The 53,700-nt window shown below is 64.8% G+C and carries 64 protein-coding genes (2 of these 64 only partly in view); 38 read left to right on the top strand and 26 right to left on the bottom strand.

Annotated elements, in window-relative coordinates:
• Positions 1-1,001, bottom strand: the 5' end (the start) of a protein-coding gene (locus tag KBZ19_RS01670; RefSeq protein WP_399220073.1) for a cation-translocating P-type ATPase. The gene continues 1,801 nt to the left of window position 1, outside the view; the window shows 1,001 of its 2,802 coding nt (coding positions 1-1,001); it begins with the start codon at positions 999-1,001; the stop codon falls past the left edge of the window.
• Between the two features lie 18 nt (positions 1,002-1,019).
• On the opposite strand from KBZ19_RS01670, the gene KBZ19_RS01665 reads away from it, so the two are divergent.
• The 3 genes from KBZ19_RS01665 (at position 1,020) to KBZ19_RS01655 (ending at position 4,552) form a co-directional block, all read left to right on the top strand.
• Positions 1,020-2,180, top strand: a complete 1,161-nt coding sequence (locus KBZ19_RS01665) for a cation:proton antiporter (protein ID WP_255099507.1) — start codon at positions 1,020-1,022, stop codon at positions 2,178-2,180.
• Between the two features lie 67 nt (positions 2,181-2,247).
• Positions 2,248-3,651 (top strand): TrkH family potassium uptake protein, encoded by a 1,404-nt coding sequence (locus KBZ19_RS01660; RefSeq protein ID WP_255100025.1) that lies wholly within the window; start codon positions 2,248-2,250, stop codon positions 3,649-3,651.
• 115 nt (positions 3,652-3,766) lie between these two features.
• Positions 3,767-4,552, top strand: a complete 786-nt coding sequence (locus tag KBZ19_RS01655) for a methyltransferase domain-containing protein (protein WP_255099506.1) — start codon at positions 3,767-3,769, stop codon at positions 4,550-4,552.
• Positions 4,553-4,562: 10 nt separating this feature from the next.
• Here KBZ19_RS01655 and KBZ19_RS01650 read toward each other — a convergent pair whose 3' ends face one another.
• On the bottom strand, positions 4,563-5,471 hold the full coding sequence (locus tag KBZ19_RS01650) for a lipid kinase (protein WP_255099505.1): 909 nt from the start codon (positions 5,469-5,471) through the stop codon (positions 4,563-4,565).
• A gap of 503 nt (positions 5,472-5,974) precedes the next feature.
• Between KBZ19_RS01650 and KBZ19_RS01645 the strand changes: the two genes are divergently transcribed.
• Positions 5,975-6,190 (top strand): Nif11-like leader peptide family natural product precursor, encoded by a 216-nt coding sequence (locus tag KBZ19_RS01645; protein ID WP_094510861.1) that lies wholly within the window; start codon positions 5,975-5,977, stop codon positions 6,188-6,190.
• 146 nt (positions 6,191-6,336) lie between these two features.
• Here the strand turns inward: KBZ19_RS01645 and KBZ19_RS01640 are convergent, their stop codons facing one another.
• Positions 6,337-6,723, bottom strand: a complete 387-nt coding sequence (locus tag KBZ19_RS01640; RefSeq protein ID WP_094511058.1) for a hypothetical protein — start codon at positions 6,721-6,723, stop codon at positions 6,337-6,339.
• A 96-nt stretch (positions 6,724-6,819) separates the two neighbouring features.
• Here KBZ19_RS01640 and KBZ19_RS01635 point away from each other — a divergent pair, with 96 nt between their 5' ends.
• The 5 genes from KBZ19_RS01635 (at position 6,820) to KBZ19_RS01615 (ending at position 9,372) form a co-directional block, all read left to right on the top strand.
• Positions 6,820-7,287: a TspO/MBR family protein gene (locus KBZ19_RS01635; RefSeq protein WP_255099504.1), complete on the top strand. Its 468-nt coding sequence runs from the start codon at positions 6,820-6,822 to the stop codon at positions 7,285-7,287.
• A 16-nt stretch (positions 7,288-7,303) separates the two neighbouring features.
• Positions 7,304-7,963 (top strand): HD domain-containing protein, encoded by a 660-nt coding sequence (locus KBZ19_RS01630; protein WP_315856310.1) that lies wholly within the window; start codon positions 7,304-7,306, stop codon positions 7,961-7,963.
• A gap of 207 nt (positions 7,964-8,170) precedes the next feature.
• Positions 8,171-8,311, top strand: coding sequence for a chlorophyll a/b-binding protein (locus KBZ19_RS01625; protein ID WP_094510858.1), 141 nt, complete (start codon positions 8,171-8,173; stop codon positions 8,309-8,311).
• Between the two features lie 299 nt (positions 8,312-8,610).
• The gene (locus tag KBZ19_RS01620) at positions 8,611-8,847 is read left to right on the top strand and encodes a chlorophyll a/b-binding protein (protein ID WP_094510857.1); all 237 of its coding nucleotides are present in this window, start codon (positions 8,611-8,613) and stop codon (positions 8,845-8,847) included.
• 93 nt (positions 8,848-8,940) lie between these two features.
• Positions 8,941-9,372 carry an Rrf2 family transcriptional regulator gene (locus tag KBZ19_RS01615; RefSeq protein WP_255099503.1) on the top strand — a complete coding sequence of 144 codons (432 nt, stop codon included), beginning with the start codon at positions 8,941-8,943 and terminating at the stop codon, positions 9,370-9,372.
• A 75-nt stretch (positions 9,373-9,447) separates the two neighbouring features.
• On the opposite strand, the gene KBZ19_RS01610 is transcribed toward KBZ19_RS01615, so the two are convergent.
• The 3 genes from KBZ19_RS01610 to KBZ19_RS01600 form a co-directional block, all read right to left on the bottom strand.
• Positions 9,448-10,257 (bottom strand): class II glutamine amidotransferase, encoded by an 810-nt coding sequence (locus KBZ19_RS01610; protein ID WP_255099502.1) that lies wholly within the window; start codon positions 10,255-10,257, stop codon positions 9,448-9,450.
• A 7-nt stretch (positions 10,258-10,264) separates the two neighbouring features.
• Complete coding sequence (locus tag KBZ19_RS01605; RefSeq protein WP_255099501.1) at positions 10,265-11,320, bottom strand: sulfate ABC transporter substrate-binding protein; 1,056 nt, start codon at positions 11,318-11,320, stop codon at positions 10,265-10,267.
• Between the two features lie 123 nt (positions 11,321-11,443).
• Positions 11,444-12,508: a sulfate ABC transporter substrate-binding protein gene (locus KBZ19_RS01600; protein ID WP_255099500.1), complete on the bottom strand. Its 1,065-nt coding sequence runs from the start codon at positions 12,506-12,508 to the stop codon at positions 11,444-11,446.
• A 194-nt stretch (positions 12,509-12,702) separates the two neighbouring features.
• Between KBZ19_RS01600 and KBZ19_RS15070 the strand changes: the two genes are divergently transcribed.
• Complete coding sequence (locus KBZ19_RS15070) at positions 12,703-13,257, top strand: Crp/Fnr family transcriptional regulator (protein WP_144036909.1); 555 nt, start codon at positions 12,703-12,705, stop codon at positions 13,255-13,257.
• Positions 13,258-13,429: 172 nt separating this feature from the next.
• Here KBZ19_RS15070 and KBZ19_RS01590 read toward each other — a convergent pair whose 3' ends face one another.
• Positions 13,430-14,494, bottom strand: a complete 1,065-nt coding sequence (locus tag KBZ19_RS01590) for a sulfate/molybdate ABC transporter ATP-binding protein (protein ID WP_255099499.1) — start codon at positions 14,492-14,494, stop codon at positions 13,430-13,432.
• Between the two features lie 122 nt (positions 14,495-14,616).
• Here KBZ19_RS01590 and cysT point away from each other — a divergent pair, with 122 nt between their 5' ends.
• Both cysT and KBZ19_RS01580 read left to right on the top strand, forming a co-directional pair.
• Positions 14,617-15,486 carry a sulfate ABC transporter permease subunit CysT gene (gene cysT, locus KBZ19_RS01585; RefSeq protein WP_255099498.1) on the top strand — a complete coding sequence of 290 codons (870 nt, stop codon included), beginning with the start codon at positions 14,617-14,619 and terminating at the stop codon, positions 15,484-15,486.
• A 103-nt stretch (positions 15,487-15,589) separates the two neighbouring features.
• Positions 15,590-16,465 carry a sulfate ABC transporter permease gene (locus KBZ19_RS01580; RefSeq protein WP_399220072.1) on the top strand — a complete coding sequence of 292 codons (876 nt, stop codon included), beginning with the start codon at positions 15,590-15,592 and terminating at the stop codon, positions 16,463-16,465.
• Between the two features lie 334 nt (positions 16,466-16,799).
• On the opposite strand, the gene KBZ19_RS01575 is transcribed toward KBZ19_RS01580, so the two are convergent.
• On the bottom strand, positions 16,800-17,372 hold the full coding sequence (locus KBZ19_RS01575) for a peroxiredoxin (protein ID WP_094510848.1): 573 nt from the start codon (positions 17,370-17,372) through the stop codon (positions 16,800-16,802).
• A 158-nt stretch (positions 17,373-17,530) separates the two neighbouring features.
• The gene (locus KBZ19_RS01570) at positions 17,531-18,358 is read right to left on the bottom strand and encodes a hypothetical protein (protein WP_255099496.1); all 828 of its coding nucleotides are present in this window, start codon (positions 18,356-18,358) and stop codon (positions 17,531-17,533) included.
• Positions 18,359-18,434: 76 nt separating this feature from the next.
• Between KBZ19_RS01570 and KBZ19_RS01565 the strand changes: the two genes are divergently transcribed.
• The 3 genes from KBZ19_RS01565 to rdgB all read left to right on the top strand — a co-directional run bounded on the left by KBZ19_RS01565 (position 18,435) and on the right by rdgB (position 20,222).
• Complete coding sequence (locus KBZ19_RS01565) at positions 18,435-19,094, top strand: NAD(P)H-dependent oxidoreductase (RefSeq protein ID WP_094510846.1); 660 nt, start codon at positions 18,435-18,437, stop codon at positions 19,092-19,094.
• Positions 19,095-19,248: 154 nt separating this feature from the next.
• The gene (locus KBZ19_RS01560) at positions 19,249-19,623 is read left to right on the top strand and encodes a hypothetical protein (RefSeq protein ID WP_144036908.1); all 375 of its coding nucleotides are present in this window, start codon (positions 19,249-19,251) and stop codon (positions 19,621-19,623) included.
• The gene (gene rdgB, locus KBZ19_RS01555) at positions 19,620-20,222 is read left to right on the top strand and encodes an RdgB/HAM1 family non-canonical purine NTP pyrophosphatase (RefSeq protein ID WP_255099495.1); all 603 of its coding nucleotides are present in this window, start codon (positions 19,620-19,622) and stop codon (positions 20,220-20,222) included. The genes KBZ19_RS01560 and rdgB overlap by 4 nt, the downstream gene beginning before the upstream one ends.
• Positions 20,223-20,289: 67 nt before the next feature.
• Here the strand turns inward: rdgB and KBZ19_RS01550 are convergent, their stop codons facing one another.
• On the bottom strand, positions 20,290-21,000 hold the full coding sequence (locus KBZ19_RS01550) for a BMC domain-containing protein (RefSeq protein WP_094510844.1): 711 nt from the start codon (positions 20,998-21,000) through the stop codon (positions 20,290-20,292).
• Positions 21,001-21,226: 226 nt separating this feature from the next.
• Between KBZ19_RS01550 and KBZ19_RS01545 the strand changes: the two genes are divergently transcribed.
• The 4 genes from KBZ19_RS01545 to KBZ19_RS01530 all read left to right on the top strand — a co-directional run bounded on the left by KBZ19_RS01545 (position 21,227) and on the right by KBZ19_RS01530 (position 23,066).
• The gene (locus tag KBZ19_RS01545; RefSeq protein WP_255099494.1) at positions 21,227-21,526 is read left to right on the top strand and encodes a hypothetical protein; all 300 of its coding nucleotides are present in this window, start codon (positions 21,227-21,229) and stop codon (positions 21,524-21,526) included.
• Between the two features lie 37 nt (positions 21,527-21,563).
• Complete coding sequence (locus tag KBZ19_RS01540; protein ID WP_233132800.1) at positions 21,564-22,046, top strand: hypothetical protein; 483 nt, start codon at positions 21,564-21,566, stop codon at positions 22,044-22,046.
• A gap of 70 nt (positions 22,047-22,116) precedes the next feature.
• Positions 22,117-22,590 carry a VOC family protein gene (locus KBZ19_RS01535; protein ID WP_094510842.1) on the top strand — a complete coding sequence of 158 codons (474 nt, stop codon included), beginning with the start codon at positions 22,117-22,119 and terminating at the stop codon, positions 22,588-22,590.
• Positions 22,590-23,066 (top strand): cupin domain-containing protein, encoded by a 477-nt coding sequence (locus KBZ19_RS01530; protein ID WP_255099493.1) that lies wholly within the window; start codon positions 22,590-22,592, stop codon positions 23,064-23,066. The genes KBZ19_RS01535 and KBZ19_RS01530 overlap by 1 nt, the downstream gene beginning before the upstream one ends.
• On the opposite strand, the gene KBZ19_RS01525 is transcribed toward KBZ19_RS01530, so the two are convergent.
• Genes KBZ19_RS01525 through KBZ19_RS01515 form a run of 3 tightly spaced genes read right to left on the bottom strand, consistent with a single transcriptional unit; the run spans position 23,045 to position 25,735 of the window.
• Complete coding sequence (locus tag KBZ19_RS01525; protein ID WP_255099492.1) at positions 23,045-23,677, bottom strand: DUF2808 domain-containing protein; 633 nt, start codon at positions 23,675-23,677, stop codon at positions 23,045-23,047. The two genes, KBZ19_RS01530 and KBZ19_RS01525, sit on opposite strands and share 22 nt — an antisense overlap.
• 19 nt (positions 23,678-23,696) lie before the next feature.
• Positions 23,697-24,425: a DedA family protein gene (locus KBZ19_RS01520; RefSeq protein WP_255099491.1), complete on the bottom strand. Its 729-nt coding sequence runs from the start codon at positions 24,423-24,425 to the stop codon at positions 23,697-23,699.
• Positions 24,422-25,735, bottom strand: coding sequence for a glutathione S-transferase family protein (locus KBZ19_RS01515; RefSeq protein ID WP_399220071.1), 1,314 nt, complete (start codon positions 25,733-25,735; stop codon positions 24,422-24,424). The genes KBZ19_RS01520 and KBZ19_RS01515 overlap by 4 nt, the downstream gene beginning before the upstream one ends.
• 747 nt (positions 25,736-26,482) lie before the next feature.
• On the opposite strand from KBZ19_RS01515, the gene KBZ19_RS01510 reads away from it, so the two are divergent.
• From KBZ19_RS01510 to KBZ19_RS01485, 6 genes are all read left to right on the top strand, one after another.
• Positions 26,483-27,235, top strand: coding sequence for a hypothetical protein (locus KBZ19_RS01510; protein ID WP_255099490.1), 753 nt, complete (start codon positions 26,483-26,485; stop codon positions 27,233-27,235).
• Positions 27,236-27,666: 431 nt separating this feature from the next.
• Positions 27,667-27,801: a hypothetical protein gene (locus tag KBZ19_RS01505; RefSeq protein WP_255099489.1), complete on the top strand. Its 135-nt coding sequence runs from the start codon at positions 27,667-27,669 to the stop codon at positions 27,799-27,801.
• Positions 27,802-28,038: 237 nt separating this feature from the next.
• On the top strand, positions 28,039-28,347 hold the full coding sequence (locus KBZ19_RS01500; protein ID WP_311134124.1) for a metalloregulator ArsR/SmtB family transcription factor: 309 nt from the start codon (positions 28,039-28,041) through the stop codon (positions 28,345-28,347).
• On the top strand, positions 28,348-28,959 hold the full coding sequence (locus KBZ19_RS01495; RefSeq protein ID WP_094510835.1) for a pentapeptide repeat-containing protein: 612 nt from the start codon (positions 28,348-28,350) through the stop codon (positions 28,957-28,959).
• Positions 28,960-29,024: 65 nt separating this feature from the next.
• Positions 29,025-30,431: a glutathione-disulfide reductase gene (gene gorA / locus KBZ19_RS01490; protein WP_255099488.1), complete on the top strand. Its 1,407-nt coding sequence runs from the start codon at positions 29,025-29,027 to the stop codon at positions 30,429-30,431.
• Positions 30,432-30,690: 259 nt separating this feature from the next.
• Positions 30,691-31,416, top strand: coding sequence for a response regulator transcription factor (locus KBZ19_RS01485; RefSeq protein WP_094511053.1), 726 nt, complete (start codon positions 30,691-30,693; stop codon positions 31,414-31,416).
• 41 nt (positions 31,417-31,457) lie between these two features.
• Here the strand turns inward: KBZ19_RS01485 and KBZ19_RS01480 are convergent, their stop codons facing one another.
• Entirely contained in the window at positions 31,458-31,790 is a 333-nt protein-coding gene (locus KBZ19_RS01480) for a ribbon-helix-helix domain-containing protein (RefSeq protein WP_255099487.1), read from the bottom strand.
• A gap of 376 nt (positions 31,791-32,166) precedes the next feature.
• Positions 32,167-32,682 carry a DUF3122 domain-containing protein gene (locus KBZ19_RS01475; protein WP_255099486.1) on the bottom strand — a complete coding sequence of 172 codons (516 nt, stop codon included), beginning with the start codon at positions 32,680-32,682 and terminating at the stop codon, positions 32,167-32,169.
• A 308-nt stretch (positions 32,683-32,990) separates the two neighbouring features.
• Between KBZ19_RS01475 and psbA the strand changes: the two genes are divergently transcribed.
• From psbA to petC, 3 genes are all read left to right on the top strand, one after another.
• The gene (psbA, locus tag KBZ19_RS01470) at positions 32,991-34,070 is read left to right on the top strand and encodes a photosystem II q(b) protein (protein WP_094510831.1); all 1,080 of its coding nucleotides are present in this window, start codon (positions 32,991-32,993) and stop codon (positions 34,068-34,070) included.
• 90 nt (positions 34,071-34,160) lie between these two features.
• A complete protein-coding gene (locus KBZ19_RS01465) occupies positions 34,161-34,805 on the top strand; it encodes a DUF3365 domain-containing protein (RefSeq protein WP_255099485.1) in 645 nt (214 codons plus the stop codon).
• Between the two features lie 69 nt (positions 34,806-34,874).
• Positions 34,875-35,423, top strand: a complete 549-nt coding sequence (gene petC, locus KBZ19_RS01460; protein WP_255099484.1) for a cytochrome b6-f complex iron-sulfur subunit — start codon at positions 34,875-34,877, stop codon at positions 35,421-35,423.
• Between the two features lie 28 nt (positions 35,424-35,451).
• Here the strand turns inward: petC and KBZ19_RS01455 are convergent, their stop codons facing one another.
• Positions 35,452-36,375, bottom strand: coding sequence for an ion channel (locus KBZ19_RS01455; RefSeq protein ID WP_255099483.1), 924 nt, complete (start codon positions 36,373-36,375; stop codon positions 35,452-35,454).
• Positions 36,376-36,502: 127 nt separating this feature from the next.
• Here KBZ19_RS01455 and KBZ19_RS01450 point away from each other — a divergent pair, with 127 nt between their 5' ends.
• Complete coding sequence (locus tag KBZ19_RS01450; RefSeq protein WP_255099482.1) at positions 36,503-37,798, top strand: FAD/NAD(P)-binding oxidoreductase; 1,296 nt, start codon at positions 36,503-36,505, stop codon at positions 37,796-37,798.
• Here the strand turns inward: KBZ19_RS01450 and KBZ19_RS01445 are convergent, their stop codons facing one another.
• Positions 37,799-38,146, bottom strand: a complete 348-nt coding sequence (locus tag KBZ19_RS01445; protein WP_255099481.1) for a helix-turn-helix transcriptional regulator — start codon at positions 38,144-38,146, stop codon at positions 37,799-37,801. It abuts the gene before it with no gap.
• Positions 38,147-38,274: 128 nt separating this feature from the next.
• Between KBZ19_RS01445 and KBZ19_RS01440 the strand changes: the two genes are divergently transcribed.
• The 6 genes from KBZ19_RS01440 to KBZ19_RS01415 all read left to right on the top strand — a co-directional run bounded on the left by KBZ19_RS01440 (position 38,275) and on the right by KBZ19_RS01415 (position 42,739).
• A complete protein-coding gene (locus KBZ19_RS01440) occupies positions 38,275-39,396 on the top strand; it encodes a rhodanese-like domain-containing protein (protein WP_255099480.1) in 1,122 nt (373 codons plus the stop codon).
• A 70-nt stretch (positions 39,397-39,466) separates the two neighbouring features.
• Positions 39,467-40,021, top strand: a complete 555-nt coding sequence (locus tag KBZ19_RS01435; RefSeq protein ID WP_094510829.1) for a rhodanese-like domain-containing protein — start codon at positions 39,467-39,469, stop codon at positions 40,019-40,021.
• Complete coding sequence (locus KBZ19_RS01430) at positions 40,018-40,896, top strand: sulfite exporter TauE/SafE family protein (RefSeq protein WP_255099479.1); 879 nt, start codon at positions 40,018-40,020, stop codon at positions 40,894-40,896. The genes KBZ19_RS01435 and KBZ19_RS01430 overlap by 4 nt, the downstream gene beginning before the upstream one ends.
• Positions 40,893-41,339: an OsmC family protein gene (locus KBZ19_RS01425; RefSeq protein ID WP_255099478.1), complete on the top strand. Its 447-nt coding sequence runs from the start codon at positions 40,893-40,895 to the stop codon at positions 41,337-41,339. The genes KBZ19_RS01430 and KBZ19_RS01425 overlap by 4 nt, the downstream gene beginning before the upstream one ends.
• Positions 41,340-41,613: 274 nt before the next feature.
• On the top strand, positions 41,614-42,132 hold the full coding sequence (locus KBZ19_RS01420) for a hypothetical protein (RefSeq protein ID WP_255099477.1): 519 nt from the start codon (positions 41,614-41,616) through the stop codon (positions 42,130-42,132).
• A gap of 76 nt (positions 42,133-42,208) precedes the next feature.
• The gene (locus KBZ19_RS01415) at positions 42,209-42,739 is read left to right on the top strand and encodes a cytochrome b/b6 domain-containing protein (protein WP_255099476.1); all 531 of its coding nucleotides are present in this window, start codon (positions 42,209-42,211) and stop codon (positions 42,737-42,739) included.
• A gap of 16 nt (positions 42,740-42,755) precedes the next feature.
• Here KBZ19_RS01415 and KBZ19_RS01410 read toward each other — a convergent pair whose 3' ends face one another.
• Positions 42,756-43,205 (bottom strand): hypothetical protein, encoded by a 450-nt coding sequence (locus KBZ19_RS01410; RefSeq protein ID WP_255099475.1) that lies wholly within the window; start codon positions 43,203-43,205, stop codon positions 42,756-42,758.
• A 103-nt stretch (positions 43,206-43,308) separates the two neighbouring features.
• Between KBZ19_RS01410 and KBZ19_RS01405 the strand changes: the two genes are divergently transcribed.
• Both KBZ19_RS01405 and KBZ19_RS01400 read left to right on the top strand, forming a co-directional pair.
• Positions 43,309-44,388: a DUF389 domain-containing protein gene (locus KBZ19_RS01405; protein ID WP_255099474.1), complete on the top strand. Its 1,080-nt coding sequence runs from the start codon at positions 43,309-43,311 to the stop codon at positions 44,386-44,388.
• 4 nt (positions 44,389-44,392) lie between these two features.
• Positions 44,393-45,208, top strand: a complete 816-nt coding sequence (locus tag KBZ19_RS01400; RefSeq protein ID WP_255099473.1) for a hypothetical protein — start codon at positions 44,393-44,395, stop codon at positions 45,206-45,208.
• Positions 45,209-45,262: 54 nt separating this feature from the next.
• Here KBZ19_RS01400 and KBZ19_RS01395 read toward each other — a convergent pair whose 3' ends face one another.
• The gene (locus tag KBZ19_RS01395; protein WP_255099472.1) at positions 45,263-48,379 is read right to left on the bottom strand and encodes a type I restriction endonuclease subunit R; all 3,117 of its coding nucleotides are present in this window, start codon (positions 48,377-48,379) and stop codon (positions 45,263-45,265) included.
• 327 nt (positions 48,380-48,706) lie between these two features.
• Between KBZ19_RS01395 and KBZ19_RS01390 the strand changes: the two genes are divergently transcribed.
• Entirely contained in the window at positions 48,707-48,898 is a 192-nt protein-coding gene (locus tag KBZ19_RS01390) for a type II toxin-antitoxin system HicA family toxin (protein WP_315856320.1), read from the top strand.
• 121 nt (positions 48,899-49,019) lie between these two features.
• Here KBZ19_RS01390 and KBZ19_RS01385 read toward each other — a convergent pair whose 3' ends face one another.
• From KBZ19_RS01385 to KBZ19_RS01355, 7 genes are all read right to left on the bottom strand, one after another.
• The gene (locus KBZ19_RS01385) at positions 49,020-49,247 is read right to left on the bottom strand and encodes a hypothetical protein (RefSeq protein WP_255099471.1); all 228 of its coding nucleotides are present in this window, start codon (positions 49,245-49,247) and stop codon (positions 49,020-49,022) included.
• A gap of 69 nt (positions 49,248-49,316) precedes the next feature.
• The gene (locus KBZ19_RS01380; protein ID WP_255100021.1) at positions 49,317-49,520 is read right to left on the bottom strand and encodes a DUF4357 domain-containing protein; all 204 of its coding nucleotides are present in this window, start codon (positions 49,518-49,520) and stop codon (positions 49,317-49,319) included.
• A 643-nt stretch (positions 49,521-50,163) separates the two neighbouring features.
• On the bottom strand, positions 50,164-50,523 hold the full coding sequence (locus KBZ19_RS01375; protein WP_255099470.1) for a hypothetical protein: 360 nt from the start codon (positions 50,521-50,523) through the stop codon (positions 50,164-50,166).
• A 130-nt stretch (positions 50,524-50,653) separates the two neighbouring features.
• Positions 50,654-51,520, bottom strand: coding sequence for a hypothetical protein (locus tag KBZ19_RS01370; protein WP_255099469.1), 867 nt, complete (start codon positions 51,518-51,520; stop codon positions 50,654-50,656).
• On the bottom strand, positions 51,517-52,293 hold the full coding sequence (locus KBZ19_RS01365) for a HipA family kinase (RefSeq protein WP_255099468.1): 777 nt from the start codon (positions 52,291-52,293) through the stop codon (positions 51,517-51,519). The genes KBZ19_RS01370 and KBZ19_RS01365 overlap by 4 nt, the downstream gene beginning before the upstream one ends.
• 44 nt (positions 52,294-52,337) lie before the next feature.
• Entirely contained in the window at positions 52,338-53,615 is a 1,278-nt protein-coding gene (locus tag KBZ19_RS01360; protein ID WP_255099467.1) for a restriction endonuclease subunit S, read from the bottom strand.
• On the bottom strand, positions 53,605-53,700 hold the final stretch of the coding sequence (locus KBZ19_RS01355; RefSeq protein WP_255099466.1) for a class I SAM-dependent DNA methyltransferase. It continues 1,719 nt past the right edge of the window; only the last 96 of its 1,815 coding nucleotides appear in the window; the start codon falls outside the window, past its right edge; the stop codon is at positions 53,605-53,607. The genes KBZ19_RS01360 and KBZ19_RS01355 overlap by 11 nt, the downstream gene beginning before the upstream one ends.

Raw genomic sequence — 53,700 nt, 5'->3', positions numbered from 1 at the left:
AGGCGGCGGATCAGGGCAGCCCGTTGCACCATGCGCTGGGTGCCGATCGCCAGAGTGACCGTGATCACGGCGGGCAGACCCTCCGGCACGATCGCCACGGCCATGCTCAGCGCCACCTCCAGCAGCCCCAGCAGCGGCTGCCCCAGCAACCAGCCACCCAGCACCACCAGCGCCACCAGCGCCAGCGCGGAACCCACCAGCACATTGGCCAGCCCATCGAGCCGTTCCTGCAGCGGCGTGGTTTCGCCACCAGCGGAGTTGATCAATTCAGCGATCTGGCCCAGCTCCGTGCCCATGCCGGTGGCGGTGACCACCGCCGTGCCCCGACCCCGCACCACTTCGGTGCCCTGAAACAGGCAGTTCTGGCGCTCCAACACCGGCGTGGCGGCCTCCATCACCAGATCCGCCTTTTTGAACACCGCTTCGGCTTCACCGGTGAGGGCCGCCTCGCGCAGCCCCAGCTCAGCCACCTCCATCAGGCGGGCATCGGCAGGCACGCGGTCGCCCGCTTCCATGCGGATCAGATCGCCGGGCACCAGTTGCTCGCTTGGCAGCCGTTCCCAATGGCCATCGCGGCGCACCGTGACCAACGGCTGGGCCATCTCGCGCAGCGCCAGCAGCGCCGTCTGGGCGCGGCTTTCCTGCAGGTAGCCCAGCAGGGCGTTGAGCCCCACGATCAGCACAATCGCGATCGCATCCTTCGGGAAGCGCTGGGCCGAGAACGCAATGGCGGCCGACACTGCGGCAACGGCCAGCAGCATGATCAGCATCACGTTGCTGAGCTGATCCCAGAGAATGCGCATGTTGCTGCGGCCAGGCGCCAGCTCCAGCTTGTTCGGCCCCAACCGGGCCAGCCGTTCGGCGGTCTGGGCGGTGCTCAGACCCTCAGCCGTGGCCTCCAGCTGCTGGAGGCACTCCTTCACAGTGAGGTTGTGCCATGCAGGCGAATCAATGCGGCTCAAGGAAGGCACGGGGCGATCAGCCGAAAACACTAAGCGCATTTTCTGACTCACAGGCCCATGCCGACCCTGCTCACAACCCTGCTGGTGCTGCTCACGGGCGTGCTGGCAGCTCGCGTTTCAGCGGGCCGGCTGGTGGCCTGGGCGGTGCCTGCCATCGTGCTGGAGCTGGCGGTGGGCTTCATCCTCGGGAACACGGTGTTGCCGTTCGAGGCGATCCGGCCGCTCAGCGGCATCACCGAGCTGGGGGTGTTGACCCTCTTCTTTCAGGTGGGGCTGGAGGTGCGCGGCGATGTGCTCTCGGCGCGGCGCAATGCCGTGCTGCGCACGGTGGCACTCAGCTTTCTGGCTCCCCTGCTGGCCTACCTGCCGCTGAGCCAGGGTTTCGGGCTGGCCAGAAGCGAGACCCTCCTCTGTCTGGCGGTGCTCAGTGCCACGGGAACAGGGGTGACCCTGAGAGTGCTGGCCCTCGGCCAGGGGCTTCAGACCCCCTCGGGTCGCCTGCTGGTGGGGGTTTCCGTGCTCGACGATCTGCCGGCCATCGCCTTGCTGTCGGTGGCGATGGCCAGCGCAGGCGTGCCGATGGGTGGCGCAGGGCTGGCGGTGCCCGGCCCGCTGCTCGGCCTTGCCGCCGCCGCCGTGAGCTACTGGGCGGTGGGCCTCTGGGCCCGGCACCGCCGCGAACGGCCCACCGCACCGCTCTCGATCCTGCTGGTGTTGATCGGGTCGTCGTGGTTGGGAGAGGCCAGCGGCCTCACCTCCCTGCTGGGGGCTCTCTGGGGTGGTGTGCTGCTGGCCCGGCTCAGCCCGCCGCAAGCGGAGGTGAACCGCACCCTGGCCGTGCTCTCGGATGTGTTCCTGCCGCTGTATTTCATCAGCGTGGGGATGCGAATCCCGGCGGCGACCCTGCTGGATCCCCAGGCCTGGAGCCTCGCCGCCGCCCTGGTGGGGATGGCGGTGCTCACCAAGCTCCTCTGCGGCCTGGGCATCACGGCGGCCGACCGCGCCGCTGGGGTGGACCGCTGGCTGGTGGTGTTCGGCCTGATCCCCAGGGGCCTGCCTGGACTGGTGTTCGCCACCACGGCGCTCGGCGCCGGGGTGATCAATGCGTCACAGTTTTCCGCCTTGGTGATCATGGTGACGCTCACCACGGTGCTGGGTCTGTTGCTGCTGGAGCGCCGCCTGGCTTTCGTGCGCAGGGCGGCTGAGAATCCTTCGTGAGGGGTGAGCCATGCGGCAGTGATCGCTCCAGTACGTTGATCGTCGCTTGAATTCCCCTGAGCCGGTGATGGTGCATTCGGTTCATCAGCTATGGGGACGCCTGCTCGCCTGGCGGCACCGTCTCACGGTGCCGCAGTTCACGGTGGTGACCGGCGGCTTGGTGATTGCGTTGGGCACAGTGCTGCTGGCCTCGCCGCTCTGCTCCAGCGACGACGTGGGCCTTTGGCAGGCTCTGTTCACCGTGACCTCGGCGATCACGGTGACGGGTCTGTCGATCATCGATGTGGGCAAGGATCTCACGCTCTTCGGCCAGATGACCCTGGCAGGGCTGATGATCACAGGCGGGCTTGGCCTGATGGCGATCACCACCTTCTTGCAAGGGTTTGTGCAGGGCCGCTCTGGTCTGCGCCATCGCCTCGACAAGGGACGCATGCTGGATGAGTTTGGGGTAGGCGGGATCGGCCCCACCTTTCACCGGATCCTGATCACAGCCGGCTGTGTGATGGGAGTGGGCACGCTGATTCTGTTCTTCTTTGGCTTCACCGATATCACCAACGTTGGTGAACGCTTCTGGGCCTCAATGTTTCACTGCATCAGTGCCTACAACAACGCAGGTTTTGGGCTGTGGGCCGACAACCTGGTGGGCTACAAGGGAAATCCGGTGGTCAATGGTGTGATCGGCAGCCTGATCGTCGTCGGCGGTATCGGTTGGCGGGTCACCAATGATCTGTGGGAGAACCGCTCCCGCCTCAGACGGATGCGCCGCCTCTCCCTCCATACCAGGCTGGTGCTGCGCAGCACCCTGCTGCTGATCTCCATCGGGGCACTGGGCCTGCTGTTCACCGAACAGTTTGCTCCTGATGGTGTGGTGATGACCCTCGGCCTGTGGGAGAAGCTTCAGGTCACCATTTTTCAATCGATCACCACACGCACCGCAGGCTTCAACACCGTGCCGCTTTCGATCGAGACACTTTCGGATGCAGGCTTGCTGCTGATGATCGTGTTGATGTTCATCGGCGCCAGCCCAGGCGGCACGGGTGGGGGCATCAAAACCACCACCTTCGTTCTGCTCATGGGCACCACCCGTTCGATGCTTGAGGGCCGCAAGGATGTGGTCATTGGGCGGCACGAGATCCCCGCGTCGATTGTGTTCAAATGCGTTGGCGTCGCTCTGGCTTCCGGCCTGTTCGTGATCCTGATGACCCTGCTTCTCGGGCTCGGGCCAACAACGGCTGGAGAACCAACAGCTCAGTCTTTCAATTTCCTTGAAAAGCTGTTCACCTGCATGTCAGCCTTTTGCACCGTTGGACTGGATGTCGGTGTTACTGCCAATCTCAATCGTTGGGGCCAGTTGGTGCTGATGGTGGGCATGTTTGTGGGTCGATTGGGAATCATGCTGCTGCTTCAGTCCCTCTATGGCAGCAGGCCTCCTTCCCGGGTGGGCTACCCCCAGCAGGAGGTCTTCATTTGACGTTGGAAGCTGTTCCGCACCACTTCGAGCCGCGGTGCCTGTCCGCGCACCTGATGCTGCTGCTGCTGCCGGTGGCATGGTTGGGTGAGCAGCTGGATCCCACCGAGGCACGGCCATGACCGACATCCCCTCCGTGCCGTTGCCCATTGGCTTCCGGGATGTGGATGCCACTGCACCGGAGGCGTGCGTCCGCTGCCTCGATTGCCTGCACCAGTTGCCTGCCGGCCGTGCCTACAAGGCCCGCGCGCTCGCCGCGCTGCAGCTCGTGCCCGGATGCACCGCGCTCGATGTGGCCTGCGGCCTCGGCGACGATGTGGTCCAGATGGTGGCTGCCGGCGCGCGTGCCGTTGGCGCCGACTGCAGCCGCACGCTGCTGGCTGCCGCCCAGACGCGCCACAGCGCCACAGCGGCCAGCTTCCAGCTGGCGGATGCCAAGGCCCTGCGATTTGTCTCCGGCAGCTTTGATGCGGTGCGCATCGACCGGGCACTGCAACACATCGCGCAGCCGGAACTGGTGGTGAAGGAGATGGCCCGCGTCACCCGCCGGGGCGGGGTGGTGCTGTGCGCTGAACCCGATTGGGGCACGTTCCTGCTGGGTGGTCCCCACAGCGGGGTGAGTGAGCGCATCCAGCACGACTGGATCCGTTCGTTCCAGAACCCCTGGATCGGCCGCGCCCTGCCCGACCTGCTGAGCGCTGCCGGTGTGGGAGAGCTGCAACGCGAGGAGATCTGGCTGCCCACCCACGGATTCGCGGAATCGGATCTGCTCTTCGGCATTGAGGACAATGCCCGCAAGCTCGCCGCTGAGCAACCTGAGGCGCTGGACTGGCTTGAGCACTACCGCGACGGCGAGGCCTACGCGGGCGTGCTGATGCTGATCAGCTGGGGGCGGAAGCTGTAAGCGGCTGGCGTCACTCGTCCGCCGTCGAGGTGGGCGCCGGCACAAACACGTCGAGCACGGCGGGGCACAGCTCAAACAGGGCAGGGGTTTTGGTGGTGACCTCTCCGTCGGTGTTGACGCGCTTCCGCAATCGCGTGTGCGCCTCGAAGGTTCTGCCCTGCCAGCGGTGGATGCCGAAACGGGAGTTGCCACGTCCAGACTTCAACGCCGGCAGCACGAAGAAGAGTTGCCACCAATGGGGGATTTCCAGGCTGTAGAGATCCAGCCGCTGGTCGTCGATGGCGGCATCCTTCACCACGGTGAGCCCACCGCCGTAGAACACTCCGTTGCCTACGGCGATCTGCAGGGTACGGCGATGGAGGATCTGCTCCCCATCGATATGGATCTCGGCATCGAAACGTCGCAGCGTCAGCAACGCCTTCGCCGCCGCGATCCCATAGGCAAGGATTCCCCAGCGCTTCTTGAGGTCTTTGGAGAGCGCATCTGTGATCTTGATGCTCAACCCGCAACTGGCCACGTTGAAGAAATACTTGCCATTCACCCGGCCAAGGTCGATGGTCTGGCGATGTCCGTTGGCTACCACGCTGCAGGCCTCGGCCAGCGTCAGAGGCAGATTCAGGGTGCGGGCCAGGTCGTTGGCCGTGCCCAGGGGCAGGAGGCCCAGGGGAAGGTTTGTCTCCAGCAGCGCATCGATCGCCAGGTTCAAGGTGCCGTCGCCACCGCCGATCACCACAGCAGACACCTCGTCCTGGTGCCAACGAATGCAGTGCGAAAAATCTTCTGACCGCATCACCTGACCGATGATGTATCTCACGCCCAGAGAGTTGAAGGCCGCCACCACCTCACCGAACCGTTCAAGCCCCTGCTTGGAGTGAAGATTGATCAACAGGAGGATGGGTTTTCCCGATCTGTCTGCCATGGCGTGGCGTATGGATCAAGTCGCTGATCGACTGTAGGGGTGGCTGAGGAATTGTGTGCCGCCCGGCCAAACAGAACACGACCAGGTTGTATCGAGCAAGTGAGTCCTCAGCCAAGACGTGCAACAGCGAGCAACGCAACGACTGAGAAGGCATCACCTGCTGAGTCATCACCTGCTGCATCATCACTCGCTGAGCCATCACCGGCTTGAGACATCAGACATTCAGTGACATCAACCCAGCCCGCCCCTAACCAGCCCCAATGTCACAGCTTCCAGACCATCCTCTCAACGATTGCTAGGTAGGCCTTGTCTTCGGTTTGCGTTTGCCTGCCTTCGTTCACACCTTTCGCCTGTGAGCACTAGGGATCACCATGGCCAGAGCCCCTCCAGGATCTGCGCCCGCTGCGCCATGCACCGAGCCCTGCTTCCGCCTGCACCTGACCTCGCCGTCAGATGCCGTCACATGCCGTCAGGGACAATGCTGGCAGGTTGGCTTGGGCCCCATGTCGCGCGAACAGCTCAAGGCCTTTCTCCTCCGCATGCAGAACGACGCGGCGTTGAAGCAGCAGGTGCTGGCGGCTTCCACAGCCGACGACGTGGCTCAGATCGCCATCAAGCTGGGTTTTGAGTTCTCAGGGGACGAGCTGCTGCGGGCGTCCGGCCAGAAATTCGACAAGGTGACGGTACGCAAGAACGACGTGCCTGGTGAATACAGCTGAGAGCGGAACACACCCTCGGGCCTGCATGGAACCGATCCTGCGGCCGCCACAGAGATCACAACAAGGCCGAGCACAACAAGGCCCAGCACAGCAAGGCCCAGCACTGTGAGCCCCTGCATCCAACGTCATCCCTTCCTTCTGAGCCTTCACAGTGCCGTGAAGGTGAGCGGTTCGTAGCGGGCCAGGCTCAGCCGCCAAAGTCCTTCGCCCCGTTGGCGCAGCTGATCGAGCAGCACCGCGGTGTCGCCATCGCGGATCCAGCGGGCCTTGAGTGCTGGCAGCTGCTCCTGCATCACTGCCAGAGGGAGCTGCAGCAGCAGCAGGCTGGCGTCGCCGCCGCAACGGCTCATCGGCTGTGCGTCGCTGCGCTGCCACAGGCGGACCAGCAGCTCCAGGGCCAGGGTCTTGCCCGGCTCGCCCGGGCCTGAGCCTGGGGCGATCGCTTCCTTCTGTGAGAGGCCATTGAGCGGCATGGCCCGCTGACCTCCTTGCTCGAGCAGGGCCAGACAGATCAGATAGGGCGCATCAGCCACGGCAGCATCCACAGACTCCGGGTCCAGCTTGGGCGGTCGCGGTGGGGCCCACGTGGCGAAGGGCGCGCCAGGCTGGAGCGGACTGTTTCGAGCGCCATGGTCGCTGCCCTGCTGATCCTGCTGGTGATGGTGGCAGTGGGGGTGCTGCTCAACCCCGGACCGGACCAGTTCGCCTGGTTCATCCGCCTGCGCCGTCCCGCCTGGCTCACCTTTGAGCGCCTGATTCCGGCGATCTGGGTGGCGATCTACGCCTGCTTCTATGCCTCGGCGCTGCTGGCCTGGGATGCCAGCCGGAGCTGGGGGCTGATGGCGGGCTACTTCGGGCTTCTGGTCTTGGTTCAGAGCTACACCTGGCTGATCTGCCGCACGCGCCGCCTCGCCAACGGCACCGCTGTGGGTTTCGCCGGCTGGGTGTGGGGTCTGGCGCTCACCGTGGTGGTGTTGCAGATGTCAGGGCTGGCAGCCCTGCTGCTGGTGCCATATCTGCTCTGGAGCCCGGTCGGCACCTTCGTGACCTGGCAGATGCAGCAGCTCAATAGCGGACGCCCCCAACGCTTTGAGTGACCCCGCGCAGCCCATCGTGATCACGAGCCGCTACAGCCAGGCCCTGCTCTGGGCCGATGAACTGCACCGCCCCCAGCGCCGCAAGGGCAAGCCGAACGTGCCGTACATCTCCCACCTGATCGCCGTCAGCGCCCTGGTCTGGGAAGACGGCGGCGATGAAGATCAGGCCATTGCGGCGCTGCTGCACGACGCCATCGAAGATGTGGGCGTCAGCCAGCACCAGATCGCCGCGCCGTTTGGCGAGCGGGTCGGGCGCATGGTGGCGGATTGCACGGACACCAGCGTGGCTGTGGTGGCGGGCGGAGAAGAGGAGCCCTGGATCCTGCGCAAGACGCGCTATGTGGAGCACCTGCAGACCGTGTCGCTGGATTCTCTGCTGGTGACCGCCGCCGACAAGGCCCACAACGCCCAGGACATGGTGCTGGATGCCCGCCGCAAGTCCGACAGCTGGACCCGCTTCAACGCCGGTCTCGATGGCACTGTCTGGTACCTGCAGCAGATCCATCACACCCTCAACCAGCGCCTGCCCCACAGCCGCTCGAATGAACGGCTGGGCGAAGCGCTCAAGGAAATGATGGGCAGTGAGGCCTACCTCCGCCTGGTTCCTGCTGGGGTGGCAGCTGAGGACTGGGCCGGTAGCTACCTGGAACGGCTAACGGCGGACTCTCTCTTCTGAGTGAGCTGGCTGCGGGAATTGGGCTGCGGAGTGGGTTGAGGGGCTGGGCCGTGCCGATCCCCATGGCAGAGCGCTGCAGAGGAACGGTTGGAGCTGCTGGTTCGATCGGATCGGCGTGATCGGATCGGAGGCCAGCCCGTGTTCGTCGGCCGGCCGCCCACCCCCTTCACAATCTGTTACAGTCAATGAAACATTCCGCAACACCCCATGGCTGAATCCTCCCGCTTCGGTTTTGTCGCCTTCGCCGAAACCTGGAATGGCCGCCTGGCCATGCTCGGCTTCGTGATCGGGCTCGGCACCGAGTTGCTCACCGGTCAGGGCATCCTTTCCCAGCTCGGCCTCTCCTGATCGTCATGGACACCGATTACACCGCTTCGATCGCCGCTGTCTTCGCCCTCGTGGTGGTGCTCACCGGCATGGTGACCTTCATGCTCACCCGCCCCAGCGACCTCGCCTCGAAAAGCCAATGACCGCCACCATCGCTCTCGTTCTGTTTGGCACCTGGTTGGTGGGCGCCCTGCTCCAGCCCGCTCCGGCTTCCGACTGACGGCCGGTTTCGGGCTGACCTTTTCTTCCTCGCCAGACCTGCGGCTCCCCGGCTCACGTTCCTTTTTCTCCCGCTCTCCCGATCCCCCGCCCCTCCAGCCATGACCAACACCCCCATCAACGCCCGTTACGCCCCTGAGCGGGATGAGCAGCAGCTGCACATGGAGCAGCTCCAGCGCGCCGAACGTTTCAATGGCCGCGCCGCGATGCTCGGCATCGTGATCGGCATCCTCACCGAGGCCCTCACCGGCGCCGGCATCGCCCACCAGATCGGCCTCGGTCCGCTCGTCGACGGTTACGTCGCCTGCCGCACCCAGTTCCTGCCGTTCTGCTTCTGAGCCCGGCTGCCTGCTCGTGCTCAGGCCTGGGCAGGCTTTCCTACCGGTGAAGTGTCTTTTGCCTGGCACAGTGGAACGTCGGTGACAAGGGCCATGGCGTTCAGCGCGAAAACGGAATATGGCCTGATCGCCCTGATCGATCTGGCCGATGCCCATGGCACCGGTGAACTGCGGCAGACCGGTGACATCTGTCGCCGGCATGGCATTCCGGTGCGCTATCTCGAGCAGATGCTTACGGCCCTGCGCAAGGATGGGTTTCTGACCAGCATCCGTGGACCACGCGGTGGTTTCCAGCTAGCCCGGCCGCCCGGGGACATCACCATCGCTGCGGTGGAGATCTGCCTGGAAGGTGAATCCAGCAATGAGCGCCAGGGCGACCGCGACGACCCGGAATTTCAGGTGCTCAAGGCATTGGATCAGAAGCTGGAGGAGGCGCGCGCGTCGTTGCTCTCCAGCACCACCCTGGCCGATCTGCTGGTGGAACGAAACAAACGGCTCCAGCCCCAGCCGATGTTTTACATCTGAGCGCTCGCTGCTGACTTGCGGGCTTGCATCAGCAGCCTGAGTTGTGAGCTCACGCACAAACCCTGAGCGCCACGCTCACACCTGAAGGCTCTGCAATTCCTTCCTGCCGGGCTGCAGGCGGCGCCGGATTTCCCCGTCGATCAGCAGCATGGATTCCCCGCGCGCGAAGGGCTGCCACTGTTCATCGGTGGTGAGCGGCTCGGTGCTGAGGATTGTCACCACATCCTTGGCGGTTGTCACGCAGGAAAAATCCACCTGCAGGGGCAGATCGGCCAGGGTGGCCCTGCCAAACGGCGCCCGGCGGGTGAGCCAGTGCAGCCGGGTGGTGGCGCTGGCGAACAGCCAGCGGCCATTGCTGACCAGCACATTGAAGGTGCCCCTCTGTGCCAGCTCGGCGGCGCAGTGGTGCAACAACTCGAAGAGGGCGGCGGGATTCTCCGGATCGGGCTGGGCCGCATCGAGCTGCTGCAGGATCCAGCAGAAGGCTGCTTCGCTGTCGGTGCTGCCGCAGGGGCGGTGCTGATCTCCCAGCGGAATCTCCCCCTGCAGATCCCCGTTGTGGGCGAACACCCAGCGCTGGCCCTGCCAGGAACGGGAGAAGGGATGGCAGTTGTCGAGGGCCACCACACCGCGGGTGGCCTTGCGGATGTGGGCGATGCTCACCAGTGCCTTGGGAGAGCGCTCCGCCAGCTGATCCGCCAGGGCGGAGAAGGCGGCGGGGGCGTCCTCCCGCAGCACGGTGAGGCCATGGCCATCGGGGGTGAAGCTGGCCAGCCCCCAGCCGTCGGCATGCTCGCCGGTGGCCCCCCCGCGGCGGCTCAGCCCCCGGAAGGAGAAGCCCATGTCGGTGGGGGTATTGGCGTTCAGGGCCAGCAGCTCACACATGGTCGGCTCAGCGGGTGTTGGCGAATAGACGGTCCCAGAGCCCGCCGTCGCCGAAGAACTCTTTGTTCACCTTGGGCCAACCGCCGAAGTCGGCCACCGTGAAGAAGGTCTTCACTGGGGCAAAGCGACCCTTCACGCGCGCCCAGACCGTGGGGTTGGTGGGGCGGAATCCCTCCTCGGCAAAGACGGCCTGGGCCTCTTCGCTGAACAGATAGGCGGCCAGGGCCTCGGCGGCCTTGCGCGTGCCCTTGCGCTCCACCACCTTGTCGACCACGGCCACAGGACCTTCGATGCGGATGTTGAGCTCCGGCACCACGAAGGGATCCTTGAGCACACCGCTGCGGGTGGCCAGGATCGCCTCGTTTTCGTAATTCAACAGCACATCCCCCTGGTCGCGCTTGAGGAACACGTCGGAGGCTTCGCGGGCATCCTTGGGCAGGTTATCGACGTTCCTGTACACGCTGGAGACAAACGTCTCGGCCTTTTGCTGGCTGCCTCCGGACTGGGTCACCGAGCCCCACAGGCCCAGAAAATTCCAGCGGGCTCCCCCGGAGGTTTTCGGGTTGGCCGTTACCACCGTGATGCCGGGCTTGTTCAGATCGGCCCAGCTGGAGATGTCCTTGGGGTTGCCGGGCCGCACCAGGAAGGCCACGGCGGAGTTGGTGATGATGCTCGCGTTGGGGAATTCCTTTTCCCAGCCGGGATCCACAAACCCGGACTCCTCGAGTTTGTGCACGTCCGCGGCCAGGGCCAGGGTGACCACATCGGCATCGAGGCCATCGATCACTGCCCGGGTCTGGGTGCCGGAACCGCCGTAGCTGGTTTTGATCGCGAGCTCCTGGCCGGTTTTCTCCTTCCAGGACGCGATGAACTTCGGCAGCAGGCGGTCGTAGGCGCCCTTGGTGACGGCGTAGCTGACCAGCAACAGCTCCTGCCGTTCGCCGCCGCTGCCGGCCGCGTCGCCAGCGGCGTCCGGGGCTGGCGTCGAGCCGCCGCAGCTGGTCAGCAGCAGCAGGGAACCTGCTGCGGAAAGGGCGAGCAGGCGCAGGGAAGACTTAACCACGTTTTCCGGTCGGGAACTCGCCCTAAAGATACCACGGCAATCCGATCGGAAACTGTGTTCAAGCCATCGGCCCCAGGCCGCATGGGCTGGGGCTGGAGTTGAAACTGGGACTGGCGCCGCTGCTCAGCGGGTGGCGCGGAAGATCTGATCCCAGATGGCGCCATTGGCAAAGAACTTGCTGGTCACCGCAGGCCAGCCGCCGAAGGTGTCGATCGTGAAGGCCTTGAAGGCGGGGAATCTTCCCCGGGCCAGAGCCTTGCCGGCGGCGGTGGCGGGCCGGAAGCCGTTGTCCACGAACACTCTCTGAGCTGGAGCGGTGTAGAGAAACCGGGTGAAGGCCTCCGCCACCCGACGGCTGCCACGCCGGTCGACCACCCTGTCCACGACGGCCACGGGCTGGGCCGTCAGCACATTGGGCGAGAAGGTTTTCCAGGGTTCCTTCCACTCCCCTTTGCGCCTGGCCAGGATCGCTTCGGTTTCCCAGTTGAGCAGCACATCTCCCTGGTTGCGCTTGAGGAAGAAGTCGGTGGCTTCGCGGGCATCTTTTGGCAGAACTTCGGCGTTCTTATAGACATCCCGGATGAAGCTTCTGGCCTTGGTCTCGCTGCCGCCCGGCGACTGGGTGACGGCTCCCCAGAGGGCCACGAAGTTCCAGCGGGCGCCCCCTGATGTTTTGGGATTGGCAGCCACCAGATTCACATCAGGGCGTGCGAGATCAGCCCAGCTGTTGATCCGTTTGGGGTTCCCCTTGCGCACGAAGGCCACCACCGTGGAGTGGATCGGTGCCGCATTGTTGGGCAGTCGGTTCTGCCAGCCCGGCCTGATCAGGCCGGCCCGTTCGATCGCCAGCGTGTCGGCGGCCAGGGCCAGGCTCACCACATCGGCCTCCAGCCCATCGATCACGGCACGGGCCTGGCTGCCGGAGCCGCCATAGCTGCCGCGGAAGGTCACGGTCTGGCCGGTCTTCTGTTTCCAGTCGGCGGCGAACAGCCGGAAGATCTGGTCATAGGCGTTCTTGGTCACCGCATACGACACCACCGTGAGCGTGATCGGTTTGGGCGGTTGCTGGGCCTGGGCGATGGAGCCATGCAGGTGGACGGCGGCGCCGGCCGTCAGGGGCACGAGGGCCAGTCCGGTGAGCAGCAACTGGCGGCGCCGCAAGGGGGCCGGCGTCGAAGAATCAAACACGGTTCGTCGATCGGGAACTTGTGCAAGTTATGGCGACTGTGCCTGAGGTGGTGTGCCTCAAAATACCGGTACCTCGATCGGAAATAAGTCATAGTCTCCGGCAGTTGCTTGCCCCCCATGGCCTGTTCGTCGCGAATGCCCCTGTTGCTCGCTTTCGCCGTGCCCGAACCGCCACCCCATCGCCCGCCGACACCGTGACACCTTCCCTGCACCACAGCCCCTTGCAGCTGACGCTCCACCCTCAGGACGTGCTCCCCGAAGCGATGAGCTGGCGCCTGCATGAGGGCTACGTGCGTTCTGTGGCCTGGGATCTCGAAGGCGAATGCCTCGCCCTCGGCCTCTGGGGGCCTGGCGAGGTGATCACCTCTGAGGATCCCGTGATCCAGCCCCTTGAACTGCAGTGCCTCACCACCGTGGTGGTGGAGCACATCACCTTTGAGCCCGGGCTTCAGCAGCAACACCTGCGCAGAGAACGCCAGATGCTGGCCGAACTGCTCACCATCCAGCGCATCCGCGCCGGCGATCGCCGCCTGCTGACGTTGCTCACCTGGATCGCCCGGTCCCATGGGCAGATCAACCGCCATGGCTGCCGCCTGTCGTTGAGTGAGCTCAACCTCACCCACCGCGGTCTGGCCGAACTCTGCGGCCTCACACGCGTCACCGTGACCAAACTGCTCAGCCGCTTTCGCGCCGAAGGCCGCCTCGTTGCCGTGGGTGACAACGATCTGCTGATCCCCCGCCAGCCATGAGCGCCGTCACCCCTCCCTGGTGCCTCCATTGGGGCGGCGACGGCGAACTCGACAGCCGCGATCGCCAGGACGTGCTGGACGCACTGCTGGTTCAGGAGCAGGGCCTGGCCCGCCTGCTGCTCCATCAGGCCCGGCCAGGTGCGCTGCCACCGCGCCCGCCCGGAGCTGAGGCTCAGATCACGAAGTCGGACACGAAGGTGCGCGCTTCCCGGCTGGTGATGTGCAGGGCATCGCCGGCCTTGAGGTCGTGGTAGTCGATGCGTTCGCGTGGCAGCTGGGCCATCACCACCTCGCCACTGCCGAGCACCAGTTCGGCCTGGATGTCACGGCCCATGTGAGTGAGCCGGCGCAGCACCGCCGGCACGCTGCCGCTCTGGGCGGTGCGGTGCAGCTCCAGATCATGGGGGCGGATGAACAGATTGCCTTTCTGCTGCTGCTCGCCGGCAACGGCAGCAGCGGCCGCCTCGGCGGCACCGCCTGCAACAGCGGCACCACTGGGGGCCAGTGGAACGTGGGCTGGCAGCACGTTCACCGCACCCACGAAACTCATCACGAAGGGGCTGGCCGGCTGGTCGTAGATCTCCGCGGGGGAGCCGATCTGCTCGACCCTGCCGTTGTTCATCACCACGATGCGATCCGCCACCTCCATGGCTTCTTCCTGGTCGTGGGTCACGATCACCGTGGTCACGTGCATCTCGTCGTGCAGGTTGCGCAGCCAGGCGCGCAGTTCCTTGCGCACCTTGGCGTCGAGAGCGCTGAACGGTTCATCCAGAAGCAGCACACGGGGTTGTACGGCCAGCGCCCGGGCCAGGGCCACCCGCTGACGCTGGCCGCCGGAGAGCTGGGAGGGGTAGCGGTTGCCGAACCCCTGCAGTTGCACCAGCTCCAGCAGTTCATCGACGCGGCGTCGAATCGTGGCAGGGCTCCAGCCACGCAGCTCCAGCCCGAAGCCCACGTTCTGACGCACGCTGCGGTGCTTGAACAGGGCGAAGTGCTGGAACACGAAGCCCACCTGCCGATCCTGCACCGAGCGGCTGGTGGCCTCTTCGCCGGTGATCCAGATGCGGCCGTCGTCAGCCTCCTCAAGGCCGGCGATCAGGCGCAGCAGGGTGCTTTTGCCTGAACCGGACGGCCCCAGCAGAGCCACCAGCGAACCCGTTTCCACGTCAAGGCTGACATCGTCGACGGCGCGGAAAGAACCGAACTGTTTGCTCACACCGGAAACGCGGATGCCCATGACAGAGGGAGGCGGTGAACGACCGCCGCACGCTACAGCAATAGTCCTATTTCCCACCGACGTACCGTTGAACTAATCGGCAAACGGTGATACGGTCCCGCCAACCGCTGCCGTCTTCCGCCATGACTCCTGTCCTGCTGGTCCGAGCCCGACGACTGGAGCTGCCCAGCTGGCTGCAATTGAGCTGGTCGTGGCGGATCACCTGGCTCTACATGGCCTTCGTGCTGTTCCTGCCGCTCGGAGCCCTGGCCCTCAAGGCCGCCTCCGTGAGCCCGGATCAGTTCTGGCGGCTTGCCACGACCCCCGAAGCACTGGCCACCTACCGGGTCAGCTTCGGCCTGTCGCTGCTGGCCGCCCTGCTCAACGGGGTGTTCGGGCTGGTGATCGCTTGGGCCCTCGTGCGCTGCAGCTTCCCCGGCCGGCGGCTGCTCGATGCCCTGATCGACCTCCCCTTCGCCCTGCCCACCGCCGTGGCGGGCCTGGCCCTGGCGGCGATCTACAGCACCAACGGCTGGATCGGCGGACCCCTGTTCGCTCTGTTCGGGCTGAAGGTGTCGTTCACCTGGCTGGGGGTGGCGATCGCGATGGTGTTCATCTCCCTGCCCTTCGTGGTGCGCAGCGTGGAGCCGGTGCTCGAGGCCCTGGAACGCGACCAGGAGGAAGCCGCCTGGTGCCTGGGGGCCAGCCCCAGACAGACCCTGATCAAGGTGGTGCTGCCGCAGCTGATGCCCGCGATCCTGGCCGGTGTGGCCCAGGGCTACAGCCGCGCCGTGGGGGAATACGGCTCGGTGGTGATGATCTCCTCCAATGTGCCGTTCAAGGATCTGATCACCCCCACGTTGATCATCCAGAAGCTGGAGGAATACGACTTTGAAGCCGCCACCGTGATCGGCATGGTGATGCTCGGCTTCTCGCTTGTGAGCCTGCTGATGATCAATGGCCTGCAGGTGTGGGGACGCCACTGGGAAGCCAACCCAGCCACCGGCGCCTGAACGGCCCATTGACTGCGATCAGTTCCTTGTCTCTGATTCGCCCCTTGGCTGCGTTCAGCCCGTTCAATCCAGTCAGCAATTGATCTTTTCCCCTGAGATTCCGATGCCTTCACCGTTACGTGGTTTGCGCCTGCCTGTGCCCAAGTTTCAGGCGGCCAGCCTGATTCCCGTGATCGCCATGCTTTATGTGGGCGTGATCATCCTGCTGCCAGCTCTGGAGGTGGTGGCCGGCGCCTTCGCCAAGGGGCTGGCACCCTTCATCGAGAACTTTCAATCCGAGGAACTGCGCTCGGCAGTGATGCTGACACTGCGCTGCACCGCCATCGCCGTGCCGGCCAACACCATCTTCGGATTGGCAGCGGCCACGGCCATCGCTCGGCGTCAGTTCCGCGGCAAAGCCCTGCTGCTCAGTGTGATCGACCTTCCCTTCTCGATCTCACCGGTGGTGGTGGGCCTGATGCTGGTGTTGCTCTACAGCCCCACAAAAGGACTGCTCGGTGGTGTGGTCAGCAGCCTGGGCTGGAAGATCATCTTTTCCTGGCCCGGCATGGCCCTGGCCACGATCATCGTCACCTTTCCGTTCATGGCGCGGGAGGTGATTCCGCTGCTGGAGGAGGAAGGCTGGGACCAGGAAGAGGCGGCGCGCACCCTCGGCGCCTCCAACTGGCAGGTGTTCTGGAAGGTGACCTTGCCTTCGGTGCGCTGGGCGGTGGTGTACGGGCTGATCCTCACCACAGCCCGCGCCCTGGGAGAATTCGGCGCGGTGGCCGTGGTGAGCGGCAATATCGCCGGCCAGACCCAGACGCTGCCGCTGTTCGTCGAAGATGCCTACAAGCAGTACAACACCGAACTGGCCTATGGCGCGGCCCTGGTGCTAGCCGGCGCCGGCCTGGTATCACTGCTGCTGAAGCTGTTCGTGGAGCAGCTGATCGGTGGCGCCCGCAAGGAGAGTGTTGCCGAGTCGGAGTCGATCAGCTGACAGGTGCCGCCACGATCGACATGGTGCTGTCAAGGATGCAATGGTGTGGCCGAAAGACCAGGTGCGTGTCTGAGCGCGCAGTGGTAGGGCCAGCAGCGGAGTGGCAGGCCAAAAGCGAGAGGCTGCGGCCAATCAGCGCCATGGTGTTGCACGGAGCTTAGTGGCGTTGCAAGGAGCTGATGGGTGCCGCCAGGCGCTTAAGGAATCAGCCCGGCTTTCAAGAATTCCACGGGCCGCAATCGTTTCCCTCGGACATCCTTCAGCCAAGAAAAATGCCCAGCGGCAAACCGCTGGGCAAGCAGAACAGGTGAGCCCGGAAGCTCAGCTGAGGCGATCAGCCCACGAAGGCACGCACCGGTGCTGACACGCCGGGCGACTGGGTGCCCTTCAGGTAGGCAAGCATGGTGTCGGCATCCGACACTTCAAACGGATCGCTGGCGCAGTTGTCTTCGTAGCCGGGCTCCACGAACAGCTTCTCGATCGTGCCGTCATTGACGAGCATCGAATAGCGCCAGGAGCGCAGACCGAAGCCCAGATTGCTCTTCTCCACCAGCATTCCCATCTTGCGGGTGAATTCGCCATTGCCGTCAGGCAGAAGGAACACCTTGTCGGCGCCCACTTGCTTGCCCCACTGGTACATCACGAAGGCGTCGTTCACTGAGACGCACACGATCTGATCCACACCCAGGGCCTGGAACTCGGCGGAGAGCTCCTCATAGCGGGGCAGGTGGTTGGAGGAGCAGGTGGGGGTGAAGGCCCCGGGCAGGGAGAACACCACCACTTTCTTGCCCTTGAACAGGTCGTCGGTGCTCAGATCCTGCCAGCGGAAGGGGTTGGGGCCCTCCACGGATTCGTCGCGCACGCGTGTCTTGAAGATCACGCTGGGAACACGGTCGATGACAGCCATGAAAGGGAATGCGGAACGTACAGATCGCTGCAACGCCTGGGGGCGTCGTCGCGGTCAGATTAAGTCATAGTCATTTCGGATAAGCGGCGTGAAGGGTCGGTTTTCGCCACCTCCTCCGCCCATCAGCGCTGCAGGGTTCGCCAAGTGGGTCATGGCGCTCACGGTGGCTGGTGCCGGCTCAACTCCCAGCGGCTCAGGTGATGGGCGGCGTCAAAACTGAGGCAGACCTGCGCAAAGTGATCGGCCCGCAGCAGGCAGCCGAACTGGAGCTGAAAGGGTCCGGCGGGCAGGCGATCGGGCAGCGAGCACACCAGGTTGTCGTCGAAGGCGGCGGTGTGGCAATGGAGGGCGAACGCAGCCGGCTCAAAGCCACTGATCGGCGCGGCAGCGGAGGGCTCCTCCGGCCAGACCCCCGGTTCAAGCACGTGCCGCTCACCCGGCCAGCCGCACACCCGTTCCAGCAGCTCATCAGCGGAAGCCAGCGGGCCCCGCGGCGGATCGATCGAGCCCCGCTGACACCGGAACGCTGTGGCGCCAACCGATTCAAGCTGGACGGCGCCGTCACTCATCGGCTCAAAAAGAGCGATCAGCATCGAGCGGGAGCGGCCGCTGAACAGGTTGATCTCGTGGCCGCAGCGGGCCACGTCACTGGTCATCGTCAGGCTCGACTGGCCTCCCGCCCCGGGGAATTGCCAGCAGCTGCCACTGCTGTTGTAGGTGTTGCGGCTGAGCGGCAGGATCCGCTCGTTGCCAGGGGCGAAGCGCAGGCCGGTGCCGTGCCAGGTGCCGTGGTCGGCATCGCTGAACGCAATGGCATAGGTGCTCTGGGGAATGTCCAGCGAAGGCCGCTGGAAATCAAAGCCGCTGGGCTGACGGAGATACCAGCGGGTGGGCCCTTGCCAGTGGCCATCGAAATTGGCGCGGTTGAGTTCCCACTGGCGCTTCTGCCCTAGCGCCTCCCGATCAGAGCCAGGCGGCCTTTCCATTGGCTCAGCCTATCGATCACGGCCGGCCAAACCCACCACCTGTGGCCAGAATCGCCTCAACCCGGCACCACCTTGCATGCGTCCCACTCCCGCCACCGACCCCCTCACCGTGCTGGAGGCTCTGCAGTGGCGCTACGCCACCAAGATGTTCGATGCCGCGCGCACCATTCCCGCTGAGCTCTGGAGCAACCTTGAGCAGTCGCTGGTGCTCAGCCCTTCCTCTTACGGCCTGCAGCCGTGGAAGTTCCTGGTGATCGAGGATCCTGCCCTGCGCAGTGAGCTGCGTCCCTTCTCCTGGAACCAGTCGCAGATCACCGACGCTTCCCATCTGGTGGTGTTCCTGGCCAAGCGCACGATCGACGGTGCCGATCTCGATCGCCTGATCGAGGCCACCAGCACGATCCGCGAGCAGCCGATCGAGCAGCTGGCCTTCTATCGCTCGATGATGCAGAAAGACCTGCTCGATGGTCCCCGCAGCGCCCTGATCGATCAGTGGTCCACCAACCAGCTGTACATCGCCCTTGGGACCTTCATGACGGCGGCCGCGCTGCTCGGCATCGACACCTGCCCGATCGAGGGCTTTTCTCCCCCCGACTACGACCGGCTGCTGGGGCTTGAAGCCTCCCCCTACCGCAGCGCAGTGGTCTGCGCCGCCGGCTACCGCTCCGCTGATGACAAGTACGCCAGCCTGGCGAAGATCCGTTACTCCACAGCGGAGTTGATCGAGCACCGCTGAAGGCGTCGGCCTGCGCAGCCGCCGCATGCCGCTGCCACTCCGGGCTGAGCCACAGCCCTCTGGTTGGCCTCCCCGCTCGCCCGCGCCAGCGACAGCTTGGGCGAACGCTGAGCGAAGATGCGGGGATTCGCTGACCCCCATGGCTCGATTGATCATGGTTCTCAAGCCCCGCGGGCCGGCGGCGGAACAGGATCTGATTCCCGTTCTGCTGCCTGCGCTCGTTCAGCTGGGCACCGAAATCGATCAGCAGGGGCCCGTCCACCTGAGTGGCCTGCTGCGCGTGCCGCCCCAGGGGCTGGCGGTGCAGCTGTTCGCCGATGTGCAGCCCCAGTCGGATGGCCCCGAACTGGATGTGGTGCTGATGAGCGGCGAAGCCATGACCAAGGGCGCACCGCTCACCCGCCAGACCCTGCAATCCCTGATTGATCTGCTGCCGCTGCATGCCGCCGGCCTGGAGCTGATCTTCCGCTCCGACCGCGACGGCCCGCTGCCGCGTCAGAAGCGTGCTCCGGCTCCCGCCAGCCGGTGATCCGCGCCGTTGGGGATGGGGGGCCGCTGCTGGTGATCGCCAGCAGCAACCGGCACAAGATCCGCGAGCTTGCGGCGATGCTGGAGGCGGCTCGTCTGCAGGTGCTGCCTCAGCCCGATGGGCTCGAGGTGGAGGAAACGGGCGCCACCTTCGCCGAGAACGCCCGGCTCAAGGCGGAAACCGTGGCCGCCCTCACCGGCCGCTGGACCCTGGCCGATGACTCCGGGCTGTGTGTCGATGCCCTGGGCGGCGCGCCGGGCATCTACTCGGCCCGCTACGCCCCCAGCGATGCCGAGCGCGTCAGCCGGCTGTTGCAGGAGCTTGGTGACACCCCCTACCGCAGCGCCGCCATCGTGTCGGCGCTGGCGCTGGCGGATCCCAGCGGCCGTACCGTGCTGGAAGCCGAGGGCATCTGCCGCGGCGAGATCCTTACCCGCCCGGTGCAGGCCCCTGGCTATGGCTACAACACGCTGCTGCATGTGCGCGAGGCTGGCTGCACGCTGGCCGAGATGAGCACCCATCAGCTCGAGAAGCTCGGCAGCCGCGCCAAGGCCGCCCGCCAGCTGGCCCCGGAGCTGCGCCGGTTGCTGGGCGTCTGAGCTCTGCCGGCTGCGGAGCCTGTCCGCACCGGATCATCAGCGCCACACCCTTCGGCCAGGGTGGCGGCTAGCGGTTGATCACCTCGATCGCGCGCATGGCTGCGGCATAGGCTTCGTCCACGTCGCCTTCGCGGCCCGCAAGGGTGAGGCGGCCGTAGGCGCCCACGGCTTTCACATCCACCACGGTGATGTTCGACGACTTCTCTGCCTCGTTGGCGGCGATCAGCACGTAGCCGGCGGGCTCGGTTTCCAGGATGAACATGCTCATGCCCGACTGGATCATCGAGCCGCGGCGGTTCTGGCGGTTGATCAGCACCGCATGGTCGGGGGTGATGGCGCGGATGATCTCCGACCAGGTGACCTCGCAACGCCCGCGCCGCTCCACCGTGGTGCCCATGGCATCCACCACCGCCTGGCCGGAGAGCAACACGCTGCTCTGATCGCGGTGATAGAGCGCCAGCGAGCCGAAGGCCCGCTCCACCACCTTCTGGCCGAGCCGCACGGTGCTGGCCTTCAAGGCGATGTCGGTGAGGCGGTGCACCGCCATGCCCGGTGCCACCTCCAGCCAGAGGCAGGCATCGCCGGGGATCGGCAGGAACCCCTGCGACACCGTGCCCATGTAGGCCGCCAGCTGGGGCTGCAGCGAATCGAGGAACACGTAGGCCCTCAGCTCGATCTCCGCGCCCAGCTGAATCGAGGGGCTATGGCTGCCGGTGAGACGCGTGAGGCTGGACCGGCGGGCGGGCTGCGCTCTGGAGTCGCCGGGGCTGAAGGACACGTTCGCTGGCAGTGGGATCGATCGGCGGACGGGATGCATTCGGCTGGATTCGCCTCCGCCGCGCCTGTGCACCGCAGGCCGATTCCCCTGGACGTGGGGCGTTCAATTGGTGCGGATCCTACCGTTCAGCCCCCACCGGGCCTGGCTGCGCGGGGCTCGGTGGGAAGGGCTACAGCAGCGGCCGCCAGCGCCGCTATCACAGGGGCCTGCCGCTGCATCGCTCGCCATGCTCACCCCCACCACCCGCTTGAAGCTGCAAGCCATCCTGCGCCGCATCGAAGCGGCCCAACCGGTGACCCTGCAGGAACGCATCTATCTCCAGAAGTTCGCCAGCCGCGATGGCGCCGTGGCCAGCTGGGTGCGCCGAACCGAGCGGCGGCGTCTGCACGACGCAGACGATGGCCTGGATCGCCTGCTGAGCGATCTGGATCTTGCCGATCCCGATCCTGCAGCCCCATTTCATCCCGATCATGATGACATCGGCGACTGGTTCAGTGGCGCCCCCCACTGGTTGAGACGCAGTTGAACCGGTAATTTCCGGCCACGTGTGTCTCTTTCCGGTCATGACCACCAAGCGCACCAGTTCCGCCGCTGCCACCACCGGATCCACCACGCCGATCCCGCGCGACCCGAACGGCGGCGGGGATGGGTCGTTCGCCAGCTGGATCGCCGGCGCGATCGATCAGGGCGTCAAGCCGGAGCAGGCGCTGGCGGTGGTGGGTCTGGGTCTGATGCGCGGCATGGGCGGCGCGGCGATCGGCCTGCCAGTGGCCCAGGCCGATGGCTTCGATCTGGAAAGCCCGGTGCAGCTCCAGTCGATGAAGGGGCGGCTTGAAGCGATCGCGCTGGCGATCAGCACCGGCGCTCCGCTGTCCACCCATGAGGTGGGTCTGCTGCTGGGCGCCCGTCCCGGCGCTCCCCGGGTGCGGCGTGCCGGTGTGGTGGCCGAGCGCATCGGCCGCAACGTCTGGCAACTGCGCCGCTCCAGCGACGACGAGCGTTCCTCCAACGCGGGCTTCAGCGAAGGCTTCCGCCGCCGACTCTGAACGCAAGCCTCCAGGCTGGTCCGAGCGTGTGCGTCCCACTCTGTGATGACCGCGCCGGCGCTTTCCCCTCATGACCGCGCAGGCGCTGTTCCATCTCTCGTTTCCGGCGTTCGACCTCGACGCCACCGAACGGTGGTATGTGGAGGGCCTTGGCTGCCGGCGCGGCCGCCGCAGCGCCACGGCCCTGGTGCTGGGCCTCGGTGGCCATCAGCTGGTGGCCCATCTGGTGCCGGCCGAGGGTGCTGAGGGGTCTGATCCGCCGCAGCGGGGCATTTACCCACGCCACTTCGGCTTGATTGTTGCCGACGCCAGCCACTATGAGGCCCTTGAGCAGCGGGCACGGCAGCAGCAGCTGCGCTTCGGGGTCTCTGCCAAGACCCGCTTTGCCGGCGAGATGCTGGAGCACCGCAGCTTCTTCCTGATTGATCCGGCCGGCAACTGGCTGGAATTCAAGTGGTATCTCCATCCCGAGGCGGTGCTCGGCCTGGCCGACCTCGATCGGGTGGGCGAAACCGCCCCGTCTCCTGCCCCCCTGCCGCCGTGATGAACGAGCTGATCGCCGAGCTCAACCTGCTGCCCCACCCGGAGGGCGGCTTCTACCGGGAGATCCATCGCTCGCCGTTGCAGGTGCACCGCGAGGACGGCGCCGCGCGCGCCGCCTTCACCGTCATTCATTTCCTGCTGCCGGCGGGGGTGACCAGCCGCTGGCACCGGGTGAACGGCGCCGAGGAGAGCTGGCATCACCTGGCCGGTGCGCCGCTGCTGCTCTGGCGTGGGGCAGAGGATCCCGCCATCGCGCCGCCAGAGCAGCTCGAACTCGGCCCGCGCCACCCGGACCGTCCGCAGCAGGCGCCGTTTCAGCTGATCCCGGCCGGCTGGTGGCAGGCGGCCCGCAGCAGCGGCGCCTGGACCCTGGTGCACTGCTGCGTGGCGCCGGGCTTCAGCTTCGAGGATTTCGAGCTGCACCAGAGCAGCGAAGACCTGCTGCCGCAGCCGGATCAGTACCAGTCGGGGGTGTAGATGCGCACCCGGCCCACCCCCACGGGGCTGGCCACCGGCTGCGGCCCCACCGGAAACGCCCGCACCGTGTAGAGGTAGGTGTCGGCCACGATCGGGTTGCGTACGGGCCGTAGCGACACGGTCACGGTTTCGCCGGGCATGGGCGGCTGGGGGAAGCGGATCAGAAACTGACGCCGCGCCTCATCGAAGCTTGCCTCCACCGGCACGGACCTGCCTTCGCGGCGCGGCTTGCCGATGAAGGCGCGGGTGCGGCTGGCGTCGAAGTCGAATTGCCAGTCGGCACCACCGATCTGCTGAACCTCCAGCGCTCCCAGCGCCGCACCGGCCTGCTCCGGCATCGGAATCGTGAGGTAGTACTCCGGCCAGGGTTGGGAGACGTTCGAGCTGTAGGTGATCAGGCTGAGCTGAAACGGGGCTTTCACGAAGTAGGTGGAGCCGCGGATTTCCACCGCTGCTGCCTGGCGCTCAAGCGTGGCCGGGGGCAGCGCGGCAGCCAGCAGCAGCGCCACGCTCACCAACGCTCCCGTTGCCGGCGCGAGGCGGCGTTGGATGTCGCCGAATCGCCAGGTGCGTGGGAGCACGCCAAGGCGCCTGCGGGTGGGGTGGAGCATGGGCGGAGCGCGGAGCGCCTCAGGGGGTGGCAGGGTCGCTGGGGCCGGCATTGCCGGGGGGCACTGCGGCTTGCGGCGCGGCAGATTCCAGCAGGGGCGATTCCAGCCGGCTCAGCAGGCGGGGCAGCAGCAGGATCAGCACGATCAGCAGCAGGGCGCCGAGGCCGAAGCCCACCACACTCGAGAGCATGCGATCCAGGGGAATCCAGCGCCCGCCCAGCCAGGCCAGGGACACCATCGTGGTGGACCAGAGGGCGGCACCGGCGAAGTTGAACAGCAGGAAACGGCCATAGGGCATGCCCACCGCGCCGGCCAGGGGACCGGCGATCACCCGCAGCACGGCAACGAAGCGCCCGAGCAGCACCGAGGCATCCGCATGGCGGAGGAATCGGCGCCGCAGCACTTCCATCTGCTCGGGCCGCTGGCCCAGCAGGCGGCCCACCCGCAGCACCAGCGTCCAGCCGGCCCACCGCCCCACCAGATAGCCCAGGTTGTCGCCGATCACCGCACCCACCAGGGCGGCGCCGATCACACCCCCCACCTGCAGCTGGCCGCTGCCGGCGGCGTAGCCCCCCAGCAGGGTGAGGGTTTCACCGGGCAGCGGCAGACCGGCGTTCTCCAGCAGCATGCCGGCAAACACCACCAGGTAGCCCCAGCGGCTCAGCAGCCCCTGCAGCTGCTCGGTGCTGATGTCCGGCAGTGTGAACGCCAGAGGCAGCTGTGCGAGCAGCTCCAGGCTGATGGTCATGGCCGGTTCCGCCCTGCCACGCTGCGGCTGTCGCTGGTGAGCGTCGCGTCGCGATGGAAGGCGGCGGGATTCTGGTCGCGGCGGTGGCGCAACGGGAGTGCCGGCGCAGCGGGAATGGCAGCGGCCGTGCCTGCCGCCATCGCCACGATGGCGCTGTCGGCGGTGGCGGTGAGTGCCTGACGCAGGCGCCGGGCTGCATGGAGCGACATGTCCCGCGGCACGCTGATGCGGTCGCGCAGATAGCGCAGACCCATCACGGCAGCGGGATCGATCCCGGCAGGCAGCGGGCAGGGCGTGTCGCGCGCCAGGGCTGTGAGCGCGCAGCGCAGCGCCAGATCGAAGGCTTCGGGCGGGGCGGGATTCACGCTGCCCAGGGTGTGCCGGTGCCGCAGCACCCGCTGCAGCGCTTCAGCTGCCGCAGCGGCGGGCTCGGGGACAGAGGTTTCCGGATCGGGCGCACCGAGCGGCCAGGGTCCATGGTCGACCCGCTCGGCCGCTGCCTGCTGGGCGGGCGTGCCGCTGGGGTGGCACCCCCCCATCTGGGGTGGCAGGTCGTGGGCGTGGGTGTGGAAGTCGCTCTGGGTGCCCCGGTAGGTCTCCCGGGTTTCCATGGCCTCGAACCAGCGGGCGATGGCGCCATGCCGCTGCCGGATGGCATAGGCCTTGTAGTAGTAGAGGCTGGCGCTCATGCGCTCGATGTAGGGAGTGAACACCACATCGGCGGTTCCGAAGCGTTCAAGGAAATAGGGGCCGGCAGTGGTGGCGAGGGCGCCATCCACCCGTTCGGCCACCCGATCGAAGGCTTCAGCAGCGAGCTGTTCGGCGCGGGGGGTGAGGCCGGGCCGGCAGAGCCAGAGGCACCAGGCCCGGAACAGCTCCCGCTCCAGCTGGCGCAAGGGCAGCACGCGCGCATTCAGCAGCCCATCGCCGAGAGGCCCGAAGGCCTGCTCCAACGCCGCGAGGATGTCGTCGCTCTCGGTATGGAGGCGGCCATCCAGCTCGACGGCAGGCAGCATGCCGGAGGGAACCAGGTTCCCGTACCAGGCCTCCTTCTCGCCATAGCAGAACATCGTGACCTTGCGGACCCTGTAGGGGATCCGTTTCTCCTCCAGCCATAGCCACACTTTCTGGCAGTAGGGGCACCAGGCGTGATGGTCCCTGTACAGGGTGACGCGCACGGCACTCTCCGGCTGCCCGAACAGGCGCAGCCGCGATTGGGCATTGCACGGACCCTCCACCCTGTCGGGGGGGTCAGGTGCCAGCGCTTCCAGCTCCGGCCAGCTCAGGGGAATGGTGGAAGGGTCCGGCAAGGGACGTGGTGGAGTGCGTCCATTCACGGTAGAGGGCAGGGCAGGTGTGCCGAACCGCACTGGGACCGATCAGGCCGGCTGGGTCAGGTTCAGAAGGGCCGTCACTCTCTGGCTGTGCCGACCAGGCAGAGCGCCTCAGGGTCCTGACGCGCACCGGTTCACACGGGCCCATGTCCCCCCGCAGGGTTCATGGTGAATGGATAACCAAAGCCAAGCCGACTCGCGCACCAAATAGCACAATCTCATGGATCATTTGTCACAGTTATCTGTCCCTTCCTGGGGAAGCACCACCAAGACGCCATGGATGGAGAATTGGAAACGCAATGACCCATGGACTGCCCACTGCAAGAGGAGTGGATTTCATCATCTGACTTCATGAAGATTGTGGATGGCCGGTTCACCCAGCAAGACGTGGCCGTTCCGGACAATCCCAGCCCTTCGGGCCTGGGAGCTGCCAATCACGCCAGGAGTGGCCCTGAAGAACCGGACTATTGGCATTAACAAGTAATGCGGCTTAACTATTTTCTGCATACTCGCCAAAAGCTGGTCAACTTCTGAGCAGGAATTACGCTAATAGCTCCATCAGGCTGTTGAGTGGTGGCAGATTCTTCTGCTTCCGTGCCTGCCCGCATGAATGAACGGCTAGACACCAGGATGGTGATGCGGTGGCTTCCTCTCTACGAGCTGTGCTCCTACGCGGGAAGTTGCAACCGGGCCGCTGCGAATAGCAGATACTCCCAGGCCACCTTGAACCGGGCCCATCGTTGTCTGGAAGAATTGCTCGCCAAGGCGGAGGGCCGCCATCTTTATGATCTGCTCGATACCCTGCGGATGGCAGCTCAGAAGATGCGCACAGCCGAGGGTGTGTGCCGGGTGGAGGCTGATCCTTTCATTCGATTTGGTGGCAATGGCTTCATGATGGAGCGCTGGGCGCGCACCCATGCGGACATCTCCCGAAGCCTGCAACTGCTTAGTGAGCGGGTTTGTGATGCGTTCGTTGGCTCCATCTACGAGCTGGATCTGGAGCGGGGTCGCAAGATTGTGCACTTTCGTGGCCAGCAGATGCTGGCGGAGGCATTGGTGCGTACGCCGCTCTGGCGGTTAGCCCCACGCCATACGGCGGCAACACTCGGCATCAAGGATTCTGAACGCTTGGCGTTGGAGCCAACACTTCATCATCCGCGTCTGGTGCGTCGCCTGGAAACCAATGGTTACCGCATCCTCCCGGCAACGATCCGTAAACCTCGCCAGCACGACTACACCGTGGCCAGGGTGGTGAACCAACTTCAGGTGAATACTCTGCCCAAGCCCTATGTCTATTGCATGCTTGATCAAGCCCCGATTGACGATGACGTTATCGGCATCGTCTACAGCGCAACCTATGCCGAACAGCAGCAGTCGTTTAGGATCCTGATGCAGCAGATGACCCAGCACTTACGACAGTGCCTGGAAGATGAATTGCTGCTTTCCAAAAACAACCTCTCGTCGCTCATCAGCTGATGTAGGCATCGTGCAACGGGCCGCTCAAAACGATCCTCAGAACCTCTGCTCTGTGCAGGCCACATGCTGTTAGCCGCTGGGGGGCACTGCAAGCTCGCTGATCGCAGACGCCGGTTTGGGGGCGGTGGCGGTTGCGCGCGCCACAGTGATCCCTGGCATGGCCGTGGAGAGGGTGCGGATGGTCGTTAGGTTTTGCCGTCTGGCCAGGCAGGTGTTCCTGAAGTCTGCAGGAGAGTCAGCGGATTTGTTTCCTGACTTTCCTGTTGGTTTTGCCACTGGTTCGCACCAGTCAACGGTGTGGGCGATGTCGCGCTGGGCATCGGTTGTTCGGTGGGAGGATGATTTCTATCGCTTCACATGGATCATGCAGACTCTTGTGATCGAAGTCGAGGTTAGTGATCACTCCATCCTGCTTAGGCATCTTCAGCGGCATGATCAGCGGCATTGATCGCGGCAACGTTCAGGTTCAGCTGAAGGTGAAGACGGCGGCACCGAGCATCAAGCGCGAGGCCAGCGCGCGCATCCCAGCCCGCGCAATAGGATTGGCTCAGTACACCTTCGCGTGAAGATGGTGCTGATGATGGTTGCTCGCCCGACGAGCAGCGATTGCGGATAGGTAGAGGCTTTCGTGGTGCCTCAACTGAACTCAACTCTTGTGCCGTTCTCTGGTGTGCTTAGTTTCCACGGCGCAAACCCACTGCCTTGCCGCTAGGCAGCCCGGCAAGAGGAGTTGACCCTGCGAGCTGTAGGCTCACCACGTACGTGAGCGTCTGGACACGAAGGCGGTGGAAGGGCGTGAAGGCATGATGGAAGCTCTGGCAGAACACTTCAAGGTCTTTTCTGAGCCCAGTCGTCTGCTCGTGCTCCAGTGTTTGCGCCACGGCCCCCTGAACGTCACGGCGGTGGTTGAAAAGACCGGCCTCAGCCAGGCGCTGGTGTCAAAGCACCTCAAGCTGCTCATGATTGCCGGTGTGGTTCGGCGGCGGCCGGAAGGCAGCCTGGTGTTCTACGAAGTGATTGATCCCAACGTGTTCCAGCTGATCGCCGCCTGCCAGGACCTCCTGCTCGCAGCCCGCCGCCAGCAACTCGACGCCCTCTCCACCAGCCTCTGAATGCCTACCCGGCTGCCCGCCACCATCAACGACCTGCGCCTCTCTTTGGCGGCCGGTGAACGGGCGTTTCCAGGTCTGGCCTTGCCTGAAGCCGATGCGGTGGAGCTTGTGCTCGCGGGTTGCGACCTGCGGGGCGGCCAGTTTCGGGCCATCCGGCTCGGCCACGCCGATCTGCGCGGCAGCCAGCTGGAAGGAGCCTGTTTCCAGCAGGCATTGCTGTGGGGCGCTGACATGCGCCAGCTCAGGGCCCACGGCAGTTCCTGGCAGGAGGCCGATCTCTCCGGCGCCCGCATGCAGGGTGCGGAATTCAATGGCGCTGCTCTGCATCGCAGCTGCCTGCGGGGCATTGCGGCGGCCGGCAGCGTGTGGCGTCAGGCGCGGCTGGTGGAGGCGGATTTCCGCCCCGGGCAGGATCAGCCCACCGACCTGAGCGGTGCCGATTTCACCGACGCTGACCTCAGCTTTGCCCGCCTCTCCGGGGTGCGGCTGCAGGGGGCCCGCCTTGTGGGGGCCTGCCTGTATGGCGCCGATCTCCGGCAGGCCGACCTGCGCGGCGCCGACCTGAGCGGCTGCGACCTGCAGACCTGCCAGCTCGATGAGCTGCCGAGCTGAGTGCCAGGCCGGCACGGGGGCACGCCCCGCCCTGCATGATTGAAGCCATCGTGCTCCGATCAGCCGTGACTGCTTCCCCCCAACCCGCTGAAGACGGCTTCGATCTGGTTGTGATCGGCGCCGGCTCCGGCGGCCTGGCAGCGGCCAAGCGCGCTGCCTCCTACGGCGCCCGGGTGGCGGTGCTTGAAGGCGATCGGGTGGGCGGCACCTGCGTGATCCGCGGTTGCGTGCCCAAGAAGTTGTTGGTGTATGGCTCGGCCTACCGCCACATCCTTCACGACGCCGAGGCGTTCGGCTGGACGGTGGAGGCCGCCCGCTGCGAGCCGGCACGGCTGCTGGCCAATGTGCGCGCCGAGGTCGACCGGCTCAATGCACTGCACATCAGCTTTCTCGAGAAGGCCGGTGTGGAGCTGGTGCGCGGCTGGGGCCGCTTCGCCGATCCCCATCATGTGGATGTGCTGGCGAGCGAAGACATCACCGGTGAGGCGGCAGGCACCACCGCCAGCCGCCGCCTGCGGGCGGAGCGGGTGCTGATCGCCGCCGGTGGTGTCCCCCAGCGACCGGTACTGCCGGGCGCCGAGCTGGCCTGGGTGAGCGATGACATGTTCCTGCTGCAGGAACTGCCCCAGCGGGTGGTGATCGTGGGCGCGGGCTTCATCGCCTGTGAGTTCGCCTGCATCCTCAATGGCCTGGGCGTGGCCGTCACCCAGCTGGTGCGTGGCGATCACCTGCTGCGGGGCTTTGACCTCGAGCTGGCCGGCGCCGTGCGCGAGGGGATGGAGGAGGCCGGCATCGAGATCCGCTTCAGCCACAGCCCTGCCGCCATCAGCGGCACCCCCGGTGATCTGCAGGTGACCACCCAGGACGGCGAGCAGCTGGCCTGCGGCGGTGTGCTGCTGGCCACCGGCCGCCGGCCCCGGCTGGAGCCGCTGCATCTGGCAGCTGCCGGTGTGGCCAGCGAGGCGGGCCGCATCCCGGTGGATGCCGATCAACGCACCAACGTGCCCCACATCTACGCGGTGGGCGACGTGACCGATCGCATCAACCTCACGCCGGTGGCGGTGGATGAGGGCCGCGCCTTCGCTGACAGCGTCTATGGCGGCAAGCCGCGCCAGGTGGATCACGAGCTGGTGGCCAGCGCCGTGTTCAGCCAGCCGGAGCTGTCCACCGTGGGTCTCAGCGAAGAAGCGGCGATCGAGCGTTTCGGCGCCGATGGCATCCGCATTCATCGGGCCCGCTTCCGCTCGATGGCGCAGGCCCTGCCCAAGAGCGGCCCCCGCTGCCTGCTGAAGCTGGTGGTGGAGGTGGCCACCGGCAAGGTGGTGGGCTGCCACATGGTGGGCGAGCACGCCGCCGAGATCATTCAGATGGCGGCGATCGCCATCGGCATGGGAGCCACCAAGGCGGATTTCGATCGCACCATGGCGTTGCACCCCACCGTTTCTGAGGAATTTGTAACGATGCCGAACTGAGCGCAGCGGGGAGGACGCACCCACGGTCGGCAGCACGGCGCGACACGGTGCAAAAGGGTGACTGAGGCCAGGACCGGGGGCAAATCCAAGTCAGTGACTGGGGCCGAGGCAGGGCGGATGCTGAGAAACCGAAAGAGTGTTGATTGAAATCATAAGCAAATCAGGAGCTTCAGTATTTCTTTATCAAGACATTCCACTCACTTGATGATGAAGGTCTGCAGCATTGACTCAGTTCTTCCTGCAGTACCTTCTGTTGCGCGTGCAACCCCTGATCCAACTCATCGACCATGAGCCGGAGGTGGTCGAGGTGCTCACCCCGCTGCTGGAGCAGGTGGGCTGGCGCATTTTGCACGCCGGCGACGGCTACCACGGCCAGGCCATGGCCATGGAGCACCAGCCCCATCTGATCGTGCTCGACCTGCTGCTGCCCAAGCTGGACGGCCTCTCGGTATTGCAGCGCCTCCGCCGTGATCAGCGCACCGCCCGCTTGCCCGTGATGGTGCTCACGGCACTGGCCAGCAAGGAAGACAAGATCAAGGCCTTCAACTGTGGCGCCGACGACTACGTGACCAAGCCGTTCCAGGTGGAGGAGGTGTTCGTTCGCATCCGGGCGCTGCTGCGCCACCAGCTGGAACCGCCGCTGGCCTTGGTCACACCGGAAATCCTTTCTTTCGGGCCTCTCACGCTTTGCCCTGAGCAGCTGGAGGTGCAGTGGTTTGACCAGCCGATACGCCTCACCAGGCTGGAATTCGAACTCCTGCATTGTCTGCTGCAACGCCATGGCCAAGCGGTGTCGTGGGGGGTGATTCTCAAGGAGGTGTGGGGCCACCCCAGCGGTGACGACATTGAGTGCATTCGCACCCACATTCGTCACCTCAGAACCAAGATCGAACCGGAGCCGCACCGCCCCCGTTTTCTCAAAACGATCTATGGCATGGGCTATTGCCTTGATCTTCCCCATCAGCAGACGCAGGCGATGGCCTGAGAGGTGCCTGGGGGTTACTGCCACCGCCGCGATGGGGCGGCTCAGACATAAGCACCGTTCGTTGCAGACACTCCCACAGGCATCGAGTGGCTGTGCTGCGGTTGGCTTCTTTCGCTGGTGCTTGGGGGCTGAGCATAGGCCTGGCTGTGTGCAGGAGCGGGCGCTTGCTGGTGGAGCACTTCCTCCAGCAGGAAGGCGCAGAGATTGGACATGGAACGACCCTCCTCTTCCGAGCGGTTCAGGAGGGTTTGGTACACCTGATGGCTGATGGTGATGGAGATGCGGCGTGGCTGACGTTGCATGATCCGAACACGCTCGCTCGTGGTCTGAGAAGCATTGCCTACGGACTTGGAGTTGGGAGTTATGGAAGTCATGGCAGACCTAAACATGGGGTAGGGGGGTGATGCACAACGAATAACGTGTGATCGCTACGAACTGAGAGAATATTCCAGGGATTCATGCCCTCTTCATCTTGATGCGGATGGAGAGCCACGCCAATAGCCTCGCCACAACCGAGACAATCGGGAGGGAGAAACCAAGTCCTGCATCAAAGTCGTTGGGTGGGGTGGTCCCAGATGTTGGATGGCTTGCGGGCAAGATCTGATCAGAATCTGACTATTTCAAAAACTGCCTGAATGGCCCGCTCCTCCGTATTGATGTGTTCTCACCATCATAATCCCATGGTGTGATAAGGGGGTGTGGTGTGAATCCCGCCCCTACCATGCCTGTTCAAAGGGCGCTGGTGGCCTGTCAAAGGTCGGCAGCTCGTCGGGCCAGTTGCTTGGTGGGATCCGCTCCGAGCATGAGCGAAACATCGGCGCCCCCATTGGCAACCGGCACCAGCAGGCGCAGGGGCCGTAAGTCGCTGGGGGCAGGCATCAGGCCAGCCGCATCAAACTGGGCGGCTCCCTGCGGTAGTGCCGTCTCTTCTGCCGCCACCAGCTCCTCGCTGCGGTTGGGCAGTTGCCATTGCTGACCCGCTCCGTCGTCGACCTGCAAGGGGCGTAGGTGATCGATCTGGAGACCGGGCGTCAGGGCATTCAGGCGTAAGCGCGGGCCTGCGGGATAGATGTGATCGGGTTGCTCGAACAACACCAGGCCCCAGCGTTGGCCGGCCGCATCACTGAGCGTCCAGCGCTGGGGGGAGCCCCCCGCCATGGCCTGTCCCTCCGCCATGCCAGCCCCTGGCAGCAGCGACAGGCCGGCTGTGAACATCACCACTGCCAGCGCCGCGCCCAGCAGACGAGCCAGCAGTCTCGCTGGCACGACAGCGGCGGCTCCAACGGCGCGAAGCCTGGGCTCCCACCCTGATGAAAAGGCCATGGTTTGGAGAGGTTGCGGGCCTCTTGACCCTATGCCGGTCTGCCGATAGGCGCAGAAAGGGCAGGCACGCGCGGGCATGGAGATCAGCGGTAGTATGCATGTGGGTTTAAGCGCTAAACCGCATAACCACACTCACGTGATGCCTGCTTGTGCGCCTGCACAGCCGGTTCCTTCTCTGAGCGCCGTTGGCGGTGAACCGTCGTCCCTGTGGCGAGCGGTCGCTTCTCCCCCGTCCTTCGTGTTTCGGCACCATGGTCACTACCTCCCTACGCCGCCTCCCGGGTCTCTCCTGGGGGTCCTTCAAGGACTGGGTCACCAGCACCGAGAACCGCCTTTATGTGGGCTGGTTCGGCGTGCTGATGATCCCCACCCTGCTGGCGGCCACCGTCTGCTTCGTGATCGCCTTCGTGGGCTCCCCACCCGTCGATATCGACGGCATCCGTGAGCCCGTTTCCGGCGGCCTGCTCTATGGCAACAACATCATCACCGCCGCGGTGGTGCCCAGTTCCAATGCCATCGGCCTGCACTTCTACCCGATCTGGGCTGCCTCCAGCCTTGATGAGTGGCTCTACAACGGTGGCCCCTACCAACTGATCATCTTTCACTTCCTGATCGGCATCTTCTGCTGGATGGGGCGTGAATGGGAGCTGAGCTACCGGCTCGGCATGCGCCCTTGGATCGCCGTGGCGTATTCAGCGCCCGTGGCCGCCGCCACCGCCGTGCTGCTGGTGTATTCGATCGGCCAGGGCTCCTTCTCCGACGGCATGCCGCTCGGAATTTCCGGCACCTTCAATTTCATGCTGGTGCTTCAGGCTGAGCACAACGTGCTGATGCACCCTTTCCACATGCTCGGTGTGGTGGGTGTGTTCGGTGGGGCGCTGTTCTCCGCCATGCACGGCTCTCTGGTCACCAGTTCCCTGGTGCGTGAAACCACCGAGGTCGAAAGCCAGAACCGTGGCTACAGATTCGGGCAGGAGGAGGAGACCTACAACATCGTGGCTGCCCACGGCTACTTCGGTCGTCTGATCTTCCAGTACGCCTCCTTCAACAACAGCCGCAGCCTGCACTTCTTCCTGGCCGCCTGGCCGGTGATCGGCATCTGGTTCGCGGCACTGGCGGTGGCGAGCTTCTCGTTCAACCTCAACGGCCTCAACTTCAACCACTCCGTGATCGACCACCAGGGCCGGGTGATCAACACCTGGGCCGATGTGCTCAACCGCGGTGGGCTGGGCATTGAGGCCATGCACGAGCGCAACGTCCACAACTTCCCCCTGGATCTGGCCACCAGTTCCAGCACCCCCGTGGCGCTCACCGCTCCAGCGATCGGTTAGTGGGACTTTGACCCCCACCCAGCCGCGTTAACCCCACCAGCCACATCAGGCCCCATCTGGCCGCGTCCACCCCCACCCCCGGAGCTCCCCATGTCCCATCTGCTCCTGCCACTGCGGGCCCTGGTCCGTTCGGCCCTTGCCGCTATGGCACTGGGGGTGCTCGCTGCTGTGCTGCTCTGCGCCACTCCGCTGGCTCACGCCAGCCTGGCCCGTTCTCCGGTGGAGCCGGCGGAGCTGGCCAGCGCGGTGGCGGAGATGGAGCAGCTCGACCGGATGCGCATCGCTCTGGCTTCCACCCTGGAGGGCCAGAGCGATGCCCCCACCATCGAAACGATGAAGGAGGTGTGCAAGCCGGTGGGAATGAAGGCGATCGCGATCGGCAAGGAGCACGGCTGGCAGGTGCGCCAGGTGGCCAGCAAGACGCGCAATCCCGACCATGCTCCCGCCAACGTTCAGGAGCAGGACGTGATCGATCTGTTCCAACGCCACCCGGGGATCACAGGCCTGTGGCAGCCGGCTTCCGCCGAGCAGGGAGCTGGCGTGAACTACTACCGCCGCATTGATGTGGTCCCCAGCTGCATGGCCTGCCACGGCTCGAAGCAGAGCCGCCCCGCCTTCGTGAAGGCGAACTATCCCGACGACAAGGCCTTTGATTTCAAGGTGGGAGATCTGCGCGGCATGTACGCCGTACACCTGCCGGAGGTTCAGGCCGCACTGGTCGCAGCCGGGCGCTGACCAACCGCAACGCCAACCCATAGCTCCAGTGGACGTATCACGTCACGACCAACCCTTCGCGCTCCAGCCATGACTCTCACTCCCGCACCACCTGCCAGCAACGAGGTCCCCAGCCTGGGGCGTCGCCAGTTCATGAATCTGCTCACCTTCGGTGCTGTCAGCGGGGTGGCGCTCGGCGCCCTCTACCCGGTGCTGCGCTATTTCATCCCGCCAAAGGAGGCTGGCGCCTCGGGTGGTGCCCTGGCCCTGGACGAACTCGGCAATCCGATCGCGGCCAGCGGTTGGCTGGCCAGCCACAGCGACGGTGACCGCAGCCTGGTGCAGGGCCTCAAGGGTGATCCCACCTATCTGATCGTCGAAGGGGAGGGCGCCATCGGTGCCATCGGCCTCAACGCCATCTGCACCCATCTGGGTTGCGTGGTCCCCTGGAACAGCGGTGAAAACAAGTTCATCTGCCCCTGCCATGGCAGCCAGTACGACCCGGAGGGGGCCGTGGTCCGCGGCCCCGCCCCGTTGCCCCTGGCCCTCGCCCATGTGGCTGTGGAAAGCGAACGGGTGCTGCTCAGCACTTGGAGTGAGAGCGATCCCCGCACCGGCGAGAAGCCTTGGTGGAGCTGAGCTGAGCGTTTAACGCTTCTCCAGCTGGTCAGGACGGTTTTGCGGATGGGCAGGTGTAGGTCTGATTGAAATTGGCAAAGTCGAAACTTTTGCACTCACCTTCCTCCTGCATCATGTCCACAAAGCCTTGACCAACTAACACATCGGTGAACGAGTAACAGTGATGGGCATAGATCGGCCGCTCCAGGGTTTCATCAATGCCACTGAAAGAAATCAGAATGTCCGCTTTCCTGGCGGCTAGATCCTGGGGCGTCAGTCCGTGCAGGGGGCTATGGGCATCGATCGGATGCATCAACGTCCAGGTGAGCAGAAAGAGGGGTGAGCGATCGCGGCTCAGCGTCATCGTGTGGAGACGCCGCATTCGGTGCCCCTCCGTTGTGCGCTCATCGATGGCGAGATAGGCCTGCACCCTGGCTTCCAGGATGGTCTTGCGGCGTTCGTTGGCGACGCGAAACATCAAGGTGAGCCGACCGTCGTAATCGTGAACGGTGACCCCATCAGAAAACAGGATCCGTGCCGACGAGCGGGAGAAGCGGCTGAACGCCATGCCCGTCATCAGGGCGATCACGATCAACCCCAGCAGCGATTCGACGGTGACGGCCAGATGGGTGTACAGGCTGGTGGGATGGAAGGCTCCATAGCCGATCGACCCCAGGGTCTGCACGCTGAAGAAGAAGGCTTCCGAAAAGGTGGTCGTCCTGCCGGCCACCCCGGCAATGCCGTGCGGATCGATCAGGTAGAGGAGGGCGAACAGCAGATTGAGCAGTAGATAGCCAGCGGCGACCAGCCCGAAGAAGCCCGCCCAGGGAACCGCCAGCATCAGGTGATTGGGGTGGCGCCAGTGCCGGAGCCAGTCGGACGGATTCACCGCGGTGAAAATCCCCCCGTGCTTCACCAGCCGCAGCGGAGGCGCCGCCAGGGTTGAGGGTGCACGCCGCTGACCTGGAGTCATCCGCCTGACCGCAGAAGTTGCAATCTAGCCATATTCCTTTATGCGTGTAGACACAATAAGCTATGTGTGCAGGGTGATCGCCCCACGGCGTCCGGCCTCAGAGTGATCCTGAAGCTGTGGAGGTGGTGTGGTCGCCAACGGATCAGCGAGCCATCGTCACCACCAGGTGTTGATCGTGGGCGGTGGCTCCGGCGGGATCACCGTGGCCGCGCAGTTGCTGCGGGCCCGGCCGGGACTGGATGTGGCGATCCTCGAGCCCGCCACCGTTCACGACTATCAATCCGGCTGGATCCCTGCTGGCGCCGGTCTGCTGCCACTCGCTTTCACCCACCGGCCGGAAGCCAGCGTGATCCCGCCGGGAGCCTGCTGGATCCAGGACAGCGCCGCCCGCTTCGAGCCGGAGGCCCAGCGGGTGATCACCGCGACTGGTGAATCCATCAGCTACCAAGTGTTGGTGGTGGCCATGGGCCTCCAGCTCAACTGGAACCACATCCAAGGACTGCCGGAGGCCCTCGGCAGCCATGGCATCGTCAGCGCCTATTCCCGCGACCACATCATCGCCACCTGGGCGGCGATCCGCGGCTTCCAGGGGGGTATCGCCCTCTTTACCCATCCGGCCACACCGATCAAGTGCGGCGGCGCGCCCCAGAAGGTGATGTACCTGGCCGACGACGTGTTTCAGGCCACCAGTGGCGTGGGCGTGAACAGCCACGTGATCTTCTGCACCGCCATGGCGAAGCTCTATCCGGTAGAGGCCTACAACACCACCGTTGAGCAGGTTGTGGCGCGCCGCCACATCGACGCCCGCACGCTCCACAACCTGATCGAAGTGCGTGCCAGCGAGCAGGTGGCGGTGTTCGACGTGCGTGAACCAGGGGTCGAGCCCCGCCGCGAGGAGATCCGCTTCGACCTGCTGCATGTGGTGCCACCGATGGCGGCGCCGGATGTGGTGGCCCACAGCCCCTTGGCGATCGATGGTCCTGGCGGCTGGGTGGAAGTGAACAAGGACACCTGCCAGCACAAGCGCTTTGCCGATGTGTTCGCTCTCGGCGATGTGAGCTCACTGCCAACGTCGAAAAGCCTGGCCGCCATCCGGGGTCAGGCGCCGGTGCTGGTGGCGAACCTGCTGGCTCAGCTCGATCAACGCCCCCTGCTGGCCCATTACGACGGCTACACCGCCTGCCCTTTGATCACCAGTTTCCACAGCGTGGTGATGGCGGAGTTCAACTACGAGCTGCAGCCGGTCAGTTCCTTCCTGGTGGATCCCACCAAGGAGCGCTGGAGCATGTTTCTGGTGGAAACCCGTGTGTTTCCCTGGGTGTACTGGCACCGGGTGCTCAAGGGCCGCCTGCACGAGAGCCGCTTCCTCAAGCCGTTCGCCCCGCTGGTGCGCGCGCTGGGGCTGGCATTCAAACAGCCGTGATCAGACCGGCTGCAGTTGCCGGAGCTGCTCCTCAAACCGTTGCCTCAGACGCCCCTGCACCAGATTGCAGAGTTCATCCACCAAGGGATCGGCAACGGTGTAGATCAGCCGCACCCCATCCCGCTCGCAACGCACCAGGCCAGCCCGTTGCAGCTGCCCCAGCTGGCGGCTGATGTGGGACTGGCTGAAACCCGTGGCCTCGATCAGGGAGGCCACATCCATGGCTCCTTGCTGTTTGAGCTGGCAGAGCAGTTGCAGGCGTGCCGGTTCGCTCAGCAGACGGAAGAAACCACAGAGTTCTTCGAGGAGCTGGGGGCTCGGCAGGGACCCGGCAACGGGCGCAGCCATGGCAATCAGATATGTCGCTTACAGCATTATGCAGTGGAACTGGAGTAGGTGACGGCTTGCGGCTTAGCAAGAGTTGCCTTTATGCCCTCTATGCGGCTAAGCTCATAGCAATTGCTGATGGACCACCCATGGCCGTCGCTCCCGCGTCTGTTCTTTCCCTCGCCGCCGCCGCCGGTGGCGGCAGCCTGCTCTTCCGCCAGCTCTTCGACGGCGACACCGGCACCTTCACCTACCTGCTGGCCGATGTGCGCAGCCGCCAGGGCCTGCTGATCGATGCGGTCTTCGAGCAGCACGACCGCGATCTTGCCCTGATCCGTGAACTGGACATCGATTTGGTGGCCTGCCTGGACACCCATGCCCATGCCGACCACGTGACGGGCAGCTGGCTGATGCACGCCGCCACCGGCAGTGCCATTGGCCTGGCCGCTGCTGTCGGTGCCGAGCACGTGAGCCTGCCACTGCGTCACGGCGATCGGGTTCCCTTCGGCGAGCGCGCCGTGGAGGTGCGCGCCACCCCCGGCCACACCGACGGTTGCCTCACCTACGTGCTCGATGACCAGGCGATGGCCTTCACCGGCGATGCCGTGCTGGTCCGCGGCTGCGGCCGCTGCGACTTCCAGCAGGGCAACGCCCACACCCTCTGGACCTCGATCACGGGGCAGATCCTTTCTCTGCCCGAGGCCTGTCTGCTCTACCCCGGCCACGACTACACCGGCCGCAGCGTGACCTCCGTTGCCGAGGAGAAGGTCTTCAACGCAAGGCTTGGTGGCAATGCCACCGAACGGGATTTCGTCGGCCACATGGAGGCGATGAAGCTTCCCCATCCCCACAAGATCGCCGAAGCCTTGCCTGGCAACATGCGCTCCGGCAAGCCACGCGAGCTGGCGGCGGTTCCCGCCTGGGCGCCCCTGACCCGCAGCTACGCCGGCCTGCCTGAACTCACACCGGCCTGGGTGGTCGCCCATCAGAGCGATCTCACCGTGCTCGATGTGCGCTCTGCCGAGGAATTCAACGGCCCCGACGGCCGGGTGGCCGGCAGCCTGCTGATCCCCCTGCCGGAGCTCGAAGGCCGCTCCAGCGAGATCCCCACCGGTCGACCGCTGGTGGTGGTCTGCCATTCAGGCAGTCGTTCCGCCCTGGCCACCCAGCAACTGCTGAAGGCTGGTCACGCCCAGGTGGCCAACCTGCACGGCGGCCTGAGCCGTTGGGCGGCCGAGGGCTTCCCGCTGGATGGCGCTATCCCTGCCTGAGGGGTGCGCCCCTGATCGCTTCGATCACTGACCCCGCTTCGGCATTGCCCCGTTTTCTGCTTCTCCACCGATGGCTTCCACCCCTGCAGCAGCACAGCTCCACCGCATCAGCGCCCATGACCTGGCCGACCAGCTGGCGGCTCAAGGCGTCACCGTGATCGATGTGCGCGAACCGATGGAGTACGCCTCCGGCCACATCAGCGGCAGCCTCAACGTTCCCCTCTCGCGCCTCACCCGGGCCGACCTGCCAAGCGGCGCGCTTGTGCTGGTCTGCCAGAGCGGTAACCGCAGCACCAAGGCCTTGACCCAGCTTCTGCAAAAGGGTCACCCCCATCCGGTGGCTGACCTGCTCGGTGGCATCCCCGCCTGGCAGGCGGCTGGTTTCTCCGTGCGCAAGCTCAAAGGAGCACCACTGCCATTGATGCGCCAGGTGCAGATCGTGGCAGGAAGCCTGGTGTTGCTGGGGGTGATCCTTAGCCAGACAGTGGCTCCCGGCTGGATCTGGCTGAGCGGATTCGTGGGGGCTGGCCTCACCTTCGCGGGCCTGAGCGGCTTCTGCGGCATGGCGCGGCTGCTGGCTGTGATGCCCTGGAACCAGGTGGCGACGGGATCGCGGGGGACATGAACGCCTCGACCGTGGCGCTGCTGGTGGTGGGTGGCGCCCTGATCGGCTTTCTGCTCGCCGTGCTCGGGGCAGGCGGCTCCATTCTGCTGTTGCCCCTGCTGGTGAGCGGTGCGGCCCTGCCCACCAAGGCCGCGGTTCCGCTCTCGCTGCTTGTCGTCACCTTGCTGGCCCTTGGCAATGTGGGCCCTTACATCCGCCGCCGCCAGATCGCGATCCAACCCGCCCTGGTGCTGGGGGTGCCGGCCCTCGCCGGCAGCTGGATCGGCGGCCTGCTGGTGAAGGCTGGTCTGATCCCGGAGCCGCTGCAGCTGGGAATCTTCACGGCAGCGGCGTTGCTGGCCTCCTGGCTGCTCAATCGCCGCAGTGCCAGAGAGCGTCGTCCCAATGACGGACGCGCAGCGGGTTCCCCCGTGCTGCTGGCCAGCCAGGGCGTGTTGGTGGGCCTGCTCACCGGCGTCGCCGGGGTGGGCGGTGGTTTTGCGATCGTCCCGGCTCTTGTTCTGCTGGCGGGTCTGTCGATGCCGCTGGCGAGCGGCACGAGCCTGTTGCTGATCTCCACCAATTCCCTGGTCGCCCTTGCCGCCCTGGGGCATTGGCCCTCCGCTCACCTGCCGCTCCTGTTCCCGCTGGTGGGTGGTGGTTTTCTGGGGACGGTGGTGGGCCAGCGGCTCGCGCCTCACCTGCCGGAGGTGCGGCTGCGCCAGGGGTTCTCGGCCCTTCTGATCGGATCGGCCCTGCTCACCGGAGCCGAGGCCTGGCGTCGCCACGACCACCTGCCCGCTGCTCCCATGGCTTCCAGCCGCCAGAGCCTGCAGGCTGCGCACCGGTCAGCCGCTCCGGTCTCCTCATCCTCAGCCGTTTCAATCGCACCATGAGTGAACGCACCTTCCAGTTCAGGCTGCGGAGCAGCCACCCCGCTCCGGATCGCGCCACCCATGACCTGGTGGTGGAGTTCCTGGGCGACTCCGGCGCCTGGGAACCCCAGCAGCTCAGCTTCACCATGCCGGGATTCCGGATGTATCTCATGGCGTTGCTGCTCTGCCAGCACTTCTATCTGGTGGCCAATGCCAGGGAGAAGGCCATTCCGCTGCAGCAGGTGGAGGCTGATTTTGTCGTCACCACCAGCAGCGACTGGATCGTGGCCAGCGTGGAGGGCGACTTCCGGATCCAGCTGGATGCCGCCGCCTCCGAGCAGGAACGGGGCCTCGCCGATGCGGAGGCGATCGCCTCCATCCAGGAACGCATGAAGCTCTGTCCGGTCTCCCGCAACCTGCCCGATGGGGTGCAGAAGCGCATCGTCCTCACCTCGCTGCGCTGATCTGAGGGAGCCCTCCCGCTCAGGCCCCACGAGCAGCAACCGCCATGTCCTGGTGCCGGTGGATGGCAGTGGGCTGGGGGGGGGGAGCGGCGCCAAAGGTGAAGGATCTGTTCCGTCGCCTGCCCACCATCCATGCCTCTCTCCATGGGGCTCGGTGCACGGATCGCGGCTTTCCTGAATCTCTGAACCTTGGCTTCGCGGGGCCAGCCCTGGCCAGCGCCGCCGTGCTCCTGGAGGCGCTGATTCATACTCAGAGATACACGGCAAAACTGCGATGTCTGCCGTTGATTCACGTAGGCCCGGTGGGCGGAGAGGGCTGGTCCTGGCCGTCGCCGCGGGCCTCGGCCTGCTGGCCTTCGTTGTTGCCCGGTGTGGTCCTTCACCGCCGTTGTCGATCGTCTGCCGCCACAGCGACGATCCCAGAGGCCTGAAGGACTTTCGGGTCGAGGTGGGGCACGGCAAGGATCAGGTGCGTTTCGCTGATGGCCTGACCCTGCCGGTGGAGTCCGGCCACGACACGATCACGTTCTTGGAAAAGGAGTCGAACGCCTTCGCTCTCAATGACAACGACGGCGATGAAACTGCCCTGGGAGTGCCCAGCCCCGAGCAGCGTGCCCTCGGGATCCCCGCCCGGGTGGCCCCCGCGGTGATCCATTTCGACCACCGCCACGATGAGGTGCACCGCACCACGATCGACCGCCGCAGCCTCAGGTTCAAGGAACACGCCCTGACGAAGCGAGACGGCCGTGGCGAAGAGTTGATGGACGGCGTCTGCAGCAAAACCCCGGCCTGATCCGCAGCCTTCGCCTGCTGATGCGGAGCTCCAGCGGCAGGCCTGTGGCACGCTGTGCCGACAACCCTTGAACACCATGGGGCGCCCTTACCAACCCTCGCTGCTGAGGCTGCTGCACGGACTCACGGCGCTGTTGGTGCTGGGGTGCTGGCTGAGCGGGCTGTTCGTGTACAGCCGCTACGACGGCCGCTGGGGACGGCTGCCCTTCGTTCCGGGCGGCAGCTGGATCGATCTGCATGGCCAGGTGGGCTGGTTTCTGCTGCCGGTGGGCCTGGCCTTCACCGCCTATGCGCTCACGCTCGGCAAGGCGCGGCTGCGGAGGGCCACCAACGCGATGGCGCTGGTGGCGCTGGTGCTGGCGGTGGCCACCGGCAAGCTGATGCAGGAAGACTGGCTGCGTGACGGCGAACTGCACCATCTGGTGTATTCGCTGCATCTGGTGGCCTGGCTTGTGATCGGCCTGGCAGTGCTGGTGCATGTGGCAGGCAGCCTGCAACTGGGGGGCTGGCCGCTGGTGGTGTCGATGTCGAACACGAGCCTGCGGGAGGGGGACCTGCCGGGCGATTGGCCCTCCCAGATCCGCCGCTACCTCAAGCGCAAGCGCTGAAGCTGCCGAACGTCGCTCAGAGCGGATCACCGGGCAGGAAACGCCGGATGAACTGGGCCAGGGGCATCGGCCGGCAGCGGGGCTGCCAGCTGGTGCTGCCCGGCAGGCGACGCCAGCACTGCACCTCTACGCCGGCTGGATCGCAGGCAGCGTCCCCGCCCACGTCGCCAGCGAGCAGCTGCACCTGGTAGCGGTAGTCGGCATCGGCGGCCTGCTCGGGGGCGGCCAACGGTTCGGCGCCCGGCTGGGTGCTGAGGAACGCGGACAGGAAGGCGGCCATCTGCTGCTGCTGCCGCAGCGCCATGGCGAAGCGCCAGGCGGCGCCGGTGGGGTAGCCGTCGTGGTGAAGGTAGAGGTGGCGCACCGGCGCGCCGGGAAAGCCTGTGAATGAATAGACGGCGCGGGTGGCCACGGGGGCGGAGCGGCTGCCTCGACCAGTGCCCCCGGTGTCTCGGGGATTGTTCATGAAGAAGGGGCTGGCTGCATCTGGCTGTAACGGCGCCGGGCGCGTTGGCGCCTCGCTGGATCGCGGCCCAAGATGATGCGCGACCCGAGCGAGGGCTCCCCGCATGACCTCCACGACCACCGCGCCGGAAGACAGCCGTCTTGTGCTGTTGCGCAAGGAGTTCGAGCGGGACGCCAGCTTCAATCTGGTGTTCGTGGTGCTGACGGTGGGCGCCACCTTGATCGCCACCCTGGGTTTGCTTGCCAACAGCCCCGGCGTGGTGATCGGCGCGATGGTGGTGGCTCCCTGGATCATGCCGCTGCAGGCGATGGCGTTCGAGATCCTGCGGGGTCGCCTGCCGATGTTTCTGCGCGCGCTGCGCACCCTGCTGCTGGGCGTGGTGATCTGTGTGGTGCTGGCGATGGTGGTGGGCCGTCTGGTGGCCTTCCCCAGCTTCGGCAGCGAGGTGATGAACCGCACCAGCCCCAACCTGCTGGATCTGGGCGTGGCGCTGGTGGCCGGTGCGGTGGCGATGTTCGCCAAGCTCCGCAAGGACGCGATCTCGGCGCTGGCCGGCCTGGCGATCGCCGTGGCCCTGGTGCCGCCGATGTGTGTGGTGGGAATCCTGCTGGCCTCGTCGTTCTGGGCCCAGGCCTACGGGGCGCTGCTGCTGTTCGCCACCAACCTGCTGGGCATCATGGTGGGTGCGATGGCGGCACTCGGCGCGCTGGAGCGGGTGTACCGCAGCCGCCTGTTTCACAGCAGGCTGGGCCTCACCAGCGTGGCGCTCACGGCGCTGCTGGTGCTTCCACTGGGCAGCAGCTTCTTTCGCCTGCTGAACCAATCACGGCAGGAGACGAAGGCCAAGGAAGTGGAGCAGGTGATCGAGCAGCAACTGCGCAGCAGCACGATCACCCTTGGCGGCGATCCCGCCATCGACCTGGTGGGCCTCTCGATCGACTGGCAGAAGAATCCGCCGCTGATCCGCGCCCGGGTGCGGGTCACGGATCCTTCCCTGCCCACCTCCGCGCAGGTGGCGGGCGTGCAGGCCTTCATCAACAAGAACCAGGCGCCGTTGCGCTTCCGGTTGGTGGTGCAACGCACCGCCGTCGATCTGATCGGCCCGGAGACTGCTCCCAACCCGCCGCACCTGGAAGTGCTGCCACCGTCTGCGCTGCCTTCAGCGGACTACAAGGGGGAATGAGGGCGTGACTGACACCGCCGCCGGACCGGCGGAGCTCGATGGGGTGCGCGATCCGAAGCTGCGGCGGGTGTGGGCGTTCCTGCGGGTGTGCCTGGTGCTGGCGGGCATCGGCGGCACCAAGCTGCTTGTGCGCCGGCTGGGGTGGGAGGTGCTGGCCCCCAATCCGCTGTTTCCGGCGCTGGTGGCCTCTGAGGTGGTGCTGCTGGGCTTCCTGCTGAACGGGGTGCTGCTGGATTACAAAGAAGGCGAGACGATGCCGGCGGAACTGGCCGCTGCAATGGAATGCCTCGCCACTGAAGTGCGCGGTGTGCAGGTGCTGCACCCCGAGGCCGAGATCCGCCCGGCCCTGGCGGCGCTGACGGCCTTCAGTGAGGCGTTGCTGGGCTGGATGCGGGATGGCGGCGGTGTGGCCGTGCTGCTGGATCAGCTCGATACCCTGCAGCAGCTGGTCGAACAGCTGCGCGCCTGGAACCCGGCTCCGTTGCAGGCCCGCCTGCTGCTTGAGCTGGCCACGATCCGCCGCCATGTGCATCGCATCGAGGTGATCCGGGAAACCACCTTCGTGCCGTCGGTGTATGGCATGGCCTATCTCGGCACAGGCCTGCTCACCGTGGGGCTGGTGCTCACCGACATCGAACCGTTCAGTGAATCAATGTTCTTCATCGGTGTGATCTCCTTCCTGCTGATCAAGCTGCTCTACCTGATCACCGATCTCGATAATCCCTTCGCCGCTGGCGACGAGCTGTCTGTGGAGAATGTGTCGCTGATGCCGCTGGCACTGGCGCTGAGGCGGCTGCGGGGTGGGAAGGGGGTGGGGTGAGGAGGTGGTGGTGGGGTGAGGGCAACGATGATGTGAGGGCGGGTCTGGCCTTGCTCACACCCACTGAGCGCAGAGCAACTCCGCCTGGGCCAGCACGGTTTTCACCGCCTCTTCCTGCAGATCAGGCGGGTAGCCGTATTTGTTGAGGATGCGTTTCACCATCACGCGGATTTTGGCGCGGGCGCCTTCGCGCAGGGTCCAGTCGATCGTCACGCTCTTCTTCACCTGGGTGATCAGTTCGGCGGCGATGACTTTGAGCTTTGCGTCGCCCATGGCCTGAACGGCACTGTCGTTGGCGGCGAGGGCGTCGTAGAAGGCGACTTCGTCGTCGGTGAGGCCGAGGGCTTCGCCGCGTTTGCTGGCGGCATCGAGTTCCTTGGCGAGGGCGATCAGTTCCTCGATCACCTCGGCCGTGGTGATGGCGCGGTTGTGGTAGGCATTGAGGGCTTTCTTGAGCTTCTCGGAGAACACCTGGCTCTGCACGAGGTTGCGCTTGGATCGCACCTTCAGTTCGTCCTTGAGCAATTTCTCCAGCAGCTCGGCGGCCACGTTCCTGTGCTTGAGGCCACGCACCTCGGCGAGGAACTGATCGCTGAGGATCGAGATGTCAGGCATGGGCAGGCCGGCGGCGGTGAACACATCGATCACCTGGCCTTCGGTGGTGATCGCCTTGCTCACAAGCTGGCGGATGGCGGCATCTAGCTGCTCGGGCGTTTTGCTGGTGCTGCTGGTTTGCTTGGCGAGGGCGGCCTGCAGTGCCTGGAAGAAACTCACGTCGTCGCGGATGGCGGTGGCCTCGTCGCTGGCGGCGCAGAGAGCGAAGGCGCGGGCGAGTTCGGCCACCACCTGCAGCCAGCGCTGCTTGCCGTTCTCCTGCTGGAGGATGAACTCCTGGCCGGCGGGAAGCAGCTGCAGGCGCTCGGTGGGGGTGCCGCTGGTCCAGGCGGACCAGTCGAAACCATGCAGGAGATCTGAGGCGATGCCGTGTTTTTCAAGCATCACAGCGATGGCCTGAGCGGTGTCGAAGGTGGGGTCGCCCTGGCCGCCGCTTTCGGTGTAGGTGGCCAGGGCGCGCTTGAGCTGATCGGCGAGGCCGAGGTAATCCACCACCAGGCCGCCCGGCTTGTCGCGGAACACGCGGTTCACGCGGGCGATGGCCTGCATCAGGCCGTGGCCCTGCATCGGCTTGTCGGCATACATGGTGTGCAGACAGGGCGCATCGAAACCGGTGAGCCACATGTCGCGCACGATCACGATCTTGAAGGGGTCGGAGGAATCTTTGAAGCGGTTGGCCAGCTGGCGGCGGGCCTCCTTGCTGCGGATGTGGGGCTGCCAGTCGGGCCCGTCATCGGCGCTGCCGGTCATCACCACCTTGAGGGTGCCGGTGGCCCATTCGGGCCGCAGTTGGATCAGCGCGTTGTAGAGATCCACGCAGATGCGACGGCTCATGCACACCACCATCGCCTTGCCGTCCATGGCCTCCAGGCGTTTCTCGAGGTGCGTCACCAGATCGGCGGCCACCAGGGCGAGGCGCTTGGGATCGCCCACCAGGGCTTCCAGGGCGGCCCATTTGGTTTTCAGCTTTTCCTTCTGGGTGAACTCTTCGCCTTCGGTGATCTCCTCGAATTCGGCGTCGATCCTGGGGATTGCGGCGGCGTTCAGGGACAGCTTGGAGATGCGGTTCTCGTAGTAGATCGGCACGGTGGCCTTGTCAGCCACGGCGCGCTGGATGTCGTAGATGGAGATGTAATCGCCGAACACGGCGCGGGTGTTGGCGTCGGTCTGCTCGATCGGCGTGCCGGTGAAGCCGATGAAGGAGGCGTTGGGGAGGGCGTCGCGCAGATTGCTGGCAAAGCCGTACGACATCGCGCCGGTTTTCTCGTTCACCTTGCCGCCGAAGCCGTACTGGCTGCGGTGCGCTTCATCGGCGATCACCACGATGTTGGCGCGGGCGCTCAGCTCGGGCATCGGCTCACCCCTTTCCGGCATGAACTTCTGGATGGTGGTGAACACCACGCCACCGCTGGCCCGGTTGAGCAGCTCTCGCAGCTGCTCGCGACTGGCGGCCTGCACGGGCGTCTGGCCGAGAAGGTCGGCGCAGCGCTGGAACTGGCCGAAGAGCTGGTCGTCGAGGTCATTGCGATCGGTGAGCACCACCAGGGTGGGGTTCTGCAGTGCCGGATGGCGCACGATGCGGGCGGCATAGAAGAGCATCGAGAAGCTCTTGCCACTGCCCTGGGTGTGCCACACCACCCCGGCGCGGCGATCGCCCGGTCGGCCGCCCAGGCTCGTGGCGGCGGGACCCAGGCCGCTGGCGCGCACGGTTTCCTGCACAGCCGCATTCACGGCATGGAACTGGTGGTAGCCGGCGATGATCTTGTGCAGGGCACCCGAATCCGGGTTTTCCTCGAAGACGATGAAGTGCTGCAGCAGATCAAGAAAGCGCTGCGGCTCGAACACGCCGCGGATGAGCGTTTCCAGCTCCAAAGCGGTGGCGGGGGCGTGCGCCTCGCCCTCAATGCTGCGCCACACCTTGAACCATTCCTGGTTGGCCGTGAGCGAGCCGATCCGGGCCTGCAGCCCGTCGCTCACCACCAGGGCGGCGTTGGTTTGTAGGAGCGAGGGGATTTCGGCTTTGTAGGTCTGCAGCTGGGCGTAGGCGCTCCAGATGGTTGCGCCTTCAGCGGCGGCATTCTTGAGCTCGATCAGGCCCAGGGGTAGGCCGTTGAGAAACACCACCAGATCGGGCCGGCGACTGTGCTGGCCGTCGCTGACGGCGAACTGGTTCAGCACCAGCAAGTCGTTGGCGGCAACGGTTGTGAAGTCGACCAGGCGCACATGGTCGCCGGCGATGCTGCCATCAGCCCGGGGGTATTCCACCGGCACGCCTTCCCGCAGCAGGCGGTGGAAGGCGCGGTTGGTTTGTACGAGCGAGGGCGTAGCGAGGCGCAAGAGCTTGCGCAGCGCTTCTTCCCGGGCCTCCTCAGGAATGGCTGGGTTGAGCTGGCGGATGGCTTCGCGGAGGCGGCTCACCAGCACCACATCGCTGAACGATTCCCGCTCGGCCGAAGGTTCGCCGGGGGCCAGCTGGGGGCCGGGGAGCACGGCATAGCCCAGCTCGTTGAACCAGCCGAGGGCGGCTTCCTCGACCATGGCTTCGGTGAGGGTCATGGGGGAGGTTGGCGCCGGAACGACCATGTGGCCCACATCAGCATCAGAATGGGGCCAAAGCGACCAGAAACAAGCCCGTGCGAACGTTTTCTGCTGTGATTGAGCGCTGTCCCAGCACCGGACTGCTCGTTGGTTATGTGCCTGGATTCCCCGGGGCTCATAGTCAGGGAGAGACTGTTGAGGAATTGCAGGCCAACCTGCATGAGGTGATTGAGATGCTGCTTGAGGATGGCGAGCCCCAGCTTGAAGCCGATTTCGTTGGCTTGCAGCAGATTTGTGTAGCTAGTTAGGGACTTGGGCCAGCTACCTGTTCTGAAGCCCGCCGAAGTGGTGAGGATCCTGCTGGCACTGGGTTTCGTGGAAGTCAGGCAGAGAGGATCCCACAAGCAATTTAGGGATGCCCTTGGCAGGTGCACCACTGTTCCTTTCCATCAGAGCCGTGACATCTCGCCACCACTGCTGCGTCAGATCGCTAAAGACATCGGCATGACGGCAGAGGACTTCATCGGCAAACGATAAGCGTTAGCACGGTCACTGCTCTGCGAGCACACCTGCTCCCTAGAACGAACCTGTGCAATTTTTCACTCGTTGCCTTTGGGTCTGATGTGACACTCAGCAAGCAGCCTGGGTGTGGCGGCGGTCACCGGATGGTGAAGGTAGTTCCCGGTTTGACCGGGGTGGGGGGCTCGACCGGCTTCAGTCGCTGCTTGCGCCCGTCGGGAAAGACCCGGACGATGAAGCCACCTTCCGTTTGCAACACGCTTTGCCCAGAGGCGAGCACCTGAGCACGGGCGGCAGCAAAGGCTTCACCGGAGGCGAGCGGGAACCGGCTTTCGAGGTCTTGAAGCTGGCGTTCCTGTTCGGACATGGCCCAACCGCGATGGTTCGAGGGTACGGGCGGAAGGACATCCTGATTGGAGCTGCGTCGGCTGGGTCCTCACAGCTCAGCGTCTGCTGAGGCCGCCGCCGCCGCACGATCCTGGTGATCCTTGAGGGTGATCCTGGCGGCGTCCTTCCACTCGAGCCGGCCGTTGGCGCTGCGGGCGAGCAGCAGCCCCGCCGCCTGGGACGGCGACTTGAACTCGTAGTCCTGGAGCAGTTCCACCTGGTTGTCCTGCTTGGCGAGGACGCCCTGCCGGATGAGCTGGCGGTGAAGTCGCGGCGCCCCTTGGCCCCCTTCAGAACGGTGAACCCGTTCGGCGACTCGTATCCCCTGCCCTCGGCCTCCAGGCCACTCAGGAAGAAGAGGTTGCTTGGGTTCACGGAGGGGAAGGTAGGCGGCTGCTCGAAGGCCCTGAGCCCGAGCACTGGAAAAAAGACCAGGACCTCATCCAGGAAGCCCTCAGCCTCAGCGCGGTCCATCTCGGCCAGGTTCACAGCGTGGCCCTGAACAACGTTCTCCAGCCGGCAGCGCTTCGCCGCCTGGGCCAGGCCGATCAGCCGGGCCTCTAGGTGCTGGGCGTGGGCCTTGTTCAGGTAGCCGTCCTTCGAGGTGAAGGCGTAGGCGGTGGTCCAGAACTCCTTGGCCTGGTGTTGCTCCAGCCGCCGCCCGAGGGGGTCTGCCTCGCCGATGTACGCGAGGTCGGCGCCGCCGTCCTCAGGGTCGGGACCCGTGAGCACGTACACGCCAGGACGACCGGCCTCCGGGCGCTGGGTGAACTCCTTGAGCTGGGAGCGAGGGATCACGTAGCCGATGCCGCTCCAGTTTGTTTTCTCCACGATGCGCATGCCCTCTGGGAGCCCGGAAGGCACGAACAGGCGTAGGGCGAAAGGGCGGGTGGTGGTCATGGGTTGGACGGCTTGACCGTTGTGTACGCCTGCCGCTCTTGGCTAGGCGTTTTCGGGAAAGCAAGGTTCAACTGCCACTGGCGGAAGAGTGTCTTGAGGTACCGATCCCGGAGGGTGCCTGGCTTTCGCTTCACCAGCTCCGCTAGGCAAAGGAGCATGATGAGCCGCCCTTCGCAAAGCTGCAATACAATATCGGTGATGACCTGGCGATCTACATTGCGCTTGATTCGGGGCTTAGAGGCGCTCTTATAAAGACGCGAACGCAACGTCTGCGAGAGAGACTCCAGATCATCGACCAATGGCAAAGGATGCTGCTCCAGGATCAGACAGCCCAGGGGGTCCCGATTGTCGGCCAAATTGGGGAGCTGACAGCCAAATTAGGGAACTGTGAGCCGAGATTCGGGCCGCAGGGCCAAAACGTCGCCTGGACTCGGGATGGCTTCCTCAACTGCCGATGGGGACTTGCGAGAACAATAGAGGATATCTTTAGTGTGCAGGCAATTGAGCGGCGGCACCAAACTCTGCCAAGGCCTCAGTCTCGTTTAGGATATTCACCACACGCGACATGGAGCCAAGTAAGCGGATCGATTTGTCCACTTCAGCTTGCGATAACTGATCGGGCGTTGCGTCAACAAGCAACACTGTTCTGTCGGAAGTGATGACATTGGCATTCAATAGGCGCTCAAGCATCCAAGCAGTTGCGTCCCGGTTCTTCTGTAGCTGACTCTTCTGCTTAGGAATCGGAAAGCGTTGATAAGCTCGCTCAAGCGTACCGTTGGCAATGGCGTGGCTGAAGAAAAACTCCTCATCAACGCCACGGAAGGAGCAGCTTACAGGGTATCTGTCGTGGAAGTTGCGATGATGCTTGAGTTGGGCTTGAATCATCAGTGAATCACACAATTTATCAAACCCAATATTTCGTGGCTCCTCTGCGGTGTTTGCCTCGATGAGTTGTGCAAAAAGCTGCTCCGCCAGCGCTGGCAACTCCTCCTCGCTGATCTCATCTAGCACAGAGCCAGCATCCACCACAGCAAAATTGCCCCGCGCTGTCTGTTGCAACGTCTCTATAAAGCCGGGAAAACTTGGCGACACAACGTTACCACCCACCAGGGAGCGGATGCTTGACCCCGCGATAGCGTCCCGCCAGTAACGAATCCATTGCCGGTAGGCACTAGCGGAAGTGACAAAGCCTGGAATGGAGCGGCCATCCACTTCTCCCAAGCGATCGGGGTATTCTGCAAGAAAGCGCGCCTCGATGCCGAGCGGTGACCAGACAATGATCCCAACGTTGCGAGGTTCAAACCGCTGCAAATCGGGAATGTATTTTGCAAGTAGGTACTTGGTAGTGGTCATAGTCGCAGCCTCCAAGTCTGAATGGCCGAAAACTCGGCCTGGTTGTTGCTGATAATCTGATTGATATCATCTCGCCTCGCCTTCAAAAAGTCAATCGCAGCAGAGACTTCCTGCGTCGTCAAACCGTATGGCTCGGCGTCTCGGCAAATGTCTTCGATATAAAAGTCAGGCGTGGCCCTGATTCGATTAAGCCAAAAATCAAAGTGATCGTCATCGTTTACGGCATCTAGCAAGCAATGTCGGTGTTGCCCAGAATATACTGGATTATTCGTCGTCCAGGAGATCCCGAGCCGGTTGCGCAGTGTCGTCAAGCGTATCTCGCCCTGTCCTTCAGCGTAGCCGAAGAGAGCGTGACTGTGGTCGAAGATGTTCATTTGTGGTGGGGTGCCGTAGAAATCCACTGAGAAGTTCCCCGCATGCCGGTCACAGTTGGCTACCCAGATGTCAAAGAGGAGTAGCCCTGTGGACAATGAAGGTAAAACCCTAACGCAATTCGCCACATTCACTGGCGGCAGCGAATTCCCGGTGAGGTTGAAGTCTAGCGAAGCGAAAAGAGGCTCGCCGCTCGCTTGCGAAACTATACCCACTGGAGGAACGGGCAGGCGTAGAATGCGACCAAGTTCGCCGCAAATCAATTCGTTTGGAATACAGTATGGAGCCGCAGACGCACTATTCTCCTTCGCAACTGCGCTCAAATACACATAGCGACTTTGAGCAACGCCAATACCTAGCTGACGTCCGACTGATTCGATCCTGTACATGGCGCCGGGCATTGTCGACGGGGATTAATGGTTATGGGCTTCTTCGGCGAGGCATTCTATCCTGCCGCGCTCATCTCCCCGCTCAGCAGCTTCGGCAGCAGCGTTACGCGTAGGGTGGTGAGGGCGTGGGATTCACGATCGTTTGCGGCTCTCATTAAATCCAGAGGCCGAACTGTTCGGTAGAACGCATCGGCAATGGCTTCTGTTGGGAAGGCCATCGTTGCGCCTGCAAGTGCTTGCGCACTCGCATTCGGCTGGGCTGAGCCGCCGATAATCCCGGCAACGTAACTGGCGTAGTCTGGGGTGCGGGCAAATTCACCAACCAGCCGGCCAATCCCGCGCGACGGATACTGAAGGCGAATGAGGTAGGAAGCGAAGACGGCTTGCGGTGGTTCAACTGCGTAGAAACTCTCTCCGGTGGATGCACCGGTTCGGGCGATAAAGATGTCGCCGTCTATGATTCGATACTTCTCCAGCTCCTCATCGGTTGCTTGACAGAATGGAACCGAGGCCCAGTCTAATCTTCCTCCGCCAATATCTGTGATTCGGAGGAAGTGTGGGCCATTCGGCTTTTCTGTTGCCCTCTGTGTAAAGCCGTATTGGATCCGTGAGGCTCGGTTCTTGAGCGTGTCTGCCTTCCAGCCATGCGGAATTAAGCCGAGTAACGATGCTTGGAACGAGGAAGGGAAGAGCGCAGCGGTGTCTGGATCAAGGCCGATAGGCTGCCGCCCATCAAGCTTGGCCCGCACAGGATCGAAATCTACGAACCAGCTCTGGAACAGCGCCCGCGCCATCGTCTCGAGCGTCGCGTTCATCCGCCGGTTCAACTCGATCTTGTCGTCCAGCGCCCCAAGCACCGCCGCGATGGCCTTTTGCTCGGCAAGAGGTGGGAGAAAAATTTCAAGTCGCGAAAAGTCTCCTTTGTTCAGGATGGGCTGCGCTGAACCGCCTGCCGCTTGGTGGCGAATCTCAGCCTTACGCGTGCTGAGGTTGTAATAGATGAACTCGCTGCAGAAGCGGTCATCCACGACGATTGAATTGATTTGCTGGTTGGTCACGCAATCGCATCCAGCGATGGCGGCCTTCCCCATGTCGGAGCCGATACACGACACCATCACGGAGCCTGCGGGAATCTTCGACCCTTTGACGGACGCCGCGCCGGCCTCGGTGAGATTTCGGACGGTAGTGCTGATTGTTTTTCTACCGTCCATGTCCGATGGAGTGACAAATGGAATCTGCCCGCCAAAGTTGCCTTCGACAGCAGTCAGGGGTGTCTTGCCGGTTACGACTCGGCCCAAGTCACCGAGGATTAGGTCTGCCCATTCACCCGCCATAACCCAGCCTCCTCAGGTTGGCTTTGATGGCCTCCTCCAGTTTCGCCGACTCAGCAAACTGAGCCTCCAGCTCCGCCACCAGCCG

The organism is Synechococcus sp. L2F, assembly GCF_024345695.1.
Lineage (GTDB): Bacteria > Cyanobacteriota > Cyanobacteriia > PCC-6307 > Cyanobiaceae > MW101C3.
This window is presented reverse-complemented; position numbering and strand designations above follow the sequence as displayed.

Bases quoted from the DNA above. Each gene is read 5' to 3' on its own strand.
- KBZ19_RS01665 (WP_255099507.1), top strand. From the start codon at position 1,020: ATGCCGACCCTGCTCACAACCCTGCTGGTGCTGCTCACGGGCGTGCTG.
- KBZ19_RS01660 (WP_255100025.1), top strand. From the start codon at position 2,248: ATGGTGCATTCGGTTCATCAGCTATGGGGACGCCTGCTCGCCTGGCGG.
- KBZ19_RS01655 (WP_255099506.1), top strand. From the start codon at position 3,767: ATGACCGACATCCCCTCCGTGCCGTTGCCCATTGGCTTCCGGGATGTG.
- KBZ19_RS01650 (WP_255099505.1), bottom strand. From the start codon at position 5,471: ATGGCAGACAGATCGGGAAAACCCATCCTCCTGTTGATCAATCTTCAC.
- KBZ19_RS01645 (WP_094510861.1), top strand. From the start codon at position 5,975: ATGTCGCGCGAACAGCTCAAGGCCTTTCTCCTCCGCATGCAGAACGAC.
- KBZ19_RS01635 (WP_255099504.1), top strand. From the start codon at position 6,820: ATGGTCGCTGCCCTGCTGATCCTGCTGGTGATGGTGGCAGTGGGGGTG.
- KBZ19_RS01625 (WP_094510858.1), top strand. From the start codon at position 8,171: ATGGCTGAATCCTCCCGCTTCGGTTTTGTCGCCTTCGCCGAAACCTGG.
- KBZ19_RS01620 (WP_094510857.1), top strand. From the start codon at position 8,611: ATGACCAACACCCCCATCAACGCCCGTTACGCCCCTGAGCGGGATGAG.
- KBZ19_RS01615 (WP_255099503.1), top strand. From the start codon at position 8,941: ATGGCGTTCAGCGCGAAAACGGAATATGGCCTGATCGCCCTGATCGAT.
- KBZ19_RS01610 (WP_255099502.1), bottom strand. From the start codon at position 10,257: ATGTGTGAGCTGCTGGCCCTGAACGCCAATACCCCCACCGACATGGGC.
- KBZ19_RS01590 (WP_255099499.1), bottom strand. From the start codon at position 14,494: ATGGGCATCCGCGTTTCCGGTGTGAGCAAACAGTTCGGTTCTTTCCGC.
- cysT (WP_255099498.1), top strand. From the start codon at position 14,617: ATGACTCCTGTCCTGCTGGTCCGAGCCCGACGACTGGAGCTGCCCAGC.
- KBZ19_RS01580 (WP_399220072.1), top strand. From the start codon at position 15,590: ATGCCTTCACCGTTACGTGGTTTGCGCCTGCCTGTGCCCAAGTTTCAG.
- KBZ19_RS01575 (WP_094510848.1), bottom strand. From the start codon at position 17,372: ATGGCTGTCATCGACCGTGTTCCCAGCGTGATCTTCAAGACACGCGTG.
- KBZ19_RS01570 (WP_255099496.1), bottom strand. From the start codon at position 18,358: ATGGAAAGGCCGCCTGGCTCTGATCGGGAGGCGCTAGGGCAGAAGCGC.
- KBZ19_RS01565 (WP_094510846.1), top strand. From the start codon at position 18,435: ATGCGTCCCACTCCCGCCACCGACCCCCTCACCGTGCTGGAGGCTCTG.
- KBZ19_RS01560 (WP_144036908.1), top strand. From the start codon at position 19,249: ATGGTTCTCAAGCCCCGCGGGCCGGCGGCGGAACAGGATCTGATTCCC.
- KBZ19_RS01545 (WP_255099494.1), top strand. From the start codon at position 21,227: ATGCTCACCCCCACCACCCGCTTGAAGCTGCAAGCCATCCTGCGCCGC.
- KBZ19_RS01540 (WP_233132800.1), top strand. From the start codon at position 21,564: ATGACCACCAAGCGCACCAGTTCCGCCGCTGCCACCACCGGATCCACC.
- KBZ19_RS01535 (WP_094510842.1), top strand. From the start codon at position 22,117: ATGACCGCGCAGGCGCTGTTCCATCTCTCGTTTCCGGCGTTCGACCTC.
- KBZ19_RS01530 (WP_255099493.1), top strand. From the start codon at position 22,590: ATGAACGAGCTGATCGCCGAGCTCAACCTGCTGCCCCACCCGGAGGGC.
- KBZ19_RS01525 (WP_255099492.1), bottom strand. From the start codon at position 23,677: ATGCTCCACCCCACCCGCAGGCGCCTTGGCGTGCTCCCACGCACCTGG.
- KBZ19_RS01520 (WP_255099491.1), bottom strand. From the start codon at position 24,425: ATGACCATCAGCCTGGAGCTGCTCGCACAGCTGCCTCTGGCGTTCACA.
- KBZ19_RS01505 (WP_255099489.1), top strand. From the start codon at position 27,667: ATGATCAGCGGCATTGATCGCGGCAACGTTCAGGTTCAGCTGAAGGTG.
- KBZ19_RS01500 (WP_311134124.1), top strand. From the start codon at position 28,039: ATGATGGAAGCTCTGGCAGAACACTTCAAGGTCTTTTCTGAGCCCAGT.
- KBZ19_RS01495 (WP_094510835.1), top strand. From the start codon at position 28,348: ATGCCTACCCGGCTGCCCGCCACCATCAACGACCTGCGCCTCTCTTTG.
- KBZ19_RS01480 (WP_255099487.1), bottom strand. From the start codon at position 31,790: ATGACTTCCATAACTCCCAACTCCAAGTCCGTAGGCAATGCTTCTCAG.
- psbA (WP_094510831.1), top strand. From the start codon at position 32,991: ATGGTCACTACCTCCCTACGCCGCCTCCCGGGTCTCTCCTGGGGGTCC.
- KBZ19_RS01465 (WP_255099485.1), top strand. From the start codon at position 34,161: ATGTCCCATCTGCTCCTGCCACTGCGGGCCCTGGTCCGTTCGGCCCTT.
- petC (WP_255099484.1), top strand. From the start codon at position 34,875: ATGACTCTCACTCCCGCACCACCTGCCAGCAACGAGGTCCCCAGCCTG.
- KBZ19_RS01455 (WP_255099483.1), bottom strand. From the start codon at position 36,375: ATGACTCCAGGTCAGCGGCGTGCACCCTCAACCCTGGCGGCGCCTCCG.
- KBZ19_RS01445 (WP_255099481.1), bottom strand. From the start codon at position 38,146: ATGGCTGCGCCCGTTGCCGGGTCCCTGCCGAGCCCCCAGCTCCTCGAA.
- KBZ19_RS01440 (WP_255099480.1), top strand. From the start codon at position 38,275: ATGGCCGTCGCTCCCGCGTCTGTTCTTTCCCTCGCCGCCGCCGCCGGT.
- KBZ19_RS01435 (WP_094510829.1), top strand. From the start codon at position 39,467: ATGGCTTCCACCCCTGCAGCAGCACAGCTCCACCGCATCAGCGCCCAT.
- KBZ19_RS01430 (WP_255099479.1), top strand. From the start codon at position 40,018: ATGAACGCCTCGACCGTGGCGCTGCTGGTGGTGGGTGGCGCCCTGATC.
- KBZ19_RS01425 (WP_255099478.1), top strand. From the start codon at position 40,893: ATGAGTGAACGCACCTTCCAGTTCAGGCTGCGGAGCAGCCACCCCGCT.
- KBZ19_RS01420 (WP_255099477.1), top strand. From the start codon at position 41,614: ATGTCTGCCGTTGATTCACGTAGGCCCGGTGGGCGGAGAGGGCTGGTC.
- KBZ19_RS01415 (WP_255099476.1), top strand. From the start codon at position 42,209: ATGGGGCGCCCTTACCAACCCTCGCTGCTGAGGCTGCTGCACGGACTC.
- KBZ19_RS01410 (WP_255099475.1), bottom strand. From the start codon at position 43,205: ATGAACAATCCCCGAGACACCGGGGGCACTGGTCGAGGCAGCCGCTCC.
- KBZ19_RS01405 (WP_255099474.1), top strand. From the start codon at position 43,309: ATGACCTCCACGACCACCGCGCCGGAAGACAGCCGTCTTGTGCTGTTG.
- KBZ19_RS01395 (WP_255099472.1), bottom strand. From the start codon at position 48,379: ATGACCCTCACCGAAGCCATGGTCGAGGAAGCCGCCCTCGGCTGGTTC.
- KBZ19_RS01385 (WP_255099471.1), bottom strand. From the start codon at position 49,247: ATGTCCGAACAGGAACGCCAGCTTCAAGACCTCGAAAGCCGGTTCCCG.
- KBZ19_RS01370 (WP_255099469.1), bottom strand. From the start codon at position 51,520: ATGACCACTACCAAGTACCTACTTGCAAAATACATTCCCGATTTGCAG.
- KBZ19_RS01365 (WP_255099468.1), bottom strand. From the start codon at position 52,293: ATGCCCGGCGCCATGTACAGGATCGAATCAGTCGGACGTCAGCTAGGT.
- KBZ19_RS01360 (WP_255099467.1), bottom strand. From the start codon at position 53,615: ATGGCGGGTGAATGGGCAGACCTAATCCTCGGTGACTTGGGCCGAGTC.